Genomic DNA, 57,671 nt, shown 5'->3' on the forward strand with positions numbered 1-57,671 from the left:
TGCCTCGACGGTCACCATCGAGGAGGCGCAGAAACAGGTCCTCGACTACATCCGCGAACACGTGCCCGTGGCGTCGACGGTTCCGCTCGCCGGCAACTCCATTGCGACGGACCGCGGATTCATCGCGCGTGACATGGCCGACCTGGACACCTACCTGCACTACCGCATGATCGACGTCAGCTCCATCAAGGAACTGTCGCGTCGCTGGTACCCGCGGATCTACTTCGGTCAGCCGACGAAGGGGCTCGCGCACCGCGCCCTCGCCGACATCAAGGAGTCGATCAAGGAGCTGAAGTACTACCGCCAGACGGTCTTCGTACCTCAGCCCGGCCCCTCCACCAGCGACATTGCAGCAATCGTCGAGGGTCTCGACACGCAGTCGTAGGGGCGATTAGGAACCTGGGAACCGAACCGCTAATATTGTCGTCGCTGCTGAAACAGAGCCTGAACGGGCGAAGAAGAAGTAGCTATGGTGGGTGTAGTTCAGCTGGTAGAGCACCAGGTTGTGATCCTGGGTGTCGCGGGTTCGAGTCCCGTCACTCACCCCATCGAGAGCAAGAAAGCCGGTCTCCGCACGGAGGCCGGCTTTTTTGTGTCGCAAGCAGGCACCGATCGCTACCCGCCACGCATTCGCACACACGGTCGAAAATCGTGAATTACCTTGTTGTAATTCATCTTTCGAGTTTCGCATGTGATTGATGTGACGTACGGTTACTGATGGCACTTTTGGGGAAGAAAAGTACCGATGTTGAAGCTGTGATCACGCGGCTCTGATTTGTCGTGCCCCCAAACGCGTCGCCAGCAGTTCGAAGCCCGCCGTACGCGTGCGGGCAGAGACGAGGAGGTACGTCACGTGGGTCGACGAATGCACACGGTGATCGCAGGTTCGGTGTTGTCGGCAACGCTGTGCCTCGGCGGGGCGGGTCTGATCAACCCTGCCGTGGCCACAGCGCAGCCGACCATCGATCTGCCCGAGATCCCGATCCCGCAGCCCGACGCACAACAGCGCGCGGCAATTCTCACTGCGGTCCTGGATGCGACGGGCGTGCTCATCAACGAGGTTGCCGCCGTCATTCTCGACTCGGACTTCGGACCGACACCCGACACGACGGACGAGTCGGAGGATTCGACGCCGGAGGTGGAAGCCGCTCCCCCGTCCGTCGGCCTGGGTGGATCGATTCTGCCGCTCCCGGCGCGTAGCTACGACATCAGCTCCGGATACGGCGGACGAAACAATCCGACCGGCAACGGCGCTCAGTTCCACCAGGGCGTCGACTTCGCAGCACCGTCAGGAACCGCGATCTATGCCGTGACGGGAGGAACCGTCGAACAGGCGGGTGACGTGGGTGACGGGTACGGGAACCTCGTGCGGATCAAGAGCGGCAACACGGTCACCTATTACGGACACCAATCGGACATCGATGTCTCCGTCGGAGACACCGTGCAACCAGGCGACCGCATCGGGTCGGTCGGAAGCACCGGCAATTCCACCGGCCCGCATCTGCACTTCGAGGTGAGGAACAACGGGTCAAGCATCGAACCCGTCGCCTACCTGAAAACCCTCGGCATCGATCCCGCGCGGTACCAGAAGGACGACGGCGACTAGACCGCAGTCGCGTTGCCTGCCTTCCACTGATCCCACGGGATGTTCCAGTCGCCGAGACCGTCGACCCCGGACAGGGTGCCACCCACGGTGTTCTTGACGACGACGATGTCCCCGCGCTTGGTGTTGTCGTAGACCCACTTGGCGTTGGTCGGGCTGAGATTCAGGCAGCCGTGGCTGGCGTTCGAGTAGCCCTGCTGCCCGACCGACCACGGCGCAGAGTGGAAGAAGATGCCGCTGTAGGACATCCGCACCGCCCAGTCGACGGGTGTGCGGTAGCCGGCAGCCGAGTTGACCGGCACACCGTACGTCGACGAATCCATGACCAGGTGATCGAACCGATCGCCGATGATGTAGACCCCGTTGTCGGTCGGCGTGCTGTCCTTGCCCATCGACGTCGGCATCGTGATGACGTCCTGGCCGTTGACATTGAACGTGACCTGCTTGGTGTTGTCGTCGGCCGTGGCGACGACGGCGTCACCGATGGTGAACGACGCGGTGGCGTTCTCCTGCCCGTAGATTCCGTCACCGAGGTCGCGGCCGTAGACGTTGACCGCAACGTCGACGCGGGTGCCCGACGCCCAGTAGTTCTGCGGCCTCCAGCGAACCTCGCGGTCGTTGACCCAGTAGAACGCGCCCTCGACGGGTGGCGTCGTGGTCACTTGGATGGCGTTCTGCGCGGCGATCTTGTCGGTGATGGTCTCGTCGAACTGCACCGCGACGGGCTGGCCGATTCCGACGACCTCCCCGTCGGACGGCAGCAGGTACGGCTTGGTGAAGTTCCCCGGCTGACTCGTAGTGAAGCTGGTGACGGTGCTCGACGCTCCGCCGAGGCCGTACGCGTCGGCCTGGACACGATATTCGCGGTTGTAGCCGAGCGGTTCGGTGTTGGTCCACGACAGCCCGTCCGGCGCGATCGCCCCTGACACGACCTTGCCGTCGGGGTTGAGCATCGTCACGGATCCGAGCTTGCCGTCGGTCACCGACACGGTCACCGGGTCGGCGGGCGAGAATCCGACGGCACCGTCGGCAACGGTAGAGCTCACTTTCGGCTTCATGAGCTCGGCAATGGGGTTCGAATCGATCGGAGCTACCGCCTCGGTCGTCTCCGTCGTCGTTCCACAAGCGGACAGGACAGCTACCGCAGCGAGTGCCGCGACAGCGCCGAGTACCGTTCCGCGCCAGACCTTCATGAACCGCCCCACTTCCACACCAACCGATTACGCACGTACCGAATCGGACATTCCGGGAGGATAATGCCAGCTCGCAGCCTGCGTCTCCAACCGAAATGCCGTGAGTTCGAGTAACGTTCCAATACCAATCGGCATGTTCGGGGTTCGTGTTACGTCATCAACACCCGCAATCGGCGTGATGACGCGTCACACGTCAGCGGAAGCTCATGTTGTCGTCGACGAGCGAACCGAATCGCAGAACCGGCAGGTCGCGGAAGTAGTTCATCCGCAGGCGCCAGGGAGCCTCGGATCCCTGCTTCGGAAACGTGTCGACGGATCGAAGCACGTACCCGGCGGCGAAGTCGAGGAAAGGCTCCTCCCCGACCGACTGATCGCGCTTCAGCCGCACCTCTCGGTACCCGGACTCGTCCATGTGTCCGAGCAGCCTGGACACGTAATCGCAGACGAGGTCTGCCTTGAGCGTCCAGGACGCGTTGGTGTAGCCCACGACGAACGCGAAGTTGGGCACGTCGGTGAGCATCATGCCCTTGTAGGCCATCGTCTCGGTCAGATCGACGGTCTTGCCGTCGACCTCGAGGTCGACGTGACCGAAGGCGACGAGGTTCAGGCCCGTTGCCGTCACGACGATGTCGGCGTCGAGGTGCTTCCCCGACCGGAGCCGGATGCCGTCCTCGGTGAACCTGTCGATGTGATCGGTGACGAGTTCGACTTCCCCCTTGCGAATGCACCGGAAGAGATCGTTGTCCGGCACGAGGCACAGCCGCTGATCCCACGGGTTGTACTTCGGCGTGAAGTGAGTGTCCAGGTCGTACCCCTCCGGCAGCCACTTCTCCTGCAACTTCCGGATCTGCTTCTTCATGAAGTTCGGGTACCGCTGGCACAGCACGTACATACCGATGGCGGTGACGGCGTTCTTCAGACGCGTGATGCCGTACGCAGCTTTCGACGGCAGGTACTTGCGCAGCGCGAGTGCGACCGGGTCCTTCGACGGCAGCGACATGATGTAACTCGGCGAGCGCTGCAGGAGAGTCACGTGTTCGGCTTCGCGAGCGAGGTTGGGCGCCAACGTGATCGCCGTGGCCCCGCTTCCGATGACCACGACCTTCTTGCCCGAGTAGTCGAGGTCCTCGGGCCACAACTGCGGATGCACGACGGTTCCGCGGAAGTCGTCGACACCCTCGAACTCCGGCGTGAATCCCTTGTCGTAGTCGTAGTATCCACTACAGCACATCAAGAACGACGCTTCGAACGTGACGGTCGCGCCGGTGTCCGATCTTTCCGCGACGACCGTCCATGTCGAGGTGGCGGTGGACCACGAGGCTTTCACGACGCGGTGATGGAACCTGATGTGCTTGTCGATGCCGCCGTCGCGCGCGGTGTCCTCGATGTATTCGCGGATGTCCTTGCCGTCGGCGATCGACTTGTCGCCGGTCCACGGACGGAAGTTGTATCCGAGCGTGTACATGTCCGAGTCGGACCGAATTCCCGGGTACCGGAACAGGTCCCAGGTCCCGCCGATCGCGCCGCGGCTCTCGAGGATCGCGTAGCTCTTGCCGGGGAGCTTGCTCTGGAGATGATGCGCCGCACCGATACCCGACAGACCTGCGCCGACGATCAGGACGTCGACGGTCTCGGCCGCATCGGACGATTCGGACTCACGGGATTCCGAAGGGGAAATGGTTGTCATGGAAGCACTTTCGTGTCGGCGGGGCAGGCTAGTGAGCTACGTTGCGCTTGCTCGTCGAGCGACCGAGCGCTTCGACTTCGGCGTCCATCTTCGGGAGCAGGCGTGGCACGTGCTTCAGGATGGCGCGATCACCGACTGCCGACTGCAGCACTCCACGAAGGAAGCCGGCAGCACCTACCCACCGAGGCACGTAGACCTTGCGCTTGCGGCCCTCCAGGCCGTCGACGAACGCGTCGACGCACTGGTCGACGGTCATCGTGCGCCCGAACGGACCGGGCATGACACCCAACATCTCCCGGAACGCACCGAGGTCCGCTTTCGCGTCCTGAACGAGCGGGGTGTCGATCCACGCCATGTGTGCGGATCCGACGCCGACGCCTTGATAGGTGACTTCGAGCCGAAGCGCGTTGGCGAACTGCTCGACACCCGCCTTGCTGGCGTTGTACGCGGCGAGACCGGGGCACGCAGCGTACGCGGCGAGCGAGGACACGATCAGGATGTAGCCCTTGCGTTCGATCAGCGACGGCACAGTCGCACGAGCAGTGTTGAACACGCCGAGGAGGTTGACGTCGAGCACTCGCTGGAACGTCGCCGGATCGACCTTCAGCACCGATCCGTAGCTCGCGATTCCGGCGTTCGCCAGAACGAGGTCGAGGCCACCGAACTTCTCGATGCCCGCCGTCGCGGCCGCCTGCATCGCCGCGAGATCTCGCACGTCGGCGACGATGCCCAGCGCGACGTCGCTTCCGAGCTCTGCTTCCAGATCGCGGAGCGGTTCTGCATCGACATCGGTGAGCACCAGCTTGCTTCCGCGCGCAGCGAGGGCGCGTGCGGTCTCGGCGCCGATTCCGCGCGCGGCGCCGGTGATGAACACGACCTTGTTCGCGAGTACGGACACGAGAAGTCCACCTCCATGTTCCGGTCCCCCGTTTTGGGAACTGCTACGTGTCACTTTCCATCTGATACTGATCGGTGTCAAGATCGGGGGGTGAGCACTTCCGAAACTCGAGCACTCCCTGGGCGCCCCTACCGCGGTTCGTCGTCCGACCAACGTCGAGAAGACCGCCGAGAGAAGCTGCTCGACGCTGCCGTGGAGCTCTTCGGAACCAGCGGATACCGATCCGCGTCGATCGACCGCATCTGCGCAGCCGCAGGCCTGACGAAGCGCTACTTCTACGAGTCGTTCGACAGCAGCGAGGATCTGCTGAAGGCCGTCTACCGTCGCGCGACAGCCACGATGCTCGGCAGCATCGCAGTGCCGTCGGACGGCCGCAGCACGTCCGCCGAACAGGTGCTGCAGGCCGCCCTGGCGAACTTCTTCCGCAGCGTCGCGGACGACCCGAGATCGGCGCGTATCGTACTGCTCGAAGTCTTGGGCGTGTCTTCCGAGGTCGACGCGCTCTACAGACAGACGACGGCGCTGTTCGTCGACGCAGTCCTCGCGCTCGCCGCGTCCGTGGGTACAGCGCACGGGCTCGCGGGGCCGAACCGTCGAACTCTCGCAGTCGGACTCGTCGGGGCCGTGCTGATGATGACGCAGCAGTGGGTCCTCGCTCCCGACACCGAGTCTCTCGACGACGTCATCGCGGGTGCTCACACCATCCTCGGTGCAGTGGCGTTCGGACGGCTCGACTAGCTCCAAGTCGTTTCCAAGTGGGCGGGTGCAGTCTTCCCTCATGAGCGCACCGACCCTCCCCCAGTTCGCCGCCCCGCAGACCGCAACCCGGCTACGATCCGCGCGAGTGCAGTTCTGCGACCGCGACGACGCCGAGATGTTCCTCGAATGGCTGCACGCGCGCGCCGCATCGTACGCACGCGCCGACGAGACTGCGGAGGTCACGTTCCCTGTGTTCGTCTGCACTGCGGCCGACGCCTACAGCGTGTCCTCGGCTCTGACGTGCGCCGTGTTCGGCGATTCCGATGTCGTCGATCTTGTCGACACGGTCGCCGTTCGGGTCGAGCAGGCCACGCTCCCCGCGGTTTTCGGACCGTACGCGACCGAGCGAGGATGGGAGGTCATGTACGCACTGTCACTGCGATGACGGCACCGCGGCGAACACGAGTTCGCGAACCTCGCCGCGGGTCAGCTGACGCCCGACCTCGATGTTTCGCCGGAGCGTGTCGTCGTCGACGGCCGACCGGATCTCCTGGTCGTAACGTCCGATGTCGATCGGATCCATCGCCGACGGAACGTAGCCGATCATCTCGACCTGACGATCCACGACGCCCAACAACCGTGTCGCCGAATCGATGTCACCCCGCCGGAACAGTGCGTACGCAAGCGTTGCAAGCCCCACCATCCACGACGACGTGTCCGATACGGAGTCGCACGCGTCGATCATCCGTTGGAGTTTGAGTTCGGCAGGTCCTCCCCAACGGCCCTGCGCAAGATCGACTTTGGCATGGATCCACAAGGCGGATGCTTCGCACCACTGATACCCGCAGTCGGCGGCCACGGCCGTCGAGTACTCGAGCAGCTCCTCGGCGCGGATCATGTCCCCACTGCGGAGAAAAGCCGTCCCAGCGGACATCAACGCTTCGGCTTTCGTGTACGGCGCGTCGAGAGCGTCGGCCACGACGAGCGCCTCGTCGGCATGCACGACTGCTTGTTCGGTCAACCCGGCACCTGCCTCGAAGAATGCCAGCGACACGAGCACGTCCGACCGCGCCACCTTGTCGGAATGAGTTTCCGGCTCCAATTCCCCCAGCCTGCCGAAGGATTCGAGCAAACCCGAGATGTCGCCCGCGAGGTACCGCGTGATGGTCAGTCCCGCCACCGCCCGGACCAGGACACCGATGCCGATGTCCTTCGCCTTCATCGCCGACTCCAGGTAGCGAAGCCCTTCCGCGACGTGACCGCGGCGGTACCAGAACCAGTACAGGCTTCCGACGATGCGTAGATAGGTCTCCGACGTGTTGTCCAGATGTTCGAGAGCCGAACGCACGTTGGGCATGTCGTGATCGAGGCGCGTCATCCATCGTGGGCACTCGGGTCCCCGCAGACCGAAATAGGCTTCTTCCGCCATCGCGACGACCCACTCGGAGTGCCGTTGGCGCAATTCGGCCGACCGGGCCGGATGACGATGCAGCGCAGCGAAACTCCGCAACGTCTCCAACATGCGGTACCGCCGGGGATCACCGCCCGAGGACTTGATCAGCGACTTGTCGATGAGTGCGCCGAGGTCGGCGATGATGCCGCGATGGCCGGTTACCGTACGCGCCGCGTCGAGATCGAAACCACCGTCGAAGATCGCCAGATCTTCGAACAACACCTTTTCCGACGGCGCCAGACTCGCGTACGACCACTCGACCGCAGCGAGCATGGTCGAGTGCCGGAGATTGGTTCTCGGTCCACCGCGCAGTACCTCGAACCGGTCGTCGAGATTGTCGACGAGTTGACGCACCGACAGCGTACGACACTGTGCCGCAGCAAGTTCGATGGCGAGCGGCATTCCGTCCAATGCCCCGCACAGCTTGTCGAGTAGCTTCATGTCCTCGGTACTCGGATCCCAGCCGCCGGATTGCTGCGACGCACGATCGACGAACAGTCGAACGGCCGCGCCGCCGGCCCCGGAGGACAGCGACGGCGTGTCGTACACGTACTCGCCGTGCACGCCGAGCGCCTCGCGGCTCGTCGCGAGTACCGAGACTTCCGAACACGACGCGAGCACTGCTGCGACGAACTCGGCGACGGGCCCGAGGACCTGTTCGCAGTTGTCGAGCACGAGGAGGGTACGACGATCGCGCAAGATCGCCTCGAGCGACGACATACCGCCGGACACGCTCACCCCGAGCGCGGTGGCGATGGCGTCGACGAGCAATCCGCCCTCCCGGACGTCGGCGAGTTCCACGAACCAGGGGCCGTCGGAATCCCGACGCCGACGCGCCACCTCGAGTGCCAGCCGCGTCTTCCCCATCCCGCCGGGTCCGGTCAACGTGACGAGCCTGTTCGTGGCTCCTGCAGACTCGACGGCGAGCAGATCGTCGTGCCGGCCCACCAACGGTGTGGAAGGGATCGGAACGAGGCTGTGCCGAGCCGGCGGACGTGCGTCCGGTATCTCGGCGACGGTGACGTCGAGTGCCGAATCCTGCCGCAGGATGGCGTCGTGCAGCGCGATCGAACTCGGTCTCGGATCCGCGCCGAGTTGATCGGCCAGACTCTCGCGGGTTGCGCGCAGGGCCGCCAATGCGTCACCCTGCCTACCCGCTCGGTACAGCGCGAGCGCCAACAACTCCGAGGCACGTTCGCGAAGCGGATGGTTCCGGATGTGCGCCTCGAGCGCCGCGGCGGCCGACGCGTTCTCCCCCAGGGCTATCGCCGCATCCATGCGATCTTCGAACACCCCGAGTCGACGCTCCTCGAGGTGCCGGATCTCCGCCTGGGCGAACGGCCGGTCGGCGCAATCCGCGTGCGCGGGACCACTCCAGAGGTCGAGTGCCTCGCCGAGAATGCGGTGGGCGTCGGCGAACCGCTGTTCGTTCAGTGCTTCTTTCCCGGCGTGCGCGCCCGCCAGAAACCGCGTCGAGTCGAGACCGTCGTCGGGAAGGACGAGGGCGTACCCGGGCCCGCGCCGGACCAGCACCGTCGGCTTGGCGGTGCCACGGTTCGGTTCGAACGCCTTGCGCAGCGTGGAGATGTAGCCCTGCAACGTCAGCGATGCCGTCCTCGGTGGCGAGTCGCCCCAGAGGTCGTCGATCAGGGTGTCGTCGGCGACCATGTGGCCACCTGCGATCGCCAACCGGGCAACGATCGCGCGAGGCACGGGCCCACCGAGTGCAATCGGCTCGCCGTTCAGGAATGCCTCGATCGGCCCCAGAACGCGCAGCTCGACGCGAGCGTTCGTGGTGGCCTGATCTGTCGACACCGATGGATCATAAAGTGCCACCGGTCTTTCGTCTCACCGTTGGCACGACCCGGGCCCGGACCCCGCCGCGCGGGGACCGGGCCCAGGACGTCCGCCACCTACTCGGACGTGACCGATCGCCGCGTGGCGAGCAGTACCCCAAGGATCGTGTAACCGAGGACCAGTTGGACGGAGCTGACGACCAGTCCGGCGTCACGCACGATCATCACGAGCGGAATCGTGGCGACGAACCAGGATTGAGCCCACAGCGTCCACCACCGGACGACTCCGGTCCATCGTCCCGCGATCGCAACTCGTATGCCGATACCGACCATGCCCACCATCGACAGGGGCCAGCACAGGTCGAACGCCATCCACACCGCTGTGTCGTGAAGCAGCCAGAACGCGTCCAACGTCGACGAGACCAGTGCGCCTGCCATGAACACGAACTGTCCGACGTAGAAGCCGCGGGCGACGCGGCCGTCGCCCATCGCGTGCGTGCGTACCTGCAAGAGCAACAGCCGGACGACGCCGATCTGAAAGGCGATCGCAGTGGCGCCTCCGACGAGCGATTGCCACCCGAATCCCTGGTGGTCGCCGATCGCGGGCATTCCGACGGCCCAGGCCGTCGTGCCGATTGCCAACAGAATTCCGGTGTTGCGCACGGACTGCGGTGTCACGACACTTCTCGTGCGGTGTGAGTTCTCGAGAACGGCCATCGTCTCAGCTCCTCGTATGAGTGGAAGGTTCTTCTGGCTCACACGATCGGCGGTTCTACTGGGAAGTCACTGGGGATCCGCTTGGACCGCCTGCTTCTCGTAGAGCTTCTGCTCGTAGGACGCGCCGTAATACTGCTCGAGCTCGGCCAAAGACTCGGGCGAGTCCGGCATGACCGCCCTCGTGATCTCGGAGACGGTCGGCAGGATCGAGGGATTCCACGTCTCGGGCTCCCACAACTTCGATCGCATGAACGCCTTGGCGCAATGGAAGAAGACTTGTTCGACGTCGACGACGAGGCACAGGATCGGCCTGTGGCCCTTGACCACCATCTCGTCGAAGAAGGGCGCATTCTTGATCAATCGTGCTCGGCCGTTGATGCGCAATGTGTCACCGCGACCCGGGATGAAGAAGTTGATCCCGACGAACGGATTGGCCAGCACGTTCCGGTAGCCGTCCATACGTTTGTTGCCCGGGCGTTCGGCGATCGCGATGGTCGTGGAGTCGATGACGTGGGCAAGCAGGCCCGCAGGGTCACCCTTCGGCGAGACGTCGCAACGGCCGTCGGCGTCGGCGGTGCCGATGAGGCAGAACGGAGACTCCGCCAACCAGCGGACATCGATCGGGTGCAACGACGACCGGTCCTTGTTGGCAGCTCGGTAGCTCGGGGTACCGAACATGTCGGTCAGCTCGTCCGCGTCTAGAATCTCGTCCCAGGTCACGCCGCGAGCGTAACGAACCCCGCACGTGCGCGTGCACTCGCGTGGATCCACCGACATCGCTCCGACATCGTGTCCCCCGAACGGAGCGAGGGCGGCCCCCAGTCACTCAGAGTGACCGGAAAGCCACACTCGGTCCGAAACCCACCTTCGGGACGACGCTTCGAATCGCCGGCGGGCAACGAAGCCCCCGACCGGTTCTAAGCGGGGTGCCCCGCAGTGAAACTCGCGACCCGGTCGTAGGCCAGCTTGGGAGTGAAATCCCGCCGCAGCAACCCGAAGTTCTGCTCCGGGTCCGAGGCGTTGGTACCGGCATCGCGCGAGGCGTACACGAATGCAGGACCCATCCAGGAGTTACCGAGCACCGCGTCCATGACGATCCCGATCGTGTCCGACTGCACCTGCTCGGTGACGGCATTCGACGCGGTACCGGTCGGCGCACCGAACTCGGTCAGCCAGATCTGCTTGGCGCTGTCCCCGCCCGCGACCATGATGTCGCGCATCGGCCACATCGCCTGTGCCGTACTCCAACTCGCAGTGCTCGGGTCGTTGGGCAGATACGGATACGTGTACGGGTGGATGTTGAACGCGTCGAAGTACCGATTTCCGCCGACGTCGTACATCGCCTGCAGGAATGCTTTCGGGTTGATGTTGACACCGTTGCTCTCCGCGGGTGCGAGTCCGCCCGACAGCACAGTGGCTTCCGGTTGCGCCGCTTTGATCGCCGTGTAGGAGGCGCGAAGCAGGATCGAGTACTGGGTGGGATCGGGCGCCGGCTTGAAGAAGCCGACGATGTTCGGCTCGTTCCATACCTCCCACAGATTCATGTAATCGCGGTAGCGCTGAACGACAGTCGACGCGAAGGCCGCGAACGCGTCCGGATTGGCCGGACGAGAATGCGAGTCGTTCGAAGCACCCGCCACGCGCGCCCACTGCGGCGTATAGGCGATGATCCCCAGGGGACACAGGCCGTGCCCGACAATCGCCGAAAGAATCCGGTCGGTATTCGTCCAATTGAACCGGCCTCGAACCGATTCTATTGCGGACCAGTCGATGTCGACGCGTACTCCGAATACACCCGCATTGCTCATCAGAGTGAGCTCACGGTCGACGTCGGCGTCGGAGGCACCTCCGATCGAGGCACCCGGGGAGACACCGATACGAGGTGCGCTCGACATACCGGAACACTTCCCGCCGGACATCGGTGCGGCCTGAGCCGCCGGAGGCGACACGAACGCTGAAAGAAGTAACAGGACAAGGGTGGCGAGCGTGAACAGCTTCGGCGTCACGCTCAGCTGTACACGCTGAATCACCGCAGAAGGTTAACGCACTATCACAGAAAAGAAGAATCTCCTCAATTTACAGAACGAATGAAAGCGAGGTTTTCACCGGTCTGCACTACCATCGGGAAAATGACTATCGGAGTTCCAGGGTTCGATGATCGACTCGAGGAGATTCTCGGACAGCAGGCCGAAAAGGCAGGCGAATCGGTGGACGCGTACGTGCGACGTGCGGTCGTCACGCGTTTGGTACAAGAACTCACCGACGAAGACCAGTCCGAACTCGGACAACTCCTGCGGCATCTGAAAGAGGTGCAGATCGAGGCCCCGGCGCCGACCGGGGCACCGGCCAGCGATCGTCCACTCGACGATCCGGAGCGACTCGCCGCCGTCGAACGCACCGGCCTCCTGGACTCTCCACGGGAAGACAGCTACGACCGACTCGTCGCGATGGTCGTCGACGCACTGCAGGTGCCCTCTGCGGCAGTGTCGCTCATCGACAATCGCCGCCAGTTCTACAAGAGCGCAGTGGGCCTGCCCATAGAACTCGACCAAGCACGCGAACTCCCGGTGGACCAATCGATCTGCCAGTACACGATCGATGGCGGTGACATTCTGACCGTCGAGGATGCACGTCTGCACGACGTGTTGAAGGATCATCCTGCCGTCCTGAACAAGCTGGCCGTGTCGTACATGGGCATCCCCCTGAAAGACGACCAGGGCCACGCGGTGGGGACTCTGTGCGTGTGGGACGACCAGCCACGGGAATGGACGGTCGGCCACCAACAGATTCTTCAGGACCTCGCGTGGATCGTTCGTGAGCGAATCTTCGGCTGAACGTTCGCAATCGAAACTACCGCCCTGTAAAACCGCATGGAAACCGGAAGTCTGCCGCTTTTTCGTGACGAGATCGATAGAGCAATGGCGTTTCCGAATTGCCCGGCTCGGATATTGTTCGAAGGTGCTCTCTACTCGAAATCGGTCCCAAACGGGAGTTTGACTCGTGTCCAATACACTCGAAAGACGGCCGGTTAGACCCGGACTCACGCACTCCGACAATCCGGCGCCACAGAAAGGCCTGGCCGATCGCCTTCGGGTGGATCCGCTGCACACCGTCGTCACCGTCGCCGTCGATGTACTGACCGCGACCCTTGCCGTCGTCGCCGGTCTGCTCTGGAGGAGCGGAAGCCTTACCGAGCTCGGCTGGCTGCCATGGCTTTTCATCCCGATCGTCGTGGCGATCCTCGGCGCGCAATCCCTGTATCGCAGAAGCCTGCGTCGGAACTTCCTCGACGAGATCGGTCCGGTCGAGACGTCCGTCGCGTTCGCGGTGCTCGCCGTGCTCACGATCATGCTGATTGCAGGCACCGACTATCGACCCAGCACGCTGATGCTGCGCGTCTGGCTGTGCGCTGCGGTTCTGCTCGCCGTCGGCCGACTCGCCCGCGTCGTGATCCAGCGGCGCCTCAGAAGCAAATACCACTCCGCCGCACCGACACTGGTGGTCGGTTCGGGGCCGATCGGCCATCAGCTCGTGGCCCGCATGCGGCAGTTCCCCGAGTACGGTCTGCGGCCGGTCGGTCTCGTCGACGTCGACCCGGTGACGCCTCTCGACCCCTCGGCGGCCGACTACATCGAGGTCCCCTACCTCGGTACACCGAGCGAGTTCGAGGCCATCGCGCGCCGCACGGGTGCCGAAGAGGTCATCATCTCGTTCTCGACGGTCCGCGACGAGGAACTCGTCGCGGTCGCCCGTAGCGCACACAAGCTGGGTATGCGGGTGTGGGTGGTACCCCGCCTGTTCGACACCGTCGGCAACAAGACCAGAGTCGAGCACATCGGTGGTCTTCCGTTGATGGTCATGCCGCACGTCGACCCGAAGGGCTGGCAGTTCCTCGTCAAGGGAGCGATGGACCGCACCCTGACCGGGCTCGGCCTGCTGCTCATATCTCCTCTCTTTCTTCTGCTGATGCTGCTCGTCCGGTTGAGTTCACCCGGCCCGATCTTCTTCGCCCAGGAACGCATCGGTCGTGACGGAGTTCCGTTCGACTGCTTGAAGTTCCGTTCGATGCGTCCACCGCGGCCGGAGGATGCCGAGTTCGTTCGCACCGAGGGCTCGGCGCCCGGCGGTGTCGAAGGCGTCGATCGCCGCACCAAGATCGGCAAGATCATGCGTCAGACGTCTCTCGACGAGCTCCCCCAGCTGCTCAACGTTCTCAAGGGCGACATGAGCCTGGTGGGACCGCGGCCCGAGCGGCCCGTGTACGTGGACCTGTTCGAGATGCAGATCCGACGCTACGGCGAGCGTCACCGCGTCAAGGCCGGCGTGACCGGATGGGCACAGGTCCACGGTCTGCGTGGCCAGACGTCCATCGCCGATCGCGCCGAGTGGGACAACTACTACATCGAGAACTGGTCGGTCTGGCTCGACATCAAGATCTTGTTCCTCACCGTGCTCGCGGTGTTGAAGCGGGCAGAGGACTGATTCCATGAGTCGCGAAGACTCATCGGGCGTCTCGTGATCACCGTCGTCGCTGCGGCGTTCGGTGCCGTGATCGTCGTGATCGTCGGCTGGTTCGTCGCTCGATCGATCTGGTACCGGCCGCAGCGTGGCGTTCTTCTTCTTGCACTGGGGGTCCCGTTCAACGGGCTACTGGTGCTGCTTCCGGTCCCCGGGTTCGTTTCGGGGTGGAAAGAAGGCCTCGTCCTGTTCACGTTGATCTGCGCGTGGCTTCGTCGCGACAAGCGACCGAGAGACAGCGGCCCGAGACAAGGCGGCGCCCCTCTTCTCATGCCGTGGTGGCCCGCGGTGGCCCTGTACATCGCAATGGGCGTCGTCTCCGCCCTCGCGGTGTTCGGGCTCGTGGGCATCTTCGCGATCAAGGTGACGTTCTTCTACATCCTGTTGATCGGCATCATGTGGCTCGCGCCGTTCGACGCCAAGGATCGCGACGACATCGTCAGCATCCTGATGGGGGTAGGCGCCTTCACGTCGGCCGTCGGCATTGCCCAGTTGATCGCGGGGCCGGCAGCGCTCGTCTCCCTCGGCTACGAGTACGGGACGCAGGTGCGCACGTCGGGTGGCCTGCTGCGCACCTTCAGCACGTTCAACCTGCCGTTCCCCTTCGGGTTGTACGTGATGCTCGCCTTGTTGGTCGGCGGTGCCGTCGCCCTGGCCGATCCACGTCGGCGCCGAAACCTGTTGTTCCTGTGCGCGTCTCCGGTCATGGTCGTGGCGATGGCCAGTTCGATCGTGCGCGGCGCGATCCTCGGACTGATCGTCGGACTGATCTACCTGATCGCTATCCGGTTCCGATTCCTCGCTGCTCCCCTCGCCGTGGCGGCGGCGGCCGTGGCGGTGATCGTTCCGTTCGTACCGAAGATCACCGAGGTCTTCTTCTCGTCGAGAAGTCTCGGGCAGCGCAGTGATGGTTGGAACAACATCATCGCCAGCATCCAAGTTCATCCACTCGGAACCGCACTCGGTTCCAGCGGATCGGCAGCCGACCGAATATCCACTGCATCGGGCGCCTCGTTCCAGACCGAGGACGGGCTCTCCACCAACTATCAACCCGACAACTACTACGTGAAGGCCCTTCTCGAACTCGGACCGATCGGACTGTGGGTCGTGGTGGCACTCCTCGTCACTGCACTGCTGTGGTGCACCCGCTTGTCACGGTCCATGCCGGGCCGCGACGGCGCCCTCGCACTCGGCGTCGGTGCATCCATCGTCGCCGCGATGTTCGCTTCGCTGGTGTCCACGTATTTCGAGATCTTCCCGATCGACGTCTATTTCTGGTTACTGTTAGGAGTGGTGGGATGCGCAGCCGCGCAACACGATACGTCTACGGTGCGCTCGCGCTTCGGCCCGGCGGAAGCGGAGTTCAGACCTACATCCGCGAGTTACTGAACGAGCTCCCCGAGCAGCTTCCGGGAGCCGACCTGAACGCCGTCGTGCAGGAAGATGCCGTCGGCGAATTGCCTGCGGCCGTCACGCCGTCGACGCGCAGGGTTGCCGACGGCGCAGTCCGTGCCGTGCTCGGCGCACTCCCCGTCGGATCCGCCGATGTCGTCCACGGCTTGGATGTGGATCTGCCGCTCGTGACCCGAGCGTTCAAAGTTGCCACCGTGCACGACCTCTCGGTGATCGACATGCCGTCTGCATCGAGCCGGTTCCGAGCTCTGGGAGAGCAACGCCTCGTCCGGCACACACTCCGACGCGCAGATCTCCTTCTCGCCGTCTCTCAGTTCACCGCCGACCGAATCAAGTCGGTGAGCGGACGCGACGCAGTGGTGACGGAGCTGGCACCCGCCGCATGGGCGCGGCCCCCGAAAGAAGAGGAGGTCGAGGCGGTCCGCGCGAAATACTCGCTGCCGGACAAGTTCGTCATGCAGGTCGGTACCGTCGAACCTCGCAAGAACGTCCAACTCGTCGCGGACGCGGCCGAGAAAGTCGGCATCCCTTGTCTTCTCGCGGGAGCCGGATCGACGGGGCCCGACAAGCCGACGTCGGCCGTCGGCCTCGGTTACGTCGACCTGGAAGACCTTCCTGCGCTCTACGCGGCCGCAACGGTGACCGCGTACGCGTCGCGGTACGAGGGCTACGGCCTCCCGCCCGTCGAAGCAATGGCGTGTGGTGGTGCCGTCGTCGCCAGCGCGGTCGGTGCACTCCCCGACGTCGTCGGCGACGGCGCAACCCTGCTGAAGTCCGAACGCGTCTCCGACTGGGCGGACGCCATTCGCCCACTGGTCTTCGACGACGCCGCACGAGAAGCGTCGACCACGGCGGCTGTGGCGGCGGCCTCTCGAATGAGCTGGCGACAAACGGCCGAGAAGACCGCGCAGGCGTACCGAGGCGCCGGAGTGTGAACGGATGACCGAAACGACTGTCCCGGACGGGATGGAGACACCACCCGACTACCGGGCTATCGCGGCGGATCCGAAAGCCGCAGCCCGGGCGACCGCGGCCGTTCTGATGAGCCGCGTCGTCGTCGCGGCTCTCGGCTGGATCGGCAGCGTGGTCATCGCCCGTACCCTCAGTCCCGACGAGTGGGGTCAGTTCAGTTTCGTCTTCGCACTTCTCGGCCTGATGTCGGTCGTGACCGATCTGGGAGTCGGCCGAGTCGTGTTGGCCCGACTCATCGACGACGACGCCGAGGAGATCGCACGGACCGCATCGTCTTTCCTGGCACTGCGTTTCGTGCTGGGACTGGTCGGCTATGTGCTGGCGATCGGCTACACCGTGGTATTGGGGTATCCGTCCGAGGTCGTGCTCGCTACCGCTGTCGGTGGACTCGTGGTCGTCTTCGCGACACCGAGTCATGCACTCTCCGTACTCTTCCAGGCTCGGCACCGACTGCTCCTCGTGGCGGTCGCCGAAAGCGTCGGTCAGGTACTGCAACTCGCACTGACCGTTCTCGCCGCAGTGTTCGCGCCGACACTGCTGTGGTTCGTACTTCCCGCCGTCGCCAACGAGATATTCAAACTCGTGACCAAGGGCTTCGGAATCCGCCGCCGATCGGTCGGATTGCGGCCGTCGCGGCACATCGAGATACGCCGTTGGAGTGCGTATCTCAGGGAAGCAATTCCGCTGGCCATCGGTTTCGCGCTGACCATCGCGATGCTGAAGATCGACATGTTGATGCTGAGTCTGCTCGATGATTTCGACGCGGTCGGCCTCTACTCGATCGGCTACAAGTTCTCCGACATGATCGACACGTTCACGCTCGCGGCGGTCGCCCCGGTGAGCACGTTGCTGATCGCGTCCTGGCCGGACGATCTGACGACGTTCCGCGAGCGATCACGTTCGGCGGCAACGTTGTTCATCGTCTTCGGCGCCATGGCCGTCGCCGCGTTCTGGCCCTCGGCCGAACCGCTCATCCGGTTGCTCTACGGTGAGCGATTCGTCGACGGTGCGCAGGCGGCGCGGCTGCTCGTGTTGGGCGCGGCCCTCATGTCTCTCGTGATGCTCGGGATCTTCGTACTCGCGTCGGCGGGCATGCAACGCCACTACCCCCTGGTCGCGCTGCTCGGACTGGCGATCAACGTCGGGCTCAATCTGGTTCTGATTCCACGTATGTCGTTCGACGGCGCCGCGATCTCCACGGTCGTCACGATCGGGGTGACGCTGGTGCTGCTGTGGATCGTCATCGAACGCAGTATGCCGGTGTCGGGGGTACTACCGGTCCGATCGGTCGCGGCGGTGATCGTCGTGTGCGCGGCGGTATCCGCGGTCGGGTACTTTGCGGTTCAGGCGTTTTCGGCGATCTGGCTTCCCATCTCGATCGTCGCCGCCGCGCTGGTCGGAATCGTCGTCTTCGCCCTGGTCGCCATCGGTGCCATCGATTCGCCTCTTCCGTCCGCGAACAAGGGCCGCCATGCGCGTCGTTGAGTCGCCGCAGAGAAGGAGGTTCGCATGACCGCGTCACCGACCGAATCGGACACGCCGTCGGCTATGGAGCCGAAAGCAAGATTCGTGCACGTTCCCACCGGTCACGCTGCACCGCTTGATCTTTCACATCGCGTTATGATCGAGATTGACGACACTACCGGGCGGGTAACACTCGGCCACGTTGACAGATGCGACCTTAGGAGCCCCTCTTGGTGCCCGTAGACGATGCCGTGCATCGCGGTGACGTTCCTCCGCCCATCGATCTGGCGGGGCACATGCGAGAACTCGGGCGCGCTCTCCTGCCTGCGTTCGTCATCGCAGTTCTCGTGGGGGCCGGTGTGTTCTACGTCCGCAGTGAGCTGACGGAGAAGCAGTACTCAGCCTCGATCGTCACGGAAATCAAGCCCGCGCAGACACTCATCCCGGGCGACGCGTTCATCGAACAGATGCGTGCACCGTTCGAACAGCTGGCCACGGACACGGACGTGCTGAATCGTGTTCTGTCCGAGGTGGACACGGACATGGACGCCGGGCAACTCAGCGCAAGTCTCGAACTCGTCCCCGGCACGTCTCCCGCGCTGTTGACGTACACGGTCACGACGGACTCGCCCGAGACAGCCCTCGCCCTCGCGCAGTCCATGGTCACCAACGTGGCGCAGGCAGCCAACGCCAACTACGCGCGCGACACCCAAGGCCAGGTCGAGCAGGCCCAGGCATCGATCGCGGCGGCGGAGGCTCGGGTCAACTCTCTCGCCGCCGAGGACCCGAACCGCAGCGCCGCCGAGACACAGCTGTCGCAACTGCAACAACAGCTCTCGCAGCTGCAGGGTGGCGGCGGAGACCAGTTGGTCGTGCTGTCGAGCCCGGAGCAGAACACCGCGCCTGTGTCTCCCAAACCGATGTCCGAGGCTCTGGTGGCAGCGTTGGCCACGTTGGTGGTGGCGGCGGAGCTGATCGTTCTGCTGCGTGGCCGGTTCGGCTCGTCACCCAACCGTTCGTGGGCCAGGCGGGTCGCGAAGAAGAACGGTGCTGCGTTCGACGCGACGTCGTCCGGCGATCTGCCTCCGATTCTGGCGTCGCGCATCGACAGTCTTCACCGCGGAAGTTCCGTGTCCGGGAGCAATGCGCGGCATGCAGCGAGCAAGCGGGATGCAGTGGTCGTGGTCCTCGTCGGAGACGAAGCCGTGTATCGACCGACCCGCGGATACGCCGCCGATGCGGCGGCCGGCCGTCCCGTGGTCGTGACGATGGGACTCACCGACGAGTGGTGGCGCGCAGTCGATGTCGCGGACATCGATACCGTCGCGGTTCTGGTCTCCAAGGCCGGCAAGGACAAGAAGGCCGCAGCGCGTGCGCTGAAGCAGATTCACGAATTCGGAATTTCGTCGTTCCTGGTTCTGCAACCGAAGAACAAGAACAAGGACCATCGGGCCGACCAGGCGACACCGCAACAGAACACGGAGGTGGACACCCGTGCCAGCTGACAAGATCGCCCTCGTACACGAGCGATTCACCGAGATCGCCGGGTCGGAACACGTCATGGAGCAGCTGGCACTCCACTGGCCGAACGCGGACGTCTTCGCCCCCATCGCCCGCGCCGAAGGCATTCCTCCCGGCCTGTCCTCGCCGCCGCACACCACCTTTCTCAACAACATCTACAACGCCATCGGCCAGCGCTCCTACGCCCCGGTGCTGCCGTTGATGCCGGTCGCCTTCCGGCGGTTGAAGCTCGACGACTATTCCGCCGTCGTCGTCAGCCATCACGCGTTCGCCACACAGACCGTGTTCGCGACGGACGCCCCGGTCGTCGCCTACGTCCACAGTCCAGCGCGGTGGGCGTGGGATCCGGAACTGCGTGCCGGTGAAGGTGGCGGCAAGGTCGGTGCGGGAATTCTGACCGCGCTGTCTGCTGTGGCACGCAAGTGCGAGACGTCGGCGGCCCCCAAGTTGACCACCGTCGTCGCGAACTCGACGGCGGTGGCCGAGCGCATCTCGAATTGGTGGGGCAGGGACGACGCCGTCGTCGTACACCCGCCTGTCGACATCGAGGGGTTCACGCCCGACACGTCGGTCGAGCGCGAGGACTTCTTCCTGCTCGCCGGCCGTCTGGTTCCGTACAAGCGACCCGACATCGCGGTGCGCGCGGCCGCCGAAGCCAACGTTCCGCTGGTCGTCGCCGGTGACGGTAGAGCGATGGAGCAGTGCCGGGAGCTCGCGGGTCCGAAGACGACGTTCCTCGGCCGGGTGTCTCACGAAAAGCTCCTGGAGCTGCACCGCAAGACGCGCGCTCTCCTGATGCCCGGTATCGAGGATTTCGGCATCGTTCCCGTGGAGTCGATGGCCACCGGTACCCCGGTCATCGCCCTCGGCGAGGGTGGAGCGGTCGACACCGTGTTGCCCGGCAAGACCGGCCTTCATGTCGCATTCGGTTCGGACGACGAGATCGTGGCCGGCTTCGCTGAAGCGATGAGGTCGTTCTCCCCGAGCGAGTTCGACCGCAACGAGATTCGCACATGGGCGGAAGGCTTCTCGCGCGCCAACTTCCGCGACCGGATGCAGGAGGTCGTCGATGCCGCGATCTGACGCTCCCGGTGCAGCCCGCCATCGCTACCGATCGACCGCGATGGACCGTGTCTTCGCGGACGCACGCATCATCGCACTGACGGGTCCGACCAAGGGGCTTGACGCCGCCACTGCACGTGCGGTGATGAACGCAGCCGAGCAGTCTTCCGAGACCCCTCGGTTGGCTCTCGAGCCGCAGCACGACAGTCGCGACTGGGAGTATCGCACCGGCGAGGACAACAGCGCGGTGCTGGCACTTCCCGACCTCGACACGTCGGATCTGGGTCGTTTGCTGACCGAGATCCGAAACCGTCCGGGGCCGAAGAAGGCTCTGGAAGTGATCGTCTGCGGTGACTACCTTGCGGTCGATCTGTCCCACGGCATCGGCGACGGGCAGATGGGACTGATGCTTCTGGCGGCGTTCTCGAGCGACGTCGACGACGCACGTGCCCGCGGCCTGGCCACCGGTCTGCCCGATGGTTCGACCTGGACCGCGTTGCGGAAGCACTATTCCGCGAAACCTGCTGCACTGCGGGACTTCTGGCGTTTGCGAAATCAGCACAAGAACACAGGCGCGTCCGAGAACGTACCGTCGCGACGCATCGAGAACTGGGAGTCGGCGAAGGTCAGCCGGTCGGCGTACATGGAGCCCGCGCGCGTGAGCGAACTGCGCCAGTGGGCGTCCGAGAATGCGGCAGGCGCAACCACGGCATCGATTTCGGTGGCGCTGTGGCGCGCCGCTTTGCTGGCGCAGAACGTGCCGCTGTCCGAGCAGGTCATGATTCTGTTCAATTCTCGCCGCTATCTGGGCCCCGAACATCTTGCGTCGCACGGCAATTTCGCGGTCGGTATTCCGCTGCACCTTCCCGTCGACCTCACACCCGTGGACATCGCGTCCACGATGAAGCAGGTCATCGATTCCGGGTGGCCCGTCGCCATTCTCGGAATGTCCGAGATCAAGGACAAACTGCTGTCCTGGCGTTCGCGTCCGTCGACGCCCGAACCGGGCGGCGTCGTCGACGTTCCCGATCGGCTTCGCCTGGCAGTCAGCGACCTCGGCAAACTGCGCATGTTCGACCATCTGGCATGGGCGAACGACGGTCGACCGCCGCAGATCGCCGCGTCCTTGGAACCGGACGGACCCGACGGCGTCACCATGTTGATCGCCGAGGTTGCCGGCGGACGCACGTACACGGCGTCGTTCTGCGACAAGATGATCGACTCGGCGGTCGTCGAGTCCGCACTCGAGCAACTGTGCAGCGACCCGCTGTCCCTGCTGCGAGATGTTCGGACTTAGCGCCGGGGGCGCACACCCCGCTACCAGCCTCGCATCGGTGCGCAGGCTGGCACCGATGCTCGTCGTACTGCTGATCGCCGCCTGCTCGTCGGGCGAAAACGACCAATCCTCCGCGACCACGAGTTCGACCCCGGAAGCACCGGGCACGTTGCTCGCCGAGCCGACGGACTTCCAGGGGTATGCGGCCCTCGATACCGTGACGCAGAAGACCGTCGCCGTTCGTTACCAGTCGACGTCGGGAATCGACTCCTCCCCCACCGAAGTCACCGGGGTCGTGTTCGTTCCACAGGGTGACCCTCCTGCGGGTGGCTGGCCGATCGTGTCGGTGGGCCACGCGACCACCGGGTCGTCGAGTCGGTGCGCGCCGTCGAAACACATCGGTCTCCTCGGCAACCTGCCGACCGTCATTCCGTTCCTCGTGAACGGTTACGTCGTGGCAATGACCGACTACGAGGGTCTGGGAACCCCTCGCTCGCACCCGTACCTCGAACCGGTCACCGCGGGATACAACGTCATCGATGCCGTGCGGGCTGCGAAGGAAGTCGAGCCGAACACGTCCGACACCTGGCTCGGGTACGGCGTGTCTCAAGGTGGACAGGCTGTGTGGTCCGCGAACGAGTTGTCCGGGGACTACGGGCAGGGCCTGAATCTCCTCGGTTCCATCAGCGTCGCCCCGGCCACCGATCTGACACCGTTCGTCGACTCCATGCTCGCCGGCACATTGACGCCCGAGCAGATCACGGTGCTGCCGTCGCTCCTGCAGGGACTGCAGGTCAAGCACCCCGAACTGAACCTCGACGACTACGTGCACGGAACATTGGCGAGCCGCGTGGACGCCTTCGACACCTGCATCGGTGAGAAGGCTCAACTGCAGGCCGATATCGCCGAGGACACCCCGGCGTCGGACTACCTGCCGTCGAGCCCCGAGGCCGCAGAGCGGCTACGCGAATGGCTGGCCGAATACAGCGTTCCGAGAACCCGCGCGCAGAAGCCGATGCTGGTCGCGTACGGCGATCAGGATGCCCTCATCACTCCCTCGTGGACCCGGGCCGCAGTGGGTGAGGCGTGCGCGGCCGGCGACGTCGTGCAACTCGTCGCGGCACCCGGACAGGGGCACGGCATTCTGAACATCGGGTCGACAGTGCAGGACTGGGTCGACGGGCGTGTCGCGGGCACCCCGCCGCCGAACACCTGCGGCTCGTAACCCACCACCACGAACGAAGAAGGGTCGAACATGACCGATGCTGCGACGATCGTGTTCATCGCACATACCGGCCAGGTTTCGGGGGCCGAGAAGGTTCTGCTGAATCTTGTCGACGAGGCCGAGACCGCAGGGCACCGGGCGGTGGTTGCATGCCCCACCGGTCGCCTGTCCGAGTCGCTACCGGACGGAGTGCGCCACATCGCCATTCCGGAGCTGAGTCTCGGTGGTGAGCGGGGGCTTGCACGCGGTGTCGCAGCGTGTCGACTGGTCGGTCGATGGTTGGCCGCCGGCCGGTCGGTGCGACCGATTGTCCGCTCCCCCGGAACGTCGACGGTCGTCAACTCGCTGTTCGCACTTCCGGTCGCCCGTGTGGCGGGACCGAAGCGAGGTGCGTCGTGGCTCGTACACGACACGATGACGAGCGCGAAGCAGAAGGCCGTCGTCGCGCTCAGCAAACCCGCGATCCGCGTCGCGGTGTCGGTGTCGGAGGCCACCGCGGTTCCACTGAAAGCCGCCGGAGTACCGACCGTCGTGTCGCACAACGGTGTTCGATGGCCGGTCGAACAGTACGGCGGGGACCTTCACGATCCGCCCGTCGTCGGGATGGTCGCGCTGCTCACGCCGTGGAAGGGACACACCGTCCTTCTCGACGCCGTGGCGTCGCTCCCCGGCGTCCGGCTCGAGCTCGCCGGCGGCAGCTTCCCCGGCGACGCCGCCTACGTCGAGGAGTTGAAACGTCGTGCTGCCCAAGCCGATCTGGCGGGCCGCGTCGAATTCCTCGGTCATACCGACACCGATGCCGCGCTACGTCGATGGGACGTCGCGGTGTCCGCGAGCACCTCGCCGGAGGCCGGTCCCCTGTCCGTCCTCGAGGCGATGTCCCACGGACTACCCGTCGTCGGGACCGATCACGGCGGGACCACCGAGTTTCTCACCGGCGGAGCGGGAGTGCTGGTCGAACCAGGAAACTCAGCCGCACTCGCGACGGCGATCGAGGGTGTACTGGCCGACGGAAGCATGCGTCGACGGCTCGGGGAGACCGCCCGACGCCGAGTCGAAGCCGAGCACGACCTCGCCGTCACGTTGCCGCAATTGTTGAAACGCCTTACGGAGTAGACGAATCCGGCTCCTGCACCGGCATGCCGAACGCCATGACTGCGGCGTCGTCCTCCAGCCCGCTGTCGAAACTCTCCATCAGCGTTTTCAAGTCCGCGACGATGCCCGACGGAGTGTTCGGCGCGTGTCGCCGCGCGAACTCGAGCAGCGCGCCGTGGTCGTCGTAGCGCTCACGTCCGCGCCCGGTTCGGGCCTCGGTGAGACCGTCGGTGTACAGGACGAACGTGTCTCCCGGCTCGAGTCGGCATTCGGTCGCCACGAAACGCGCGTTCGGCAGGATGCCGACCAACTGCCCACCCGGTGTCTCGACGTAACGGACGGAACCGTCGGCCTTCAGCAGAAGGGCCGGTGGATGGCCGCCGCTGGCCAGTTGCACGTCGAATCCGCCGTCTCGCCGTGACAAGGTCCCGTAGATCACCGTGCAGAATCGAGCGTCTGCCTGGTCGAACTCCTGGTTCAACACGGTGTCGAGGTTGTGCAGCACCTTGACCGGATCGGAGTCGTACACCGCGGCCGCGCGCAGCGTGTAGCGCGTGAGCGAGGTGACGACTGCCGCGTCCGAGCCCTTGCCGCAGACGTCACCGAGGAAGAATCCCCAACTGTCCTCGGACAGCGGGAACATGTCGTAGAAGTCGCCGCTGACATCGTCCCACGAAGCGGTGTGGTAGTACGCGTCGGCGTCGAGTCCGCGGGGAGGCAACAGCTTCGGCGGTAGCAACGAGCGCTGCAATGTGCTGACGAGTACCTGAGCGCGCTCGTGTTCGCGCTCGGCACGTCGACGCTCCTCGACGAGTTCACGCTCGTAGGCGCGCCGTTCCCGTGCGTCGATCGCGGTGATGCGAACGAGTACCGGTTCACCGTCCTCGTTGCGCCGTACATTGCCGGTGACGAACATCGGTAGCCGCTCACCGGTCGACGACACCAAATCCAATGCCACGCTGTCGAATTCGCCCACCGAGAACAAAAGCGGGGCGAAGTGCGTTTCGTAGTGAATTCGCCCCCCGGCGGTGAGCAGATCGCCGAACTGCTTGTCCAGCAGGTCCTCTCGTGTGCTTTCGAGCCAGTTCAACAGCGTCGCATTGACTCCCGCGATCTTGCCGTCCGGCCAGGTCGCAAGGTAACCGCACGGGGCGTTGTCGTACAGATCGTCCACAGTGTCCCGCAAGGCGGGGTCGAGATATTTCATGCCGCATCGACGAACGTCAGAATGGCGTCGGCCGTCGACCCCGGATCGCTGACGTGCGGGCAGTGACCATGCGCATCCAATGTCACCAACGTGCTGCCCTGAATGTGCTCGTGCACGAATCGTCCTACCTCTCGTGGGGCGAGCGAATCGTGGGCGCACTCGACGATCGTCGTCGGCGTGACGACGCGGTCGAGATCGGCGCGGTTGTCCGACAGGAACGTCGCCCGAGCGAACGCGCGTGCACACGCAGGGTTGGTACGGCAGAAGCTCTCGGTCAATTCCTCACCCAATTCGGGACGGTCGGGATTGCCCATGATGCGCGGCGCCATGACCTGCGCCCACCCCATGTAGTTGCTGTCGAGGGACTCGAGCAGTTCGGTGATGTCAGCCTCGGAGAAGCCGCCGCAGTACCCGTCGTCGTCGATGTAGCGGGGCGACGGTGTCAGAAGCACGAGTTTGGCGAAGAGATCCGGATGCCGAGCCGCCGCCAGAACGCCGATCATCGACGCCACCGAGTGGCCGACGAAGACGACGTCGTGCAGGTCGAGTTCGCGGACGATGTCGACGACGTCGTCCGCGTAGGCGTCGAGAGTGGAATAACGCTCCTCCGTCCATTCGGAAATATCCGAACTACCCGAACCGACATGGTCGAACAGCACCACCTTGCAGTGCGTGATCAAGTGTTCGACGACGGCACGCCACAGGTTCTGATCGCACCCGAAACCATGCGCGAGCATGACCGTCGGGCCGCCGTCGACACCGATCGTCGTCACATTGTTCTTCACGCGCGGGTTCACCGGAGAATTGTCTCACCCCGTCGTGAGCCTGCGGCCCACGCCTGCCCTGTGCGGTCGGCGAGTTGGCGAAAGAATTCTTCCCGGTATGCCGAACCGACTGACATCGTTCCCGGGCGAGGACCACAATGGGAAGACCGAACGAGCGTCGCGAACGCACCGAGCTTTCCCTTTCGACGCTCGCCGAGGCGACGGGGGTGGCCATGGGGTTCGACATCCGATGGACGAGTCTTCTGTCCTGTGCTCGCACACGAGGAATGACGAAAGATGTTACGCCGGTGGAGAATTCGCAACAATAGATCACACGATGTCAGAACACGCGCTCCTCGGTCCCGCCAGGCGGGGATCGACTGGTCGTTCATGGCAGGCGCGATGTCCATCGTGACGTTCTGGGCTTTCGGGATCGGCATCGTCCTGGGCGCGCTCGCCGTGGCGGGCGCGGTGTGGTCGACGCAGGGACCGGAGGCGGCAGACGCTCCGGAGCGGGCGGACGTGGCGATCGCGATAGCGATCGGTGCCTCGGGAATGGTGGCGGGAGCCGGTTTTCTTCTGCTCGTTCTGCCTCCGTGACAGCGCGGGGAATGACCGTATGCGGTTGAACGTTCAACGGGGCATGAAGAACATCGGATTCCTGTCGTTCGGCCACTGGTCGTCGGCGCCTGGATCGCAGACGCGATCGGCGTCGGACGTCCTGTTGCAGTCGATCGACCTCGCGGTCGCTGCCGAGGAGTTGGGTGCCGACGGCGCCTACTACCGGGTGCACCACTTCGCCAACCAGTTGTCGTCCCCGTTTCCGCTGTTGGCAGCGGTAGGCGCGAAGACGAACCGGATCGAGATCGGTACCGGCGTCATCGACATGCGCTACGAGAACCCCCACTACATGGTGGAGGACGCCGGATCAGCCGATCTGATCTCGGGATCCAGGCTGCAGCTCGGCATCAGCCGAGGATCGCCGGAGCAGGTCGTCGAGGGCTACCGTCATTTCGGACATGTTCCTGCCGATGGTGCCGACCATGCGGAGATGGCACGAGAGAATACGCGCGTCTTCCTAGACCTGCTCCGAGGTGAAGGATTCGCGAAACCGAACCCACGCCCGATGTTCCCCAACCCGCCGGGCCTTCTGCGCCTCGAGCCACACTCCCCCGGCCTCCGGGAGCGTATCTGGTGGGGTGCCGGTACGCGTCAGACCGCCGAGTGGGCCGCGGACAACGGCATGAACTTGATGAGTTCGACATTATTGAGCGAGGACACGGGTGTGCCGTTCCATCAGCTGCAGGCCGAGCAGATCGAGCGCTTCCGTAAGCGTTGGGCGGACACCCAGCACACATTCGAGCCGCGAGTCTCGGTGAGCCGTAGCATTTTTCCGATCGTCGACGACGTCGACCGGGCATACTTCGGTCGTGAAGGCGGCAGCAGTGACCAGGTCGGATACCTCGACGGCGGCAAGGCACGTTTCGGTAAGACGTACGCGGGCGAACCCGACAAGCTGATCGCGCAGCTGGCCGAGGACGAAGCGATCGCTGCCGCCGACACGCTGTTGCTGACGGTTCCCAATCAGCTCGGTGTGGATTACTGCGCTCACGTCATGGAGTCGTTGCTCCGCGACGTGGCACCTGCCCTCGGGTGGCGGTAGATCTCACCAGGTCGCCACAAAACCGGTCCCGACGGCGTCCGCCGTCGGGACCTGTCTTCGTGCTGGTTCAGTGATGCGGATACTGAGCTTCGTATCGCGCGCGCTGCGAATCGATGTCTCGTCGCCTGCGGTCGCTCTGCAGGTCACGGGGCAACCCGTGTAGCTCGAGGCGACGCGCGCGATTGAGCTCCATGAACGCCGCGGTGTAGAAGAGGGCGAGCAGAACGCTCAAGAGCACCATCGCACCCCTCAACCACAGCGGGCCGGGGAACAGCACGAGAAACCCGACGAAGATGGGCGTGAAGGGCAGCAAGGACCGGAACAGGTGGCGAGGAACCGCTCCTTTACCGACCAGGTCGTTGCGCACCCACTCCTGCATCGAAAGCGGAAGTTTCCTCCCGAAGATCACGTAACCGAGCCATTGGAAGAAGGTGGGCTTGGTGCGTGCCGCCTTGTTGTTCATACCTGGTCCGATCGGTCGGCAGCCAGTGCTGCAGCGTTGATGCGAGTGAGGACTCCGTGGAGTTCTTCCAGTTCGGACATGTCGACTCCGAGCTTGGCGACAACTGCACCGGGAATGCCCTCGGCCTGGGTCCGCAGCGCGACACCCTTCTCCGTGAGCGCGACGGCCAGCTGCCTTTCGTCGGCCTGGCTCCGGGTGCGTTCGACGAGACCGTTGCCCTCCAGCCTCTTCAGCAGCGGCGACAGCGTCGGCGAGTCGAGGTGAAGAGCGGCACCGATGTTCTTGACCGAGCGCGGGGACTGCTCCCACAGTGCGAGCATGACCAAGTACTGGGGGTGCGTCAGCCCCATCGGTTCGAGCAACGGCCGGTACACGGCCAGAACGGTCCGATTGGTGACCGCCAGGGCGAAGCAGACCTGACGGTCGAGCGCCAGCGGATCGGTAGCAGTGGAAGTCACGCGTTCGAGCATACGCTAATAGTTAGTGCACTAACTGTTAGCGCGACAAAGCTCACTTCACGAAGTCTTGCTCCCATCGCTCCTGAAACTGCGCGATGGCCTCGGATGTCAGTGCGGCCGTGTCGGGCATCGGGATGTCCTGAGCCCTGGCCACCGCGCCCGGGATGTCGGGGAGGGCACTTGCGTACCCTTTCGACAACGCGACCTGGCCCTCCCGAGACACCATGAAGTTCGCGAGCACCTGAGCCGCGTTGGGATGTGGCGCCGACGACAGAACATGGGAGTACCAGGGCGTTCCCCATGCCGGATCGGGCAGAGCCCACCCCACCGGCGCACCGGCATCCATCTCGCGCACGAGCGGCTGCACCATGGGCGATGCGACGATCTCTCCTGACGCGAGAGCTTGCGCGATGGCCAACGCGCCGGGGTAGATACGTGGTTGCAGCGCGGCCAGACGTGCGTCGAAATCTCCTCCGACCCAGTTCTCGTCGAAGAACTGATATTGATCGACGACGGCTGCGAATCCTGCGGGATTCGTCACGCCGATGCGGCCGGTCAGTGCCGGATCGAGGATGTCGTCCGGAGTCCGCAGCCCGTCGGGCAGCGCGCTCGAGTTCCACCCGAGTGCGAAGACCGCGGCGCTCGTCAGGAACATGGTGTCGCCCAGAACACTTCGATTGCGCTCGTACGCAGGATCGTCGAACGCAGGCCCGACGAAGGCAGTCGAGTAGTCACCCGACTCCGCTGCCGCCGAGACCCACGCCGGATCCGAGGACATGTGCACGTCGGCGGTGCCGCGCCCCGTTCGATTTTCGGTCTCGACGCGTGGGTTCATCTCGACGTCGGAGCCACGGGTGAATTCGAGCTGTATCCCCGGATACGCCTCGTCGAAAGCGACTTTCAGCGCCTCCAGGTTCTCCGGGTGCTGCGTCGAATACAACTGGACGCTTCCCTCCTCCTTCGCCGCTGCGACGATATCCTCCCAACTACCCTCGACGGGACCGGATGCTTGCGACTGGCCACACGATGTGCCCGCAACTGCGAGACACAGGATTGTCACCGACAAGAGAACTCGTGGAACCACTTTCATCGATTCTGCCCTTCGATCTCGGAACATAGAGTCCCAACGAATGATTCGACTACAATTCCGCGCCCGCCCGGTACCCCTCGGCGATCGCATGGGAAATCCGTCGTGGCGTGACGCAGTCTCCGATGATGCTGACAGTGTCGCTGCGTTCGAATCCCCACGGTGGCACTGCAACCCGAGGTCCGTGCCAAACGACCGCGATGTCCTCGTACGTCAGATCGCCGGTTCCGAACACCGGACGCAGCGTCACGGGAGCGGTCAAGTCGTCGGGCACATCGAGGGCGTGGGCGATCTTGAAATCTACACCCGCGCTTCCCAATCGAGCGAGCAGCGGGCCTGCACTCTCGGGCGGAACACGAGAGGCAAGCGCTGTGAGCGCGGTGGCGAACGTGACGTCCCATCCCCGCTGCGCCAACGCCTCGGCTGCGCTGTACGCAGGCCAGAATCCGTCGCCGTCGTCGAACACCACGACTCGGCCGGGCGCGGCAGGAACTCGGCCGAGCAGAACGTCGTCGACCGTGAACGCGGTCCGCTGCTGCAGTACTGGGGTCAGCTTCGCGGGACGCGAACCGATCGCCACGACGACGTGATCTGCGGCAGAACGGATGTCGTCGAGATCGCCGGAGCCGATCCCCGCCGACAGGTTCACGTCGACTTTCAGCCTTCTCAGCTCGCGCTCGAGGTAATCGACGATGTCGATCAACGTCGCACGACGAGGAGCCGATGCCGCCACACGGACGGAACCGCCCAAGACCTTGTCCTGTTCGAACACGGTCACGCGGTGCCCTCGCCCCGCCGCCACCCGAGCGGCTTCGAGACCAGCGGGGCCACCGCCGATCACGAAGACTTCTTTCGATTTTCGTGCTCGCTTGCCGACGTCGACGTGTCGACCACGCCCGATCTCGGCGTTGACCGCGCAGTGCAGGTGCGGGTCGAACGCCCTGCAATCCTGGTTGACGCCGAGGCAACCGCGGATTTCGGCCACACGTCCGGTGCGGGACTTGTTCGGTAGCTCCGGGTCGGCGATCAGGGCCCGTGCCATGCCGACCATGTCGGCGTGTCCGGACTTGATGGCGTGGTCGGCGGTGCCCGCGTCCCGTATCCGCTGCCCGACGAGAGTCGGTAGTCCGGTGGCTGCCTTGACACGCGCGGCCGACGGAATCGCAACGGCGTCCTCGCCCGACGAATCCTTCACGTACTTCCCGCGCGTTCCGTGAGTGATGCTGAAGTAGTCGATCCCGAGTTCCGCGAGATTCTCCGCAATCCGCACGCAATCGTCGATCCCCATTCCGCCGGGGATCTCCTCCTCCCCACTCAATCTGACTCCGAGCACGAATCCCGCGGGAATCTCCGACCGCATCGCGTCGATGATCATCCGAGGGAACCGCATGCGGGCCTCGAACGACCCTCCGAAACTGTCCGATCGTCGATTCGTGAGCGGCGACATGAACTGAGCAGGCAAGTATCCATGTGCGGCATGGAGTTCCACCCCGTCTGCACCTGCTGCCACCAGATTGCGCGTCGACACACGCCATCCCTCCACGATGTCGTCGATTTCCGCTGCCGACAGCTCGTGGGGTGGGTACGCGTCGCGCACCGTTTTGATAGCAGACGGCGCCGACGGTGGTGCATCCGACTCACCCCCGATGAACTCGCGTCCGATGTGGCAGAGTTGCCCGACGAATTTAGCGCCGTGCCGATGCACTGCCTCCACTTTCGCCGCAGCAGCCGGAACGAACTCGTCGCGGTAGGCTTCGATCAGTTTCCGGGACCGCAGCGTCGTCGTGGGGTGTACGACGGTGGCACCGCCGATGATCATTCCGACTCCCCCCGCCGCCAAACGCTCGAAGTGCTCGGTGTCCCCGTGTGTCGGCACGCCGTCGACCGCCATCGACGTGCCTGCGGGAAGTGCAACCAGCCGGTTCTTCAGCGTGATGCCACCGAGCTGGATCGGCGAGAACAGGTGCGGGAACGGGGCGCTCACGTCAGCTCAGACCCTGAACACCTGGGCGCCCGCGGTTGCCATGTCCACCAACGACTTCGGCGGCTCGAGATGGCGCCCATACCGCGCAGCCAACTCACGCGCACGCTCGACGAAACCTGCTATGCCACCGTCGTATTGCTCGATGTATCTGATGACTCCGCCTGTCCAGGCTGGGAATCCGATGCCGAGCAACGAACCGATGTTCGCGTCCGGCGTCGATGTCAGAACGCCTTCGTCGAAACATTTGACGGCTTCGATCGCTTCCGCGAACAGCATGCGTTCCTGCATGTCGGCCATCGAGATCGACGTTGTTCCGGACGCGAACGCCTCACGAACGCCAGGCCAGATGCCTGCCCGCTTGCCCGCGTCGTCGTATGAGTAGAAGCCTCCACCGCCGGCGCGACCTGTTCTCGACAGCTGGTCGACCATCGTGTCCATGACAGCGTCGGAACCATGCTGTCGCGCTGTCTTTCCCGATGCGACGAGCACACGCTCGTTCTCCTTGCGGATCTTCTGCGACAGTGTCAACGTCAACTCGTCCATCAGTTGCAGCGGCGGAGCTGGATAGCCCGCCTGTGCACCTGCTTGTTCCACGAAAATCGGATTGATGCCCTCACCCACGGCTGCCATCGCCTCGTCGAGGAATGCCCCGATCACGCGCGACGTGAAGAAGCCACGGCTGTCGTTGACCACGATCGGCGTCTTGCGAATCTGTCGCGCGAAATCGATGACCTTGGCCAGCGTCGCATCCGACGTCTTCGCGCCACGCACGATCTCGACGAGCGGCATCTTGTCGCCCGGTGAGAAGAAATGGATCCCGATGAAGTCCTCGGCCCGTTGCACACCCTCCGCGAGTACGCCGATGGGCAGCTGGGAGGTGTTGGTACCAAGCACCACATCGGGTTCGACGACGTTCTCGATCTCCTGAAACACAGCGTGTTTGACGTCGACGGACTCGAATGCCGCCTCGACGACGAGGTCGACGCCCGCGAAGTCGGCAACGTCGCCCGTGGGTGTGATTCGGGCCAGAAGTTCTTCGGACGTCGCCGCGGAGGTCAGTCCACGGTCGAGTGCCTTCTTCTCGAGCTTCTCTGCGTAACCCTTGCCCCGCTCGGCCGCCGCGATGCCGACGTCCTTCAGGATGACGTCGATTCCTGCCTTCGCGCACACGTAAGCGATGGCCGAGCCCATCATTCCCGCACCGATGACTCCGACTTTCGTTGCCGCGAATGTCGGATATCCCTCGGGTCTGGACGCGCCGCGATCGATGGCTTCCTGGTCGAAGAAAAATGCGTTGATCATGTTCTGCGCGAGGCGATCAGTCATCAGCGACACGAAGTATCGCGTTTCGATCCGATCAGCTGTGTCGACGTCGACGTAGGCGCCTTCGATCGCCGCTGCGAGAACGGCGCGGTGCGCCGGTGCCGGCGCGCCTTTGGTCTGCTTCCGCAGCATGCTCGTCATCACGAGCAGGTTCTGCGCGACGGCCGGATCGGTCGGGGAACCGCCCGGGATCGTGAAACCCTTTCGGTCCCAGGGCTGAACCGCGTCGGGATTGTGTGCGATCCATGTCTTGGCCGCCGGAATCAGCGCCGACGCGGAATCGACTGTCTCGTCGATCAATCCGAGCTCGACTGCCTCGGCGGCCGACTTACGTGCGCCCTTCAGCAGCACCTCGGGAAGTGCCGCGTGGAGTCCCATCAGCCGAACCGTCCGGGTGATACCGCCACCACCGGGTAGAAGTCCCAGGGTGATCTCCGGCAGACCCACCTGCACCCGATCACCGTCGACCGCGATGCGGTGGTGAGTGTGCAACGCGATCTCGAATCCGCCGCCCAACGCCGCACCCGCTATCGCGGACACCACTGGCCTGCCGAAGGTTTCGAGCCGTCGGAGAACATTCTTGATTCCGTCGATGCGACGCGTCAGCTCGGCCGCGACCTCGCCTTTGTCCTTGTCCGCGTGGTCTGCCGTCATGTCGTCCAGGTCGCCTCCGGCGAAGAAGGACTTCTTCGCCGAGGTGAGCACGACGCCGGTGATCGACTCCTTCTCTGCCTCCAGCCGGTCGACGGTCGATGCCATCGACGCGATGTACAGGTCGTTCATCGTGTTGGCGCCCTTGTTCGGGTCGTCCATCGTGAGAACGACGACGCCGTCGGAGTCCTGTTCCCACGTGATCATGTTTCCGGCACTTTCAGTGTTGGTCATGTCTCAGCCCTCAGATCCGCTCGATGATGGTGGCAACGCCCATGCCGCCGCCGATGCAAAGAGTGATCAGCCCGTAGCGTCCGTCGATTCGTTCGAGTTCGTCGAGCACGGTGCCGACGAGCATCGCGCCGGTCGCACCCAGTGGATGGCCCATCGCGATCGCGCCACCGTTGACGTTGGTCTTCTCGTGCGGGATGTGCAAATCCTTCATCCACTTCAGAACCACGGACGCGAACGCTTCGTTCAGCTCGAACACGTCGATGTCGGCGACGGTCAGTCCCGCCTTCTCCAATACTTTCTCGGTCGCCGGCGTCGGACCGGTCAGCATGATCGTCGGCTCGCTACCCACTTGGGCCGTCGCAACGATCCGCGCCCGTGGGACGAGACCCGCCCTCTCCCCGGCCGCAGCACTTCCGACGAGCACGACGGCTGCCCCGTCGACGATGCCCGACGAGTTCCCACCGGTGTGTACGTGGTCGATTCGTTCGATGTCGGTGTACTTCTGCAGTGCGACGTCGTCGAATCCGGTTGCCGCTGCCATTGCGGCGAACGCGGGCTGCAACCGACCGAGACTCTCGGCCGTGCTGCCTGGCCTACGGTGCTCGTCATGATCGAGCAGCGTGATTCCGTTCAAATCCTTGACCGGCACGACCGATTTTGCGAAATACCCTGCGCTCCAGGCTGCTTCGGCGCGCGCCTGAGACTCCGCAGCGTAGTTGTCGACGTCGTCACGAGTGAAGCCCTCGACGGTCGCGATCAGATCGGCGCCGATGCCCTGCGGAACGACATGCAGGTCGTACGTGGTGGTCGGGTCCGTGAACAACGCCCCGCCGTCGCTCCCCATCGGCACCCGTGACATCGACTCGACGCCACCGGCGACGACGAGATAGTCCCAGCCGGAGGCCACTTTCTGCGCGGCAAGATTGACTGCTTCCAGTCCCGACGCGCAGAAGCGGTTGATCTGGGTTCCCGGCACCGACTCCGGAAGGCCGGAGACCAGCGCGGCTGCACGCGAGATCACCGCACCCTGCTCACCGACTGGAGACACGACACCGAGCACGACGTCGTCGATGTCGGCTGGGTCCATGTCCGGGAACCGAATTCGCAGTTCGCGAATCAACCCGGCGACGAGGTCGACCGGTTTGACACCGTGCAGAGCACCGTGTCGTTGTTTGCCTCGAGGGGTGCGTATGGCCTCGAAGATCATGGCTTGCTCTGTCACTGTTGCCCTTTCGCGCGGCCGAAACGTCAAGCTGGAGTCAGTCGAACGCAATTTCGGGGGTTCTGCCGATCAGCAGACGTCGAACCTTGCCATCGCCGGTGATCTGCGCGCTTGCGTTGAACGATGCTTCGAAGGCGCCGTCGCGGGTGGTGCGCCCGAGAACGAGTTCGACTCCGTCGACCGTCACCCCCCTGTCGATCACGTGGATCAGCGTGCTCTTCTCACGCTGCGCGAGATATCCGACCAATCCGCTACGGTCGCCGACGAATTCGGCCGACGCACCCTCGCCCTTCGAGAACTGCACCGACATCCGGAAGTCTGCGGTGATCATGTCGAGCACTCGATCCGGATCGTCCGAATCCATGCATTCGAACCATCGGGCGAGCGTCGGCGTCGCATGTGTAGTCGCGTCCACTTATGTTCCTTTCTGCGTTGAATCGTCTGGCAGAAGCGCGAATTCGGCGTCGAACGAGACCTGATAGCGGTCGACGAGGCCGTTCGCATCGAGATGCATCGAGCCGACGAAATAGCCGGTGACGCGGTCACCTTCGGTCACTGCACCGTGCGCGAATTGAAGGTCTCCATCGGCGGCCGAGCGAAGAAGTCGATGCTTCCGGTCGACCGGTGGGCGGCCGTTCAGATACTCGAGCATCGCCGCGCGGCCGGACTTCCTGCTCACACCTGTCGGCAGCACCATCGCGTATTCGACATCGTCGGCAAGCATGGCGACAGCGGCGTCGAGGTCGCCCGCGTCCAGAGTCGCGTAGTAGTCCAAAATCCTCAGCTTCATGAAGTGAACTTAGTTCGAATTACCTCTGTTTGTCGAGACCCCTTACGCTACGGTGCATACACAAATTGAATTCGATTCGAGTGGAGTGACATGGCAACTTCTCCGTCCACCGCCGCCGAGGCACCCTGGCCGCGGTCCGAACCTGCCGCCCTGACGCCGGGTGTCGAGCAAGAGGGAATCCGGGACGCCATCCGGGGACTTCTCGGAAAACACTCCACGATCGACCAGGTGCGAGCACTGTCCGAATCCGAAGCGGGATACTCACGCGAGCACTGGATACGACTCGTCGAGGAGATGTCGGTGACGACTCTCGCCGCACCCGAAGACCGTGGCGGACTCGGGTACGGCATGGTCGAGATAGGCATCATCCTCGAGGAGTGCGGACGCGGACTCTCCCCTGAGCCCGTCTACACCTCCGCAGTTCTGGGCGTCCACGCGCTTCTCCTTGCTCCGGAGCCCGCTGAGGACCTGTTGACACGAGTGTTCGACGGCTCGGCGGTCGCGACGGTGAGCACGTCACCTCGCGGATCGGAGCCAATCCATGCCCACGACACCGGGTCGGGATGGACGCTGAATGGAGACGCAGCAGCTGTCGTCTGCGGCGCCGAGGCCGACATCGTCGTCGTCTCGGCTCGCTACGCCGGCGGAGTGGGCGTCTTCGCAGTCGAAGCCGGCACACACATGAATGCTCGCCCACGCACCGTGCTCGACCCGACCCGACGCCAGGCCGACCTCGCGTTCACGAGATCTCCCGCGCGCATGCTCGCATCCGACGGCGACAGCGCCGCGTTCCTGGACCGTCTGCGAGATCTCGCGACACTCGGACTCGCCAACGAGAACACCGGCATCATCGACGCACTACTCGACATGACCGTGCAGTACGTGACCACGCGGCATCAGTTCGGCCGCCCGATCGGATCGTTCCAAGCGATCAAACACCGCCTCGCAGACGTACTGACCGCGCTCGAACGCGCCCGCTCCGCGGCGAAATACGCGGCCGCGGTGTACGACGAGAACCCAGCGGACGCGCGGCTCGCGATCGCCGTTGCCGGTGCCGTGTGCACAGACGCCGTCGTCCACGTGGCACACGAAGCGATTCAACTCCATGGCGGTATCGGGTTCACCTGGGAACACCCGGCGCACTCGTACTTTCGACGGGCAATGGGAAACGAAGCGTTACAGGGCGATTCACGCTCCCACCGCGCTCGCATCGCAGACCTCGTCGGGATCTAGACGTTTTTTCCGCCACCTTCGATTCAGCTATTGACGCTGACAGACACGGTAGCTAATACTGAAGTGAATCCAGTTCAAGTTCGAACGAAAGGCACCACCATGATCGAGACCGATCACATCCTGTTGGAGAAGGACGGCGAGGTCGCTCGCGTCTGGCTGAACCGCCCGCACAAGAAGAACGCCGTCACGGTCGAGCTTCTTCATCGTCTCGACGAGATCATCGTCGAGGTGGACAACGACCCGAACCTGAAAGTTCTCGTCCTGCGCGGTGTTCAGAACCAGTTCTGCTCCGGTTTCGATCTCGACGAGCTGCTGTCGGATTTCGTCGGGTCCACCAACGCCATGGATGTCGCAGTTCTGTCCGCGAAGGTCTGCGACCGCCTCTACTCGATGAACACCCCGTCCGTCGCCGTTCTCGAGGGATACGTCACCGCAGGTGGATTCGAACTCATGATCTCGTGCGACTTCGCCGTCGCAGCCGACGACGCCAAGATCGGCGACTTCCACATCCGCCGGGCACTGTTCGGTGGTGCGGGCCCCATCTACCGCCTGCCTCGCATGATCGGTGTCCGCAAGACCAAGGAACTGATGCTGACCGGCAAGCTGCTGAGCGGCAAGGAAGCAGTCGACTTCGACCTCATCAATGCGTCCGCGCCTGCCGAAGGCCTCGACCAGTTGGTGGCCGACTTCATCGCACCTCTCGTCGACAAGAGCCCGTTCATGATGAAGCTCACCAAGATGTGCATCGATCGCGGTCTGGACGCGGACATCCAGTCCCTCATGGTCATGGAGCATCTTGCCGTCGGCAACGCCCTTCAGTCCGAGGACGGACGGGAAGGCGTCACCGCATTCCTCGAGAAGCGCGAGCCCAAGTGGGTCGGTCGCTGACGTTCCGCTGTTCGACGACTACCTGAAGGGATGGAGATGGACACGACGGCGGGCCTTGCACTCGCAGGCAGCAAGTGCACGAAATGCGACACTGTCGCCTTTCCTGCTAGCTCGATGTGCAGCAGATGTGCGACCCCCACAGCAGCCCCGGTGACACTGAGCACCACCGGACGAGTGTGGGCGTACACCGTGCAACGTTTCGCACCGAAGTCGCCGCCGTATGTCCCTCTTCCAGAAGGCTTTCGGCCGTTCGCCGTCGGCTATGTCGAACTTCCCGACGGAATCAAGGTCGAGGCGATCCTCGAGTGCGAGAGCTTCGACGAACTGGACGAGGCACCGGTGAGGCTGGTCTCCACCTCGCCGGTGCCCCGGTTCACGGTCATCGCTGACTCGAACATAGGAGTACCGCAATGACACAGGGTGTTTCGATCATCGGAGCAGGACTGTCCAAGTTCGGCAGGCAGCCCGGTGTCAGCGGCCGACAGATGGCCGTCACCGCGATCGGTGCCGCGTTGCAGGACGCAGGACTGACATGGCCGGACGTCCAGGTCGCGTTCGGAGGCAGCGACGGGTCCGGGCTCGCCGACACGCTCGTCGCCGAACTCGGCTTCACAGGGATCCCGTTCACGAACGTCAAGAACGGATGCGCGACGGGTGGCAGTGCGCTCTTCTCCGCGGTCAACGCGGTCCGGTCCGGATCCGCGGAGATCGCATTGGCCGTGGGATTCGACAAGCATCCACGAGGCGCCTTCGATCCGAAGCCCGCCGAGTGGGGCCTCCCCGACGGTTACGGCGACGCAGGCCTGATGGTCACCACCCAGTTCTTCGGCGCGAAGATCTCGCGCTACATGCGCCGCAACGGCATCTCGCACGAAACACTCGCGCGCGTCGCCGCGAAGGCGTATCGAAACGGTGCACTCAACCCCAATGCGTGGCGACGCGAGGCCATCGACGTCGACACCATCGCCGGCGCCGACATGGTGAACGATCCACTCACCCGGTACATGTTCTGCTCCCCCGGCGAGGGCGCGGCAGCCATCGTCGTTGCCGGCGCCGACGCCGCCAAGAGGTTGGGCGGTCGCCCAGTGCAACTTCGTGCAATCGCACACCGGACAAGGCAATTCGGGTCGTTCGAGGTGTTCAGTCCGTCCGTCCAGGGAACGGGAGAACCCACCAGCGTCAGCGCCGACGCGGCAGCCGCTGCGTTCGATCTCGCCGGAATCGGGCCCGAGGACGTCGAAGTCGCGCAGCTGCAGGACACCGAGAGCGGCGCCGAGATCATGCACATGGCCGAGTGCGGGTTCTGCAAGCCCGGCGAACAGGAAGCGATGATCGCCGCAGGCGAGACCGAGATCGGTGGCAGGCTTCCGATCAACACCGACGGCGGATGCATCGCGAACGGAGAGCCGATCGGCGCGTCGGGACTACGTCAGGTGCACGAGATCGTCACTCAACTCCGCGGTGAAGCAGGTGAACGTCAGGTCCCGAACACACCACGCGTCGGGTTCACCCACGTTTACGGCGCACCCGGCATCAGTGCCTGCACCGTGTTGACGGTGTAGGCCATGCCTTTCGACCACGAGGGACCAGAACAGTGACACGACAGACGCTTCCGGACATCGCCGAGTTCACCGCCGACGCCGTCCGATGGCTGGGCACGGTCGCACAGCAACGCACGGAGTCGGTGTGGGGTGAGGGCACCGATTCGGTGGCGGTGTTCGAGAATTGGACCGCAGAACAAGAGCGCGAGCATACCGACGTGATCTCTCGATACGAGAGAAAGAAATTCGACGCCGGCTGGGGTGCACTGAACTCCCCCGTCGAATTCGGTGGACGCGCTCTTCCGATGTCCTACGTTCTCGCCTTCCGCCGCGCGGAAGAATCGTTCGATGTGCCTCGCCGAACCGAGATATTCTCGGTGACACAACAATTGGTCGCTCCGACTGTTCAACAATGGGGAACGGACGAGCAGAAAGCCACGTTCGTCCGGGCGATGCTGCGTACCGATCTCATTGCCTGCCAGCTGTTCTCCGAGACCGAGGCCGGTTCGGACCTGGCCGCGGTGCGTACCAGGGCCACGCAAGCCGACGACGGTGGCTGGACGATCGACGGCCACAAGGTCTGGACGTCGGGAGCACGCGTCGCGGACTTCGGGGTCGCGTTGTGCCGCACCGACACCAGCGTCGCGAAGCATGCCGGTCTGACCATGTTCCTGGTTCCTATGGATGCACCCGGCGTCACGGTGACACCGATCCGGCAGATGACCGGCGGATCCTCGTTCAACGAGGTGTACCTCGAGGGCGTCGAGCTCGACGACTCGTACCGACTCGGGCCCGTCGGCAAGGGCTGGCAGGTGGCGCTCACGGTGTTGGCCGCCGAACGACTCGACGGCGGCAACCTCGGACTCGCGAACGCCGACCAGGCAGTGGAGTTGGCCAGGAATCTCGGACGCCCACTGACGGAGATCGAATGCGACGCCATCGCCGACCTGATCACGCGCAGCTATGTCCAACGGATTGCGAACATGCGCGTCGCGGGAGCGGTGGTCGCAGGCAACGACCCAGGGCCGGAGGCATCGCTGGGCAAACTGCTGGCGACCGACACGATGGCCAGGACGTCCGACGTCGTTCGATTGCTCCTCGGCTCGGATGTGACGTCCGATTCAGGGAGGTGGGGAACGTTCGCGTGGGCAGAGCATCTCCTGGGAGCTCCGGGTTACCGGATTGCCGGCGGAACGGACGAGATTCAGCACAACATCATCGCCGAGCGCGTCCTCGGCCTACCCCGGGAGCCCAGGCCATGACGGAATCCACGCTGGAATCCCGCGTCGCCGCGACTTTGGCCGAACGTGGTGTCACCGTCGCCGACTTCGAGACGTTGCCCGGTGGCCATTCGGGGCTGACGTATCGAGCACACACGTCGGACGGCGACATCGTCGTCAAGGCCGTTCCGGACGGCCAACGTTCGATCGGCCGTCACGACATGCTCAGACAAGCGGCGATCCTGACCGCGCTGACGGACACCGACGTTCCCGTTCCACGGATCGTGGCGATCGACAGGACCGAACCGTCTTGGTTCGCAATGGAATTGGTGCAGGGCGAATCTCTGGAACCGGTCCTCGACGATCCTGCCGTGGATCCCGCTGTCGCAGCGCGCCGAATGCTCCGCGCTGCAGAGGTACTTCCCCGCTTGCACGCCGTCGACCTCGGCACGGTTCCTGGAGCAGAAGACCCGCTGTCCCCATCCGACGAACTCGATCGCTGGGCTCGCACGTTGGGTGCAGTACCACCCGAGTTGGTGGCCGGCGGCGACAACTTGCTGAACTTACTACGGGCCGACATCCCGGATCCCATCGATCCCGTTCTCGTGCACGGCGACTACCGCCTCGGGAACATCCTGTCCGACGGTGACGATCCTGCGGCGTTGATCGACTGGGAGATCTGGAGCGTCGGCGACCCACGTGTCGAACTCGGCTGGTTCCTCCTGTTCGCCGACGGTACGAACTTTCCAGGCGTCGGACGCGAGGTTCCCGGCCTGCCGAGCCCCGACGATCTTATTTCCGCGTACACCGGCCACGGACGGCAGCTACCGGACATGACGTGGTTCGACGCGCTCGGACGGCTCAAGATGGCAGCGATCATGGGACACAACCTGCGCCGGCACCGCGAAGGCCGTCATATCGACCCCGACCAGGAGAAGCTGCCCGCCACCATCGACCGGTTGATCGAGACCGGCACTGCGCTCCTCCGACGCTGACGACCCCACCTACGACAGAAGCGAAGACAAGTGGACTTCTCCTACTCCGCGCGCACCGAGGAACTGATCGGCACGCTCGAATCCTTCATGAACGATTACGTCTACCCGGCCGAGAAGGTGTACGACGAGCAGATCGCCGCGAACGACAAACCGCATGAGCAACCGCAGATCATGCGCGATCTGCAGTCTCGCGCACGCGAACTCGGGCTCTGGAACTTGTTCATGACGCACGACGGGCTCGGCGCAGGGCTGACGAACCTCGAGTACGCGCCACTCGCCGAGATCGTCGGACGCTCGATCATCGGCAACGAAGCGATCAACTGTTCGGCCCCGGACACCGGCAACATGGAGATCCTCGCCATGTACGGCACCGACGAGCAGAAGCAGCAGTGGCTGAAGCCGTTGCTGGGCTGCAGTATTCGGTCGGCATTTGCGATGACCGAGCCGGACGTCGCAAGTTCCGACGCCACCAACATCACGTCGACGATTCGGCGCGACGGCGACGACTACGTGATCAACGGACGCAAGTGGTACACCTCGGGTGTTCTCGACCCGGACTGCAAACTGATGATCTTCATGGGCAAGTCCGATCCCGAAGGGCCGACCTATCGCCAGCAGAGCATGATCCTGGTACCGACGGACACCCCCGGCATCGAGGTGCTGCGCGATCTTCCGATGTTCGGATTCCAGGATCGCCTCGGCCACGGCGAGGTGCAGTTCACCGACGTGCGGGTGCCCGCGTCGAACATGCTCGGTGCCGAGGGCGACGGATTCGCGATCGCACAGGGACGATTGGGCCCCGGTCGCATGCACTACGCGATGCGTGCGATCGGAATGGCCGAGCGCGCACTGGAAATGATGTGCCGTCGCGCCACCGAACGTCACGCGTTCGGTGGGCCCCTTACGGATCGCGGCGTCGTGCGCGAGTGGATCGCGCGCAGCCGCGTCGAGATCGATCAGATCCGTTTGCTGGTCCTGAAATCCGCCTGGCTGATGGACACGCGTGGAAATGCCTCGGCGCGATCGGAAGTCGCAGCCATCAAGGTCGCGGCTATGGAGGTCGCGCACACCGTCGTCGATCGTGCGGTGCAGGTGCACGGCGCTGCCGGCGTCAGCAACGACACGATCCTCGCGCGACTCTATGCCATCACACGTGCGCTGCAGATCGCCGACGGCCCGAACGAAGTCCACTTGCGAACCATCGCCCGACTCGAAGTGAAGAAATACGCATGAGCACACCGACATTGGCAGGCAAGGTAGCGCTGGTGACCGGCGCGAGCCGTGGACTGGGACTCGCCATCGCGCGAGGTCTGCGTGACGCGGGCGCAACCGTCGTCGTCTCGAGCCGCAAGCTCGACGCCTGTGAGGCGGCGGTGGCGGCGCTGGGCGACACGGGCCCCGGCACCGCACACCCCTACGCGCTGCACATAGGGCACTGGGAGACAATCGAACCTGCCGTCGACGACATCATCACGCGATTCGGCAGCCTCGACATCGTCGTCAACAACGCCGGGATCGCTCCCCTCGCCCAGAATCTCGCGTCGGTGACGGAAAGCCTGTGGGACAAAACGATCGAGGTCAACCTCAAGGGCCCGTTCAGGCTGATGGCCGTGGCCGGAGAACGTATGGCGGCCGCGGGTGGCGGTTCCATCGTGAACATCTCGAGCATCGGCGCCGAGCGACCGAGCCCACCGGAGGCGATGTATGCCGCGGCGAAGAACGGACTCAACGCGCTGACAAGGGCGTTCGCGCAAGAGTACGCGCCCACCGTGCGCGTCAACTGCATCATGCCCGGCGGGTTCGCCACCGACATGTCGGAGAACTGGGACGACGAGTTCATCGGCAAGATCGTCGATCGTCTGCCCGCAGGCAGGCTCGGCAGTCCCTACGAGATCGCCGGGCTCGTCACCCATCTCGCATCCGACGCCGCCGGATACACCACCGGCGCGCTCATCCCGGTCGACGGCGGCCGCACTGCGGTGTACTGATTCTGCGAAACGAAGGAACTGTTCTGATGGACACCATGTTCGGGCTCTCGAACCGCGTCGCCATCGTCACGGGCGCGTCGTCGGGCCTGGGTCTCGGGTTCGCTCGCACCCTCGCTACTGCGGGCGCAACCGTATATGCGGCGGCCCGACGCCTCAATCGCCTCGAAGCCCTCGCCGCCGAGGTGCCGAGCATCGTCCCGGTGCAGTGCGACGTCACCATCGACTCGGACCGGCGCGCGCTCGTCGATCGCTGCTTCGAACAATCGGGGCGTCTCGACGTCCTGGTCAACAATGCAGGCAAGCCCGGTCTGCCCAACGCCGAGGACGAGACGCTCGATGGGTTCCAGTCGATTCTCGACGTCAACCTGGTCGCCGGTTTCCACCTCGCAACCTACGCAGCAGGCAAGATCCCGCCGGGCGCGACAGCGTCGTTCGTCAACATCTCCTCGGTCATCGGTCTGGTGTCGACAGCCCCGATCGGAGGAGCGAGCTATGCCGCATCCAAGGCGGGGACGCTCGGTTTGACCCGCGAACTCGCCGGTCAGTGGGGTCGACGTGGGATCCGGGTGAACGCCGTGGTGCCGGGATGGTTCGATACGGAGATGACCGACGGGTTGTTCACCAACGACAAGTCGGCCGGCTGGGTTCGACGCAACACGATGCTCGGACGCGGCGGCGCCGACGGAGAGATCGACGGCGCCGTGCTGTTCCTGGCCTCCGACGCGTCGTCCTACATGACGGGACAGACCCTGATCGTCGACGGCGGCTGGACGGCCCGCTGATGCTGGCCGTCCAGCTCACCGAGTGGGGTGCGCCGCCCGAGTTCCGCGACGTTCCCGACCCCGAACCCATCGGCGAGCAACTCGTGCTACGTGTCGACGCGGCCGGCTTGTGCCGGTCGGACCTGCACGTCATGGATTCGTCGGCGGCCCGGTTCGCGTATCCCCTGCCACTGACACTGGGCCACGAGGTGGCAGGAACCGTCGTCGCCGCGGGTCCTGCGGCCGACAGCTCGTGGATCGGGCAGTCGGTCGTCGTACACGGCCTCTGGGGGTGCGGCACGTGCCGACAGTGCTTGCGTGGCAGACAGAATTACTGCCTGGCTCTGGCGCCGACGTCGGAGGGTCGACTCGTGCCGATCGGCAACGGTCTCGGCCACGGTGGCGGACTGGCAGAGCTGATGGTCGTTCCGTCGGACGACGTGCTGATCCCCATAGGCTCGCTGGACCCCATCTCGGCGGCGCCTCTCGCCGACGCCGCACTCACCGCGTACCACTCTATTCGCACCAATGCCGACGTGATCGACAGCCGCAGCGTCGTCGTGGTCGTGGGAGTCGGTGGACTCGGACACCTGGCCGTACAGATCCTACGATCGATGCGAGCGGGCCGGATCGTGGCGATCGAAACCCGCGTCGAAACACATTCTGTCGCTGTGCATTCCGGCGCACACGAATGCCACGAAACCTTTTCGGACGCACAAGGCAGCATCGAAGGTCTCGGCGGCGCCGACTTGGTGCTCGACTTCGTCGGCGCACCCGGCACGGTCGACGCAGGTGCGGAAGTACTCACGCCCGGTGGACGACTCGTCGTCGTGGGCAGCGCGGGCGGCCGGCTGACCGTCGGAAAGGATCTCGGTATGGCTGCGGGATGGCATGTGAGCGCGCCGTTCTGGGGAACTCGCGACGATCTACGTGCCGTCGTAGCACTCGCACAGGACGGGGCCCTGCACGCTGAGGTCACCACCTTCCCGTTCACCGACACCCTCGACGCCTACCAGCAACTACGCGCGGGGTCCATCACCGGCCGCGCGGTGATCGACATGAACGTATCGCGACGGAGAGAAGAGACACGACCGTGAAATGGCTTGCAGAACAGATGGTGTCCCGTGCTCAGCACTCACCCGACGACGTCGCCGTGGTCGACGAGTCGGGTAGTCACACGATCGGAAAGGTCGTCGCGGCCGCGCAAGTCTTGGCCGACGCCATCTCCGCCATCGACGTCGGCGCACCGACTGCGTTGATTCAAGCGGACAACACGTGGCGCACCGTCGCCACCGCACTGGCCGTCGGATTGCGCGGCGGCGTCGTCGCCGTGTTCAGCCCGCACGCGACCGAATCCGAATTCCACCTGGCGCTGGAGGACATCGCCCCGGATATCGTCGTCGGGGACCCGGATTCGTTGTCGCACTGGGGCGTTACCGACGAGCTGTTCCCCGTGTCGAACACCGCGTTCGCTGCGCATTCGGTGAGGTCGACGGGGCGTCCGTTCAGAGGCGTCGAACGGTGGAACGGTGGCGCGGCGATCGCCATGACATCCGGGTCGACCGGACGACCCAAGTGTGTCGTGCAGTCCGAGGATGCCATTCGCTATGCCTGCACCAGCACCATCCATGCAGTAGGGCTGAAGCCGGGTGAGGCGATCGGCGCGTTCGTCCCTCTGTCGTCCGTCGCCGCATACTGTTTCGGCATGTACCTCCCCGCCCTGCTGGGTGGACGGATGGTTTCGATCGGCCGATGGTCCCCCGCCGGAGCGCTCGAAGCAGTGAACGATCACCAGGTGGCGTGGACGATGTTGGTGCCGACGATGGCGCTGCAACTGTCCGTCGCACCCGACTCGAAGGGCGCGTTGACGCCGATGCGCGCCATGACCGTCGGCGGCGGCCCGATGAACGAACGTGCTCTCGGCGAGGCCGAGCAGTGGCTGAACACGACGTTCCTCCGCGTGTTCGGTATGTCGGAATGCCTCGGTCACACGACACCTGCGCTGGACGATCCGCCGTCGATCCGTCTCGGTCGCGACGGCCGTCCGTTCCCTGGCACGACTGTCCGTGCCGTCGACTCGGCCGGCGCTCCCCTTCCTCCCGGCGAGATCGGTGAAGCTCAGGTCACGGGCCCGTCGCTCTACGTCGGCTACGCGCGTGAGGGCAAACCGGTTCCACCGCAGCTCACACCCGAGGGATACCTGCCCACCGGCGATCTGGTCGAGGTCTTCGACGACGGCTCGATTCGCGTCATGGGCAGGCAGAAGCAGATCATCATTCGTGGTGGACGGAACATCGACATCAACGAGATGGAATCTGCACTCGCGGCACTCGATTCCGTCGTCCAGGTCTGTGTCGTGCCTGTCCCCGACGACCTGCTCGGCGAACGAGCAGCAGCGCTCATCGTCACGGGCGGCGACGCAATGACATTGAGCGATGTCACTTCTCGTCTCGCTGCCACCGACTTCCCCAAGTTCAAGTGGCCGGAATACGTGTTCACGGTCGACGATCTGCCGCAGAATCGCGTCGGAAAGTTGTCTCGGCCCGACGCGACCGAGCTCGCCCGCAAGTTGGCGTCACTAACTGACTCGAATTCAGATCGAAAACTGTAGACTCGACTGAATCTGTACACGCATCGACAGTGGGGACACCAATGACCGTAGGAACCGGCGTTCGTCGCGAGAGTCCACGATCCAAGCGAACCCGCATCTTGTCCGCAGCCATCGACCATTTCGGCAAGGTGGGGTACGAGCACACCAAGTGGGCGTCCATCGCCGACGAGGTCGGTATAGGACAGACCGCGCTGTACCACTACTTCGAGTCCAAGGGCCATTGCCTGCTCACCATCATGCGGCTCGAACTGGCCGACTCCGTCGAACGATTCAGCTCAGCGACGGAGGACGTCTCCGATCCGGAGGAGGCGTTGCGCGCAGCGGTCACCGCGTCGCTCGCAGCCACTCCGACCGATGCGTTGCAACGACGAATCCTGCAGAGCCACATGGATTTGCTCGCCACCGAGCGTCAGTCGGCGAAAGAGGAAGCCGAGCGACTGCAGTGCCGTGATCTGGTGCACCAGATCGAAATCAACTGGACGTCACTGATCGCGCGCGGCATCGAATCGCGCGAATTCACCAAGTCGGACCCGACGATGCAGGCACGCCTCGTGCTGGCGTTGATCATCAGCGTGTGGCGTTGGTACCGACCGGACGGCAAGCTCTCGATCGACGAGATCGCCGAATTCGTCACCGATGCCGTGATGCGAGTCGTCCGAAAGTAGATCTCTTCGGAGTTGGGCCCGCGGGCCCTTCCCGTCCAGCCAAAACGAACAGAATTCAGTTGGGAGAATCATGTACAACTTGGTACTGGTCGCGGCGCGGCCACCCGAATGGACGCACGACCAATTCATCACCTGGTGGCGAGGCGAACACGCCGATGTCACCTATCCCCTGCCGGGCCTTCTTCGATGGCAGCACACAGAACTGCTCGAGGCGTTCGGCGGACGATCCGAGGGCTGGGACGGACTGTCGGTCCTCAGTTTCGAATCCCGCGATGCACTCGAAGCCGCACTGGCAAGCCCGGAATGGAAGGCCGCCGTCGAACACGTCGGGAACATGGGCGGCCGTCGCATGATGTGGTACGGCGACGAGAAGACTATGGTTCCGCTGAAGGCAGTCGCGAGCGACTCGTGATGGCGTCGTCCTGGACCGAAGCCGGGTGCTTTCCCGTAACGGACGGCGTCCACCGCATCCCGCTGCAGATGCCGCAGGACGGTCTGCGTGCGATCAATGTCTATGTCCTCGAGACCGATAGCGGACTGGCCTTGATCGACGGCGGTTGGCATCGCGAGACGACGCACGACGAACTGTCGAAAGCGTTGTCTCACATAGGTCGTCGACCGTCGGAAATTCACGACATCTACGTCACACACGTGCACCGCGACCATTACACGTTCGCGGTGGAGTTGCGGCGTCGGTACGAATGTCGGGTTCATCTGGGCGCGGCGGAGGCGCCCGGCATCGCGGCCATCAACGAATTGGGAAGCAACGTCCCCGAAAGTTCGATTCGTGAACTGCACCGAGCAGGGGCAGACCGTATAGCCCGAATCGCTCGAAAGAGCGCTCTGACAGAACCTTTCGCTGTGTCGGATTGGGAACCTCCGGACGGATGGTCGACAGCCGGCCCCGTCGACATTCCGGGCCTTCGAATCGAGGCGGTGCATACACCTGGCCATACCAAGGGCCACATGGTGTTTTACGACCTGGATCGCGGCATGACATTCACCGGCGATCACGTGCTACCGACCATCACTCCGTCCATCGGATTCGAGCTCGGTGACTGGGATCTGCCGTTGGCGAAGTACATCGCGTCCCTCGAGATGATGCTCGACGACGCCGATCGAACGATGTTGCCGTCGCACGGGTTTCCCGGTGGCAGTGTCCACGAACGGTGCCGCCAGCTTCTCGCGCATCACGAGCGCAGGCTGACCGACACACTCGCCGTGGTCGACGGTCGTGGCCCCAGCACGGGCGCCGCGGTCGCTGCCGGTCTCACATGGACCCGTCGTGATCGGTCGTTCGACGAGCTCGACGATTTCAACCAGATGGTCGCGACGTGTGAAACTCTCGCGCATCTGGACGTTCTGGTCATGCGCGGAAAACTCTGTGTCCGAAACCGATACGGGGTGGACATCTTCGGCTAGGGCTTTGCCCCTCAGGCGCAGGTCCAGCCGCCATCGACATAGAGTTCGGACCCGGTAACGAACGTCGAGTCGTCTCCGGCCAGAAATGCCACTGCCGCAGCAACTTCCGACGCAGTGCCCAATCGACCCATCGGCGTTTTGGCGACCATGGCCTGGTGCCGCTCGGATCCCTCGTACCGCTCGAGCAATTGCTCCGTACCGATGAACCCAGGGTGCAGCGAGTTGACGCGCACGCCCTTCGTCGCCCAGTGCAGCGCGGCGTTCTTCGTCATCGTGCGGACTGCACCTTTCGCAGCCGCGTAGGCGACGCTGTTGCCCAGTCCACCGACGCTGCCGAGGATCGAGCAGATGTTGACGATCGATCCACCACCGGACTGCTCGACGAACGCGCCCGCGTGCTTCATGCCGAGCCACGTGCCCGTCTGGCCGACTTCGACGACCCGGTTGAACGTCTCGACGGTCTCGTCCACGACGGTTCCGAGACTGCCGATGGCGCCATTGTTGACGAGCGCGTCGAGCCGCGAATACCGTTCCGTCACAGCGGCGACGACGTCCCGCCACTGACCTTCCTGCGTGATGTCGAGCGACAGCGCTAGGTGAGCTTCTGGATTGTCCTGCTCGGCCACGAGTTTCTCGCAGGGCACCTGATCGACATCGGTGACGACGACCGAAGCGCCCTCGGACGCGAGTCGTCCGACGATGGACGCGCCGAGTCCGCCAGTCGCCCCCGTTACCAGCACGATCTTGTCGCTCAATCGCGAAGACGTATCCATCCTTCTCTCGATCACAACTTGCTCAATACGTTTCGGCCGCCGACGAGCATCGCGAACGCGACACCGACCGTCGTCACGGCCGTCATCAGCAGCGCCATTGCCGCGACGAGCGGGTAGGAACCGTTCTGCCACATGTCGAACAGCAATGTGCCCATGACCTGTGTCGTGGATGCGCGAACGAGCAGCGACGCCGCGAACTCGTGCGTCAGCAGGATGAACATCAACGCGACCGCACTGAGAATCGTCGGACGCATGAGCGGCAGCATGATGCGCAGCGTCGTCACGAACGGCGATGCACCACTAGTCGCCGACGCCTCGGTGTACGTATTTCCCAGCGACAGCATCGCCGTCATCTGCATCCTCGTCGCGAACGGCAACATCAGCACGACGTAGACGAGAATGATCACCGTCCGAGTGCCGTACAGGATGAGGGGCGGTTCGGTGTAGGTGAGCAGGAATCCGACACCGAAGATCACTGCCGGGATACCGAGCGGCAGCGCCGTGATCAGGTCTGCGATGAGCGCGAGGATCTTGAAACGTCTGCCGCGGACGAGGAGGTTGGCCATCAGGTATCCGAGCGGAATGCAGATCGCCACCGCCCCGAGCGACGTCAGCACGCTGGTGATCACCGATTGCACGACTGCATTGTTCCCGAGAAGCTCACGGAAGTTGTCCAGTGTCAACAGACTCCATGACAACGACCCGGACCAGTACGGCGTCAGGGACACGATGATCAGGCCGAGCAGTGGGATCACGAGCGCGAACAAAGCGAAAATTCCGATTGTCACCGCGGCCCAGGTGCCTCGCCCGCTGGGCGTCGAGAACGCCTTGCCGCCGTGCGTGACGAACCGAGTCTGGTTGCCCAACAGGACCTTCTGCGTGAGAACGAGGACGATTCCGAAGATCACGAGGGGCGAACCGGCGGCCGCAGCCGCAGCGAAGTCCGACGGCGATTCCGACACACGCCGGTACATCTCCGTCGTCAGCACCTTGACGCCGCTGTTCTGCCCGAGCAGCAACGGACCGGTGAACTGACCGAGGCCGAGCAGTAAGGCGATACCACCGCCGTAGATGAGTGAGGGCCGCAGCAACGGCAGAACGATCTTGAAAAAGATTCCCAGCGTGGACGATCCGCTGACCTGAGCCGCTTCGAGATGCTCGGAGCTGATGTTCTGCATCCCGGAGCTGACGAACAGGTAGACGAAGGACGTCAGACCGAATCCGGTGAGGACGATGATCCACGGAACGGTGTACACATCGATCGGGCCGGTGTCCGATCCACTCCACCACGGCAACTTTCGCAGCAGAACGTTGAGATAGCCGGGCCCCGGCGACAACAGGAACGCCCAGCCGACGACGCTCGCCACGGCAGGCATGACGATCGGCAGAATCGGAATGATCCGGAGCCAGCCGAGTTTCGCCGGCAACCTACTTGCAGCGAATGCCAGCAGAGTGCCGAGAGCCATCGCGATCACGAGAGAACCGAGCGCGAGCGCGATCGTCGTCCGCAGCGTCACACCGACGTCGAACCGGCCGTACTGGCTCGAGTAGCCGGCGGCACCGTCTTCGAGCGCCAGCATCTGGAGTCGAATCATCGGGAGCACGACGAGATAACCGAGGATCGCCAGCAGCGCCACGTACCCGATACGAGCGCGCCAATGCGGAGGAATAGAGAACGACGACCTCGTCGGCGTGGGCGGCGTGACGTCCGTCGTGTCCGATGCAGTGAGGGTGGCCATCAGGAACGGTCTCCTGCACCCGTGGCAACCAGGTCCGGCGTCGCTGCAGGCTCGCTCCCCGCACCTGGATACACCCGAAGACTCGACGGCGAGAAGCTGACGACGACGTCGTCCCCGGGGCTGCTGCTGCGGAGCGATCGACCGTGTTCGGCGGCCGACGCGCGGAGCATCAGCTGTTCGGTGCCCGTCTTGACCGTGACGTCGAAGTAGCGGCCGCCGTATTCGTGCGCGACCAACTGCGCGTGCAACGGAACGTTGCCTGCCGGAACATCGCTCGTCGACGCGTGCAGCATAACGTCGTCCGGACGGAAGCGCGCCACGGCGACCGACCCTTGGTCGGCTCGGTCACGTACGACCGCAGCCGACAGATCGATGACGTCACCGGCGCTGGTGACCCACCCGTTGTGTCCGTTGCGAAGTTCGAGACGGTTGCCCATCCCGATGAACGCGGCGACGTATTCGGACACCGGGTTCTCGAAGACGTCCTCGGGTGCGTCGTACTGCTCGATCTTGCCTGACTTCATGATGGCCAGCCGGTCACCGAGGGCGAACGCCTCGGACTGATCGTGGGTCACGAACACCGCTGTGAAACCGAGCGTTTGGTGGAGTTGGTGAATTTGCGAGCGGACCTGGTCGCGGAGTCGAGCGTCGAGGTTGCTCAGCGGTTCGTCGAACAGCACCAGATCCGGTTCGGCGACGAGCCCGCGAGCCACCGCCACGCGCTGCTGCTGTCCACCGCTCAACTGAGATGGATAGCGATCGAGTAATTTTCCGCAGTCGACCATCTCGGCCGCAGCCTCGACGGCACCGTCGGCGATCGCCTTCTTCAGTTTGCGCACCTTCAAGGGATAACGGATGTTCTCCGCGACGGTCATGTGCGGCCACAAGGCGTACGACTGGAACACCATGCCGATGCTGCGCTTGTGCGCGGGGACGTGGATCTTGGATGCCGCGTCGAACACGGGTGCACCTCGGAACGAAATGGATCCCCCCTGAGGCGTTTCCAGCCCGGCAAGGCATCGCAGTGTCGTGGTCTTTCCGCATCCGCTCGGACCGAGCAACACGAGAAACTCCCCGTGCTCGATCTCCAGGTCGAGCTGGTCGACGACCACGTTCGATCCATAGGTCTTCACGAGACCGGAAACAGCAAATTGCGACGTCATCTAAACACTCACTTTCGAAACTTTCGGTGTACGTACGCCGGCTCCGGTGCCGCCGTCGACCATGATGTCCGACCCTGTCACGTAACTGCTTCCACGCCCGGCGAGGAAGCGGACGACGCCTGCGACCTCCTGGGGCGTCCCACGGCGCTGCATCGGAATGCTGCGCACGTAGGACTCCATGTCGTCTGCCGCGAAATCGGGCGTCGCGGTGATCGCGGTGTCGATGCTTCCCGGGCAGACGGCGTTGACGCGAATGTCCCTGTCGGCCAACTCCAGAGCTGCAACCTTCGTCAGAGCCCGCACTCCGAACTTCGACGCACCGTATGCACCGAGTTCGGCCGTCGCCAGCACGCCCCGTAGCGACGAGATGTTGACGACCGATCCACCGGGACGCATGACATCGGCCGCAGCTTTCAGACCGAGGAAGGTGCCGACGAGGTTGAGATCCAGCAGCGTGCGGAACTGCTTCAACGACGTCTGCTGCAACGTGGCTTTCATGGCCGCACCCGCACTGTTGACGAGAACGTCGAGCCCATGACCTTGCCGTGTCATGTCGGAAGTGACTGCAGCCCAGTGTTCTTCATCGGTGACGTCGAGATGTCGATAGTGTGCGTTCGGCCCGAGCCGTTCGGCGAGTTCGATCCCGGCCGTGTCGTCGACATCGGTCAGGTACACCGTCGCTCCCTGCGCCGCGAACAACTCGGCGCATGCCCCGCCGATCCCTCCCGACGCTCCGGTGACGAGCACGCCCCGGCCCTTCATCGACTCGTCGACTCCAGTCATGTTGCGCCCCTCTGGCTTTCTCGTTCGAACGTGGTCAGCTCTGGAACAGGGTCTGCCATTCCTGGGAGTACTGTTCGACCTTCTCGGGCGTCAGGTCCGCGACGTCGGGCGACACGATGTCCTGCGCACGAGCCACCGCGCCCGGGATATCAGGCAGGGCAGCCGCGTATCCACCGTTCAGAGCCGTTTGACCCTCGATCGTCACCATGAAGTTCGCCAGCACCTGCGCCGCATTCGGATGCTGTGAAGCACTCAGAACTTCGGTGTACCAGGGGGTTCCCCACGGCCGCTCCGGAAGCGCCCAATCGACCGGAGCGCCGGCCGCGACCTCGGTGACAAGCGGCTGGACCGACGGGCTCACGACGACCTCACCGGACGTGAGTGCCTGCGCGACACCGAGGGCACTGGGGTATACACGAGGCTTCAACTCGGCCAATCGATCCCAGTAATCCTCGCCGTACGTCTGGCTGTAGTACCGATACATGTCCACGTAGGACGCGATCCCAGTGGGATTGACGATGCCGATCTTGCCCTGGAATTTCGGGTCGAGAAGATCACCCGGCGTCGTCAGCCCCTCCGGGACGGCGTCGGTGTTCCATCCGAGACCGAAGACCGCTGCGCTGGCGAGAAAGAACTTGTCACCGATGACGCTCGCTTCGGGGTCGAATGCAGGCGCCTCGAGATCAGGACCGACGAGGTCCGTCGAATAGGCGCCGGACTCTGCAGCATTCTGAATCCACGACGCGTCGGTAAGCATGTGCACGTCCGCGATACCGGTGCCCGTTCTGTTCTCGGTCTCGACCCGCGGATTGATCTCGGAGTCCGTGCCGCGCACGTATTCCATCTTGATCTCCGGATACTTCGCCTGGAACGCGGCGACCAGTGCGTCCAAGTTGGCGGGCTTCTGGCTCGAGTACAGCATGACGCTGCCTTCCTCGTTGGCCGCCGCTACCACCTCGTCCCAGCTTCCCTCGACCGGACCGGACGCGCTGGAGGATCCACCGCACGCAGTGACGCCGACCAGTGCCGCCGCGGCAGCAAGGGCGATCGTCGCCTTCCTGAAAATCTTCATGTCTGCGTCCTTTCGGGCACGCAAGTGAGCCCCGAGCCGACTCGCACGGTCCTCTTCGAATGTGGTGAGGTTCGACGTTCGAAACGCACTTCACGTCCGGGCAGAACGCCCGGTCGAGCAGTCACTTACGAACTGAACTGATCTCAGTTTGAAAGATAGTGGTCGTTACTTGTGATGTCAATCACCAGAAAGTCTTGACGTGACCCGCATCGCGCGCTACTAGACCGCAGGTACGGAGACACCGTCGACGACGGTCGTTGCCGCGGTGCGTCCGAAGACGAGAGCGCTGGCCAGTCCACCCGCGTAGGCGCGATGCCACAGACCCCCGGTGTCCGATCCCGCAGCCAACAGGCCGGGAATCGGGGCCCCGTCGACACCGAGCACACGAGCACGGTCGTCGACGGACACGCCGTGGAATGGGAACGTGATGGCCGGCACCGTTTCGATGACGTAGTACGGCGGTTCGGCGAGGGGTTCCGCATCGAGGGCGCGGCCGGGCACCAGGTCGTCGTCCCGCAGCGCCGAATCGTTGAATCGCTGGATCTCCGAGGCGATCGCCGACCCGTCGTAACCCCACTCCTCGGGCAGGTACTCGAGTTCGTCGAGCGAGTCCGCCCGACCGACGCGTCCTCCACGCTTGCCTGCAAGCTCGAACTTGTCGATGGCGACGGCGCCCTCCACGTAGGAGGCCAGCATCCAGTCCCGGTGCACCCGAGCGTCGGCGATCAAGAGACCACGCGCCTCCGGCTGCGCGAGCAGTTCCATCGTCGTCAGATGGTCGCCGAGCGTCTCGTCGACGAATCGTTCGTTGCTCAGGTTGAACAGCAGCGCGTGCTCGCTGTAGTAGAGGGACATGTCGACGAAGTCGGCGGGGTCGGCGAGCCGCACGCCACTAGGGATGAGGTGTCCGTAGAAGCCTGCGTTCTCGTTGCGCGTCGCGGCACCGATCGCGTTGGCCAATCGGTACCCGTCGCCGCGGCTGTGCGGATTCGACCGAAGCTCCATGTCGACCGCGGCGGCGTGGACGTGGCGTGCGATCAGTTCCTTGTCACCCTGGAATCCCCCGGTCGCCAGAAGCGTATGTGCGGCATGGACTTCCCGTGCAGGTTCGGAACCGGTCCGGACGCGCGCTCCACGAACCGCAGATCCACCCCGGAGAAGATCGTCGGTGGTGGAGTTCAGCAGCACCGTTCCGCCCGATTGGACGACGATCCGCTTACAGATGTCGACGTAGTGATTCGTGTCGAACGCGTGCCCGCGACCGAAGCTCAGAATCCTCTGTGCCTCACCGACGTCGACTCCGACGGATCGAATCCATTCGACGCCGTCGTCGAACCCATCGATCAGGCGGTGTTTCAGCGCAAGGTCGCCCTTCGGATTCTGCTCGTGCAGCACCTCGTAATTCGGTGCTGTCCACACATATCCAGCGAACCGGGCCGAGCCGCCGACGTCGGGCCCGACCTCGACAACGCAGACCGACTTACATGCTCTGGCTGCGCTGGCAGCGGCAGTCAGGCCCGCCATGCCGCCGCCGATGACCAACAGGTCGTATTCCGGATCGTTCACGTCGATACTCCACTTTCTTGTCAGTGTGCTCTGTTCACACGGTGGTCGGATGGACGAGCACTCGAACGCGAGGCTCCTCCATCAGGTCGGCTGCGAGCGCGGTACGGATGAGTTGTTCCGGAACGGTGAGACGGACCGTCTCCTGGGCGCGGTACTCGGCCCAGTTCTTGAACGTGCAGAATTCGACGTACGTGGTGGCCGAATCGGTCGCCTGAGCCATCGACCAGCGCAACGCCCCTAGGCGTAGCCGCGACGACCTCAAGCGCGGGGCACCTTCGACGAAGTGGCCAGTCCGCTGAGGATGGACCGTGTACGTCGTTTCGACGACGACTTTTCGCCCGTGGAAGTCCGGTTCGAGGTCCGGCGGTCCTGACACGCCGGACGGGTCGGGCGCGATCTCGTCGCTGGGCAGAATCCCACGGCGCAGCAACCCTATCGCCGACACCGCCATCGCCATCGCGGAAAGCACGACGGCGATGGCGAGACCGATCATGTCGGCGAGAAGCCCCCACAGCAGGGCACCGACTGCCTGGCTGCCCTGGAACGTCAGCATGATGAACGCGATCACCCTTGATTTGATCCACGGCGGCATCACGGCATGCGTCGCGATCATCCATGTGCTCTGCACACCCACCCATGCCGCGCCGACGATCACCAGCAGAACGAACACGACCGACGTCAAGGGCACGAACGCGAGACCGGCCAGCACCACCGCGTACGCGGCAGATCCGACCGCTGCGAACGCATTCCAGCTCAGTCGAGTCCGCAGGGGCATCAGAGCGACAGTGCCTGCCACTGCACCGATCCCGATCG

General features: G+C 64.2%; 54 protein-coding genes and 1 tRNA gene (2 of these 55 running past the window's edge). 31 read left to right on the forward strand and 24 right to left on the reverse strand.

From position 1 onward, the window contains the following. The 3 genes from orn to HQ354_RS02155 form a co-directional block, all read left to right on the forward strand. A protein-coding gene (gene orn, locus HQ354_RS02145; protein WP_084423536.1) for an oligoribonuclease crosses the window boundary here: on the forward strand, positions 1-385 show its 3' portion. It extends 218 nt beyond the left edge of the window; only the last 385 of its 603 coding nucleotides appear in the window; the start codon falls outside the window, past its left edge; its stop codon occupies positions 383-385. 87 nt (positions 386-472) lie between these two features. Then, positions 473-548, forward strand: a tRNA-His gene (locus tag HQ354_RS02150). A gap of 305 nt (positions 549-853) precedes the next feature. Then, positions 854-1,606, forward strand: coding sequence for a M23 family metallopeptidase (locus tag HQ354_RS02155; protein WP_222634071.1), 753 nt, complete (start codon positions 854-856; stop codon positions 1,604-1,606). Here HQ354_RS02155 and HQ354_RS02160 read toward each other — a convergent pair. The 3 genes from HQ354_RS02160 to HQ354_RS02170 all read right to left on the reverse strand — a co-directional run bounded on the left by HQ354_RS02160 (position 1,603) and on the right by HQ354_RS02170 (position 5,381). After that, positions 1,603-2,796 carry an Ig-like domain-containing protein gene (locus HQ354_RS02160; protein ID WP_068421282.1) on the reverse strand — a complete coding sequence of 398 codons (1,194 nt, stop codon included), beginning with the start codon at positions 2,794-2,796 and terminating at the stop codon, positions 1,603-1,605. The genes HQ354_RS02155 and HQ354_RS02160 overlap by 4 nt on opposite strands. Before the next feature lie 193 nt (positions 2,797-2,989). Beyond that, entirely contained in the window at positions 2,990-4,483 is a 1,494-nt protein-coding gene (locus tag HQ354_RS02165; RefSeq protein WP_167677623.1) for an NAD(P)/FAD-dependent oxidoreductase, read from the reverse strand. Between the two features lie 28 nt (positions 4,484-4,511). Next, positions 4,512-5,381 carry an SDR family oxidoreductase gene (locus tag HQ354_RS02170; protein WP_068421206.1) on the reverse strand — a complete coding sequence of 290 codons (870 nt, stop codon included), beginning with the start codon at positions 5,379-5,381 and terminating at the stop codon, positions 4,512-4,514. Between the two features lie 90 nt (positions 5,382-5,471). On the opposite strand from HQ354_RS02170, the gene HQ354_RS02175 reads away from it, so the two are divergent. Continuing rightward, positions 5,472-6,119 carry a TetR/AcrR family transcriptional regulator gene (locus HQ354_RS02175; RefSeq protein WP_167677625.1) on the forward strand — a complete coding sequence of 216 codons (648 nt, stop codon included), beginning with the start codon at positions 5,472-5,474 and terminating at the stop codon, positions 6,117-6,119. 40 nt (positions 6,120-6,159) lie between these two features. Continuing rightward, positions 6,160-6,525 carry a hypothetical protein gene (locus tag HQ354_RS02180; protein WP_157105204.1) on the forward strand — a complete coding sequence of 122 codons (366 nt, stop codon included), beginning with the start codon at positions 6,160-6,162 and terminating at the stop codon, positions 6,523-6,525. Here HQ354_RS02180 and HQ354_RS02185 read toward each other — a convergent pair. The 4 genes from HQ354_RS02185 to HQ354_RS02200 form a co-directional block, all read right to left on the reverse strand. Continuing rightward, positions 6,514-9,348, reverse strand: a complete 2,835-nt coding sequence (locus tag HQ354_RS02185) for a BTAD domain-containing putative transcriptional regulator (protein WP_068421199.1) — start codon at positions 9,346-9,348, stop codon at positions 6,514-6,516. The genes HQ354_RS02180 and HQ354_RS02185 overlap by 12 nt on opposite strands. A 98-nt stretch (positions 9,349-9,446) precedes the next feature. Continuing rightward, positions 9,447-10,046, reverse strand: a complete 600-nt coding sequence (locus tag HQ354_RS02190; RefSeq protein ID WP_068421197.1) for a hypothetical protein — start codon at positions 10,044-10,046, stop codon at positions 9,447-9,449. A 66-nt stretch (positions 10,047-10,112) separates the two neighbouring features. After that, positions 10,113-10,766 (reverse strand): MSMEG_1061 family FMN-dependent PPOX-type flavoprotein, encoded by a 654-nt coding sequence (locus tag HQ354_RS02195; protein ID WP_167677627.1) that lies wholly within the window; start codon positions 10,764-10,766, stop codon positions 10,113-10,115. Positions 10,767-10,963: 197 nt separating this feature from the next. Next, entirely contained in the window at positions 10,964-12,076 is a 1,113-nt protein-coding gene (locus HQ354_RS02200; protein WP_167677628.1) for a beta-xylosidase, read from the reverse strand. 99 nt (positions 12,077-12,175) lie between these two features. On the opposite strand from HQ354_RS02200, the gene HQ354_RS02205 reads away from it, so the two are divergent. From HQ354_RS02205 to HQ354_RS02250, 10 genes are all read left to right on the forward strand, one after another. Beyond that, on the forward strand, positions 12,176-12,880 hold the full coding sequence (locus HQ354_RS02205) for a GAF domain-containing protein (protein WP_114331437.1): 705 nt from the start codon (positions 12,176-12,178) through the stop codon (positions 12,878-12,880). 166 nt (positions 12,881-13,046) lie between these two features. Next, on the forward strand, positions 13,047-14,528 hold the full coding sequence (locus tag HQ354_RS02210; protein ID WP_222634072.1) for a sugar transferase: 1,482 nt from the start codon (positions 13,047-13,049) through the stop codon (positions 14,526-14,528). Positions 14,529-14,561: 33 nt separating this feature from the next. Beyond that, positions 14,562-15,953 carry an O-antigen ligase gene (locus HQ354_RS02215; RefSeq protein ID WP_167677630.1) on the forward strand — a complete coding sequence of 464 codons (1,392 nt, stop codon included), beginning with the start codon at positions 14,562-14,564 and terminating at the stop codon, positions 15,951-15,953. Further along, entirely contained in the window at positions 15,863-16,912 is a 1,050-nt protein-coding gene (locus HQ354_RS02220) for a glycosyltransferase family 1 protein (RefSeq protein WP_167677632.1), read from the forward strand. The genes HQ354_RS02215 and HQ354_RS02220 overlap by 91 nt, the downstream gene beginning before the upstream one ends. Positions 16,913-16,916: 4 nt before the next feature. Further along, entirely contained in the window at positions 16,917-18,434 is a 1,518-nt protein-coding gene (locus HQ354_RS02225) for a flippase (protein WP_114331440.1), read from the forward strand. A gap of 212 nt (positions 18,435-18,646) precedes the next feature. Beyond that, on the forward strand, positions 18,647-19,918 hold the full coding sequence (locus HQ354_RS02230) for a hypothetical protein (RefSeq protein ID WP_167677634.1): 1,272 nt from the start codon (positions 18,647-18,649) through the stop codon (positions 19,916-19,918). Beyond that, complete coding sequence (locus tag HQ354_RS02235; RefSeq protein WP_167677636.1) at positions 19,908-21,017, forward strand: glycosyltransferase; 1,110 nt, start codon at positions 19,908-19,910, stop codon at positions 21,015-21,017. Before HQ354_RS02230 ends, HQ354_RS02235 begins: the two co-directional genes overlap by 11 nt. Further along, a complete protein-coding gene (locus tag HQ354_RS02240; protein WP_240931211.1) occupies positions 21,004-22,293 on the forward strand; it encodes a hypothetical protein in 1,290 nt (429 codons plus the stop codon). Before HQ354_RS02235 ends, HQ354_RS02240 begins: the two co-directional genes overlap by 14 nt. A gap of 37 nt (positions 22,294-22,330) precedes the next feature. After that, complete coding sequence (locus tag HQ354_RS02245) at positions 22,331-23,497, forward strand: lipase family protein (RefSeq protein WP_308115176.1); 1,167 nt, start codon at positions 22,331-22,333, stop codon at positions 23,495-23,497. Between the two features lie 30 nt (positions 23,498-23,527). Beyond that, positions 23,528-24,613: a glycosyltransferase family 4 protein gene (locus tag HQ354_RS02250; protein ID WP_068421158.1), complete on the forward strand. Its 1,086-nt coding sequence runs from the start codon at positions 23,528-23,530 to the stop codon at positions 24,611-24,613. Here HQ354_RS02250 and HQ354_RS02255 read toward each other — a convergent pair. Together HQ354_RS02255 and HQ354_RS02260 are read right to left on the reverse strand one after the other, a co-directional pair. Next, on the reverse strand, positions 24,603-25,799 hold the full coding sequence (locus tag HQ354_RS02255) for a SpoIIE family protein phosphatase (protein WP_068421155.1): 1,197 nt from the start codon (positions 25,797-25,799) through the stop codon (positions 24,603-24,605). The genes HQ354_RS02250 and HQ354_RS02255 overlap by 11 nt on opposite strands. Next, the gene (locus tag HQ354_RS02260; RefSeq protein WP_068421152.1) at positions 25,796-26,596 is read right to left on the reverse strand and encodes an alpha/beta fold hydrolase; all 801 of its coding nucleotides are present in this window, start codon (positions 26,594-26,596) and stop codon (positions 25,796-25,798) included. Before HQ354_RS02260 ends, HQ354_RS02255 begins: the two co-directional genes overlap by 4 nt. A gap of 357 nt (positions 26,597-26,953) precedes the next feature. On the opposite strand from HQ354_RS02260, the gene HQ354_RS02265 reads away from it, so the two are divergent. Together HQ354_RS02265 and HQ354_RS02270 are read left to right on the forward strand one after the other, a co-directional pair. Beyond that, on the forward strand, positions 26,954-27,163 hold the full coding sequence (locus HQ354_RS02265; RefSeq protein ID WP_068421151.1) for a hypothetical protein: 210 nt from the start codon (positions 26,954-26,956) through the stop codon (positions 27,161-27,163). A gap of 43 nt (positions 27,164-27,206) precedes the next feature. Then, positions 27,207-28,226: an LLM class flavin-dependent oxidoreductase gene (locus tag HQ354_RS02270; protein ID WP_068421279.1), complete on the forward strand. Its 1,020-nt coding sequence runs from the start codon at positions 27,207-27,209 to the stop codon at positions 28,224-28,226. Positions 28,227-28,293: 67 nt separating this feature from the next. Here the strand turns inward: HQ354_RS02270 and HQ354_RS02275 are convergent, their stop codons facing one another. From HQ354_RS02275 to HQ354_RS02310, 8 genes are read right to left on the reverse strand one after another with little or no spacing between them, the layout of a single operon-like run. Beyond that, positions 28,294-28,689: a DUF5313 family protein gene (locus HQ354_RS02275; RefSeq protein ID WP_068421149.1), complete on the reverse strand. Its 396-nt coding sequence runs from the start codon at positions 28,687-28,689 to the stop codon at positions 28,294-28,296. Then, a complete protein-coding gene (locus HQ354_RS02280) occupies positions 28,686-29,159 on the reverse strand; it encodes a MarR family winged helix-turn-helix transcriptional regulator (protein ID WP_068421148.1) in 474 nt (157 codons plus the stop codon). Before HQ354_RS02280 ends, HQ354_RS02275 begins: the two co-directional genes overlap by 4 nt. Before the next feature lie 40 nt (positions 29,160-29,199). Next, on the reverse strand, positions 29,200-30,237 hold the full coding sequence (locus HQ354_RS02285) for an ABC transporter substrate-binding protein (RefSeq protein WP_167677642.1): 1,038 nt from the start codon (positions 30,235-30,237) through the stop codon (positions 29,200-29,202). Between the two features lie 49 nt (positions 30,238-30,286). Further along, entirely contained in the window at positions 30,287-32,218 is a 1,932-nt protein-coding gene (locus HQ354_RS02290) for an FAD-dependent oxidoreductase (protein WP_167677644.1), read from the reverse strand. A 6-nt stretch (positions 32,219-32,224) separates the two neighbouring features. Next, on the reverse strand, positions 32,225-34,426 hold the full coding sequence (locus tag HQ354_RS02295) for a 3-hydroxyacyl-CoA dehydrogenase NAD-binding domain-containing protein (RefSeq protein WP_261768600.1): 2,202 nt from the start codon (positions 34,424-34,426) through the stop codon (positions 32,225-32,227). Positions 34,427-34,436: 10 nt separating this feature from the next. Next, on the reverse strand, positions 34,437-35,648 hold the full coding sequence (locus HQ354_RS02300; RefSeq protein WP_222634074.1) for an acetyl-CoA C-acetyltransferase: 1,212 nt from the start codon (positions 35,646-35,648) through the stop codon (positions 34,437-34,439). 37 nt (positions 35,649-35,685) lie between these two features. Continuing rightward, positions 35,686-36,012 (reverse strand): hypothetical protein, encoded by a 327-nt coding sequence (locus HQ354_RS02305; RefSeq protein ID WP_261768607.1) that lies wholly within the window; start codon positions 36,010-36,012, stop codon positions 35,686-35,688. A 51-nt stretch (positions 36,013-36,063) separates the two neighbouring features. Further along, on the reverse strand, positions 36,064-36,438 hold the full coding sequence (locus HQ354_RS02310; protein ID WP_068421141.1) for a nuclear transport factor 2 family protein: 375 nt from the start codon (positions 36,436-36,438) through the stop codon (positions 36,064-36,066). A gap of 90 nt (positions 36,439-36,528) precedes the next feature. Between HQ354_RS02310 and HQ354_RS02315 the strand changes: the two genes are divergently transcribed. From HQ354_RS02315 to HQ354_RS02380, 14 genes are all read left to right on the forward strand, one after another. Next, the gene (locus tag HQ354_RS02315; RefSeq protein ID WP_222634076.1) at positions 36,529-37,671 is read left to right on the forward strand and encodes an acyl-CoA dehydrogenase family protein; all 1,143 of its coding nucleotides are present in this window, start codon (positions 36,529-36,531) and stop codon (positions 37,669-37,671) included. Between the two features lie 99 nt (positions 37,672-37,770). Beyond that, positions 37,771-38,559, forward strand: coding sequence for an enoyl-CoA hydratase/isomerase family protein (locus HQ354_RS02320; RefSeq protein WP_068421139.1), 789 nt, complete (start codon positions 37,771-37,773; stop codon positions 38,557-38,559). 36 nt (positions 38,560-38,595) lie between these two features. Then, positions 38,596-38,973 carry a Zn-ribbon domain-containing OB-fold protein gene (locus tag HQ354_RS02325; protein ID WP_374107332.1) on the forward strand — a complete coding sequence of 126 codons (378 nt, stop codon included), beginning with the start codon at positions 38,596-38,598 and terminating at the stop codon, positions 38,971-38,973. After that, on the forward strand, positions 38,970-40,121 hold the full coding sequence (locus HQ354_RS02330; protein WP_167677648.1) for a thiolase family protein: 1,152 nt from the start codon (positions 38,970-38,972) through the stop codon (positions 40,119-40,121). Before HQ354_RS02325 ends, HQ354_RS02330 begins: the two co-directional genes overlap by 4 nt. 32 nt (positions 40,122-40,153) lie before the next feature. Next, on the forward strand, positions 40,154-41,362 hold the full coding sequence (locus tag HQ354_RS02335; RefSeq protein WP_222634077.1) for an acyl-CoA dehydrogenase family protein: 1,209 nt from the start codon (positions 40,154-40,156) through the stop codon (positions 41,360-41,362). Beyond that, positions 41,359-42,315 carry a phosphotransferase family protein gene (locus tag HQ354_RS02340; protein WP_167677652.1) on the forward strand — a complete coding sequence of 319 codons (957 nt, stop codon included), beginning with the start codon at positions 41,359-41,361 and terminating at the stop codon, positions 42,313-42,315. Before HQ354_RS02335 ends, HQ354_RS02340 begins: the two co-directional genes overlap by 4 nt. 30 nt (positions 42,316-42,345) lie before the next feature. Continuing rightward, complete coding sequence (locus HQ354_RS02345; RefSeq protein ID WP_167677654.1) at positions 42,346-43,548, forward strand: acyl-CoA dehydrogenase family protein; 1,203 nt, start codon at positions 42,346-42,348, stop codon at positions 43,546-43,548. Then, positions 43,545-44,303, forward strand: a complete 759-nt coding sequence (locus HQ354_RS02350; protein WP_167677656.1) for an SDR family NAD(P)-dependent oxidoreductase — start codon at positions 43,545-43,547, stop codon at positions 44,301-44,303. The genes HQ354_RS02345 and HQ354_RS02350 overlap by 4 nt, the downstream gene beginning before the upstream one ends. Positions 44,304-44,329: 26 nt before the next feature. Next, positions 44,330-45,085 carry an SDR family NAD(P)-dependent oxidoreductase gene (locus tag HQ354_RS02355; protein WP_167677658.1) on the forward strand — a complete coding sequence of 252 codons (756 nt, stop codon included), beginning with the start codon at positions 44,330-44,332 and terminating at the stop codon, positions 45,083-45,085. Beyond that, a complete protein-coding gene (locus HQ354_RS02360) occupies positions 45,085-46,161 on the forward strand; it encodes an alcohol dehydrogenase catalytic domain-containing protein (protein ID WP_167677660.1) in 1,077 nt (358 codons plus the stop codon). The genes HQ354_RS02355 and HQ354_RS02360 overlap by 1 nt, the downstream gene beginning before the upstream one ends. A 17-nt stretch (positions 46,162-46,178) precedes the next feature. Continuing rightward, on the forward strand, positions 46,179-47,675 hold the full coding sequence (locus tag HQ354_RS02365) for a class I adenylate-forming enzyme family protein (RefSeq protein ID WP_167677695.1): 1,497 nt from the start codon (positions 46,179-46,181) through the stop codon (positions 47,673-47,675). A gap of 41 nt (positions 47,676-47,716) precedes the next feature. Then, the gene (locus tag HQ354_RS02370) at positions 47,717-48,340 is read left to right on the forward strand and encodes a TetR/AcrR family transcriptional regulator (RefSeq protein WP_167677662.1); all 624 of its coding nucleotides are present in this window, start codon (positions 47,717-47,719) and stop codon (positions 48,338-48,340) included. A gap of 70 nt (positions 48,341-48,410) precedes the next feature. After that, entirely contained in the window at positions 48,411-48,752 is a 342-nt protein-coding gene (locus tag HQ354_RS02375) for an EthD domain-containing protein (protein WP_167677663.1), read from the forward strand. Next, positions 48,752-49,762, forward strand: a complete 1,011-nt coding sequence (locus HQ354_RS02380) for an MBL fold metallo-hydrolase (RefSeq protein WP_167677665.1) — start codon at positions 48,752-48,754, stop codon at positions 49,760-49,762. Before HQ354_RS02375 ends, HQ354_RS02380 begins: the two co-directional genes overlap by 1 nt. Positions 49,763-49,773: 11 nt before the next feature. Here HQ354_RS02380 and HQ354_RS02385 read toward each other — a convergent pair whose 3' ends face one another. The 7 genes from HQ354_RS02385 to HQ354_RS02415 all read right to left on the reverse strand — a co-directional run. Then, complete coding sequence (locus tag HQ354_RS02385) at positions 49,774-50,535, reverse strand: SDR family NAD(P)-dependent oxidoreductase (protein WP_167677667.1); 762 nt, start codon at positions 50,533-50,535, stop codon at positions 49,774-49,776. An 11-nt stretch (positions 50,536-50,546) separates the two neighbouring features. After that, positions 50,547-52,274, reverse strand: a complete 1,728-nt coding sequence (locus tag HQ354_RS02390; protein WP_167677669.1) for an iron ABC transporter permease — start codon at positions 52,272-52,274, stop codon at positions 50,547-50,549. Next, complete coding sequence (locus HQ354_RS02395; RefSeq protein ID WP_167677671.1) at positions 52,274-53,437, reverse strand: ABC transporter ATP-binding protein; 1,164 nt, start codon at positions 53,435-53,437, stop codon at positions 52,274-52,276. The genes HQ354_RS02390 and HQ354_RS02395 overlap by 1 nt, the downstream gene beginning before the upstream one ends. After that, complete coding sequence (locus tag HQ354_RS02400) at positions 53,438-54,220, reverse strand: SDR family NAD(P)-dependent oxidoreductase (RefSeq protein WP_068421104.1); 783 nt, start codon at positions 54,218-54,220, stop codon at positions 53,438-53,440. A gap of 34 nt (positions 54,221-54,254) precedes the next feature. Next, positions 54,255-55,292 carry an ABC transporter substrate-binding protein gene (locus HQ354_RS02405; RefSeq protein ID WP_084423534.1) on the reverse strand — a complete coding sequence of 346 codons (1,038 nt, stop codon included), beginning with the start codon at positions 55,290-55,292 and terminating at the stop codon, positions 54,255-54,257. A 219-nt stretch (positions 55,293-55,511) separates the two neighbouring features. Beyond that, positions 55,512-56,858 (reverse strand): FAD-binding protein, encoded by a 1,347-nt coding sequence (locus HQ354_RS02410; protein WP_167677675.1) that lies wholly within the window; start codon positions 56,856-56,858, stop codon positions 55,512-55,514. Positions 56,859-56,892: 34 nt separating this feature from the next. Beyond that, positions 56,893-57,671 carry the 3' end of an MFS transporter gene (locus HQ354_RS02415; protein ID WP_167674219.1) on the reverse strand. The gene runs 802 nt beyond the window's last position, so 779 of the gene's 1,581 nt are visible here — the last part of the coding sequence; the start codon falls outside the window, past its right edge — the gene reads right to left on this strand; its stop codon occupies positions 56,893-56,895.

Origin of the sequence: Rhodococcus sp. BP-261 (genome assembly GCF_019835205.1) — a bacterium.
Lineage (GTDB): Bacteria > Actinomycetota > Actinomycetes > Mycobacteriales > Mycobacteriaceae > Rhodococcoides > Rhodococcoides kyotonensis_B.

Excerpts from the sequence above, each read along its gene's own strand:
- HQ354_RS02160 (WP_068421282.1), bottom strand. The coding sequence starts at position 2,796 with ATGAAGGTCTGGCGCGGAACGGTACTCGGCGCTGTCGCGGCACTCGCT.
- HQ354_RS02165 (WP_167677623.1), bottom strand. The coding sequence starts at position 4,483 with ATGACAACCATTTCCCCTTCGGAATCCCGTGAGTCCGAATCGTCCGAT.
- HQ354_RS02180 (WP_157105204.1), top strand. The coding sequence starts at position 6,160 with ATGAGCGCACCGACCCTCCCCCAGTTCGCCGCCCCGCAGACCGCAACC.
- HQ354_RS02190 (WP_068421197.1), bottom strand. The coding sequence starts at position 10,046 with ATGGCCGTTCTCGAGAACTCACACCGCACGAGAAGTGTCGTGACACCG.
- HQ354_RS02205 (WP_114331437.1), top strand. The coding sequence starts at position 12,176 with ATGACTATCGGAGTTCCAGGGTTCGATGATCGACTCGAGGAGATTCTC.
- HQ354_RS02220 (WP_167677632.1), top strand. The coding sequence starts at position 15,863 with ATGCGCAGCCGCGCAACACGATACGTCTACGGTGCGCTCGCGCTTCGG.
- HQ354_RS02225 (WP_114331440.1), top strand. The coding sequence starts at position 16,917 with ATGACCGAAACGACTGTCCCGGACGGGATGGAGACACCACCCGACTAC.
- HQ354_RS02240 (WP_240931211.1), top strand. The coding sequence starts at position 21,004 with ATGCCGCGATCTGACGCTCCCGGTGCAGCCCGCCATCGCTACCGATCG.
- HQ354_RS02250 (WP_068421158.1), top strand. The coding sequence starts at position 23,528 with ATGACCGATGCTGCGACGATCGTGTTCATCGCACATACCGGCCAGGTT.
- HQ354_RS02255 (WP_068421155.1), bottom strand. The coding sequence starts at position 25,799 with ATGAAATATCTCGACCCCGCCTTGCGGGACACTGTGGACGATCTGTAC.
- HQ354_RS02265 (WP_068421151.1), top strand. The coding sequence starts at position 26,954 with ATGGCAGGCGCGATGTCCATCGTGACGTTCTGGGCTTTCGGGATCGGC.
- HQ354_RS02270 (WP_068421279.1), top strand. The coding sequence starts at position 27,207 with ATGAAGAACATCGGATTCCTGTCGTTCGGCCACTGGTCGTCGGCGCCT.
- HQ354_RS02275 (WP_068421149.1), bottom strand. The coding sequence starts at position 28,689 with ATGAACAACAAGGCGGCACGCACCAAGCCCACCTTCTTCCAATGGCTC.
- HQ354_RS02280 (WP_068421148.1), bottom strand. The coding sequence starts at position 29,159 with ATGCTCGAACGCGTGACTTCCACTGCTACCGATCCGCTGGCGCTCGAC.
- HQ354_RS02285 (WP_167677642.1), bottom strand. The coding sequence starts at position 30,237 with ATGAAAGTGGTTCCACGAGTTCTCTTGTCGGTGACAATCCTGTGTCTC.
- HQ354_RS02295 (WP_261768600.1), bottom strand. The coding sequence starts at position 34,426 with ATGACCAACACTGAAAGTGCCGGAAACATGATCACGTGGGAACAGGAC.
- HQ354_RS02305 (WP_261768607.1), bottom strand. The coding sequence starts at position 36,012 with ATGGATTCGGACGATCCGGATCGAGTGCTCGACATGATCACCGCAGAC.
- HQ354_RS02310 (WP_068421141.1), bottom strand. The coding sequence starts at position 36,438 with ATGAAGCTGAGGATTTTGGACTACTACGCGACTCTGGACGCGGGCGAC.
- HQ354_RS02315 (WP_222634076.1), top strand. The coding sequence starts at position 36,529 with ATGGCAACTTCTCCGTCCACCGCCGCCGAGGCACCCTGGCCGCGGTCC.
- HQ354_RS02320 (WP_068421139.1), top strand. The coding sequence starts at position 37,771 with ATGATCGAGACCGATCACATCCTGTTGGAGAAGGACGGCGAGGTCGCT.
- HQ354_RS02325 (WP_374107332.1), top strand. The coding sequence starts at position 38,596 with ATGGACACGACGGCGGGCCTTGCACTCGCAGGCAGCAAGTGCACGAAA.
- HQ354_RS02330 (WP_167677648.1), top strand. The coding sequence starts at position 38,970 with ATGACACAGGGTGTTTCGATCATCGGAGCAGGACTGTCCAAGTTCGGC.
- HQ354_RS02340 (WP_167677652.1), top strand. The coding sequence starts at position 41,359 with ATGACGGAATCCACGCTGGAATCCCGCGTCGCCGCGACTTTGGCCGAA.
- HQ354_RS02350 (WP_167677656.1), top strand. The coding sequence starts at position 43,545 with ATGAGCACACCGACATTGGCAGGCAAGGTAGCGCTGGTGACCGGCGCG.
- HQ354_RS02355 (WP_167677658.1), top strand. The coding sequence starts at position 44,330 with ATGGACACCATGTTCGGGCTCTCGAACCGCGTCGCCATCGTCACGGGC.
- HQ354_RS02360 (WP_167677660.1), top strand. The coding sequence starts at position 45,085 with ATGCTGGCCGTCCAGCTCACCGAGTGGGGTGCGCCGCCCGAGTTCCGC.
- HQ354_RS02365 (WP_167677695.1), top strand. The coding sequence starts at position 46,179 with ATGGTGTCCCGTGCTCAGCACTCACCCGACGACGTCGCCGTGGTCGAC.
- HQ354_RS02370 (WP_167677662.1), top strand. The coding sequence starts at position 47,717 with ATGACCGTAGGAACCGGCGTTCGTCGCGAGAGTCCACGATCCAAGCGA.
- HQ354_RS02375 (WP_167677663.1), top strand. The coding sequence starts at position 48,411 with ATGTACAACTTGGTACTGGTCGCGGCGCGGCCACCCGAATGGACGCAC.
- HQ354_RS02380 (WP_167677665.1), top strand. The coding sequence starts at position 48,752 with ATGGCGTCGTCCTGGACCGAAGCCGGGTGCTTTCCCGTAACGGACGGC.
- HQ354_RS02385 (WP_167677667.1), bottom strand. The coding sequence starts at position 50,535 with ATGGATACGTCTTCGCGATTGAGCGACAAGATCGTGCTGGTAACGGGG.
- HQ354_RS02390 (WP_167677669.1), bottom strand. The coding sequence starts at position 52,274 with ATGGCCACCCTCACTGCATCGGACACGACGGACGTCACGCCGCCCACG.
- HQ354_RS02395 (WP_167677671.1), bottom strand. The coding sequence starts at position 53,437 with ATGACGTCGCAATTTGCTGTTTCCGGTCTCGTGAAGACCTATGGATCG.
- HQ354_RS02400 (WP_068421104.1), bottom strand. The coding sequence starts at position 54,220 with ATGACTGGAGTCGACGAGTCGATGAAGGGCCGGGGCGTGCTCGTCACC.
- HQ354_RS02405 (WP_084423534.1), bottom strand. The coding sequence starts at position 55,292 with ATGAAGATTTTCAGGAAGGCGACGATCGCCCTTGCTGCCGCGGCGGCA.